Below are 57,671 nucleotides of genomic sequence, written 5' to 3' on the forward strand. Positions count from 1 at the left end.
TATCGGAATACTAATCGAACCTGCTGGCAATGTCGCATTTGTAACTGGCGCGAAAGTATTCGCCGGACTGGTATTCCACGTAATGCTGTATGTCGTTGGTGCATTTGTGACAGCACTATAAGGCAAAGTAGTGCTTTGTGCACTTGTACTTGCACATACCGCAGTAGTGGCTCCCAAAGTTATTGTAGGTAACGGATTTACAGTTATAGTAAAATTTGTTGGAGCCGCAGACACGCACCCAGCCGCATTGCGAACCGTTAGCGATCCTGTATATGTCCCACTAGCAGTTCCAGCAGGAACAGCAATACTTATTGAATTTGCTGGCAAAGCAGCATTTGTAACTGGTGCGAAAGTATTTGCAGGATTTGCACTCCACGTAATGCTGTAAGTCGTTGGCGCATTCGTAACTGCCGAATAAGGTAATGTTACATTTTGCAAACTAGCGCTCTCACACACAGCCGTAGTTGAGCCTAAAGTTATTGTCGGCTGAGCACTAACTACGATATTGACAGCATTATTCGCACTAATAGGTGAAGTACAATCTACTGAAGTTAAAGAAGTAACTGTAATAGTGCTACTTCCTAAAGCAGTCAATCCCCTTGCGGTAAAACTTCCAGATCCGGCAGCCCCAACTACCATTGTTTCTGTTAGTCCTGCCGCATTGGGTAGACTTCTATTGTACGTTACTGTGTATGTACCAGCCGGCAGACTAGCCGCTGACCCCGTTAATTGTACTTGTGTGGTTGTTCCTGTACAAACATTTGGCGCTGATATTCCAGTTAAACTATATTGTTTACAAGTATATGTAATGTTAACTTGACCTCTGGCACCACTTCCTCCATTATATAAAGTTGATGGAGTTAATAAATTTAAGGAACTAGCCGCTCCAGAACCCCCTCCTCCAAATTCCTGTCCAGGCTTTCCTGCACCATTTGCTCCCAAAAGACTAGCATAACCAAGTCCTCCTGCTCCTCCTTTTTGTGGTCCTTGATTGGCGGCATTACCACCATTTCCAGAGGAAAGCGCTAAATTTAGTAAACTATTATATCCTATTCCCGAAGCTCCTCCATTTGTCATCGTTATACTTCCTATAGTACCAGTAGTTGCAGGTGTCGCACCAGGCGGAGTATCTCCTGTAGTTGGAAGATTAGCCGTACCTCCTGCACCCCCTGGCGCGAAAAAAACTCCTTGAAAACCGGTTATATAAGATGCTCCCCCACCGGTTCCATTTCCTGTTCCTCCTGCGCCTGGAAGACCAACAATGACATTCAAAGTTGATGCTGTTATTCCTGTAATTTTTCCTAAAGCATATGCACCTCCTCCTCCTCCAGGAGCACCTCTTCCCCATCCGCTACCACCTTGAGCTGCACCTCCAGCTCCTCCTGCACCCCAAGCTTCAACAGTAACTTCGTCCATACCTGCAGGAAGAGGGAAAGAAGGATTACTAGCTGGAACTGAATGTACTAAAGTTTGTGCTTTTGACGTGGTATAGAAGATTGATAAAACTAAAACCAGCAGAATTCTTAATCCTCTACTTGATTTTAATGGTTTCCCAATATAAGTCATTAAAGATAAAAAGCTGAAGAAACTCAGCGTAGTAAGTAAATCTTTTTTCATCTTGTGGCATTTTAGTAATTGAAAAATAAATTCAAACTCAAAACATCATTAATTGCAAAATGAAAAAGAGAAATTCTTTAAGGCCATACCAACAAGACTGAGTCTTTATATAGAATTAATGAAGCGCTCCAATTTTACAATCAACTTAAGGCAGATAAAACACCGTTTTTGAAACTGTGCTTTTTGAAGAAAAAAAATCAAATCATTGGCTTATAGAAAAGTATTTAATCGATAAAAAAAGCATTTCATCGACAAAAACCAACTACAAGGTACGATTTTATTTACGCATAAATTCCTAATGTAGTATTAAACCCATAATTTTAACACTAAAAACTCAAAAAACATAAAAAATAAGAAAAAACTGTTAATTTAAAAACAAGACATTGATTTTCAAGATATTAACCAAAGAAAAAAAGCAATTAGATACGATTTCTATTCGGTCTTTAAAAAATGACTTTTTTTGAAGCCGATTTGCCATTTTCGAAAATGACTTTTACTAATAAAACCTGATGAGAAGAGAACAAGTTTTCGATCGAGACTTTTTGGGTTTCAAGCTGATCTATTCTATACAGTAGATTTCCTAAAACATCAAATATTAGTACCTCTTTCATTAGTTCAGCTAGAGATTCAATATGTATATTATGGTTTTTAACAGATACTAAAATATCCTTCGAGAGGTTATCAGAAATATTGTTTCGTAAAGTTGCATTAATGTAAATTATAGAAAAACGATCATTAAAGGTTCCTGCTTCAGAATCAAACTGATAGGAACTTTCAGAAATATTATGTGTTTTATTTAATTTTTTATCGACTAAAAAAATAGGTCTATCATTAAAAAAATCATCTTTATGATCTATCTCAATTTTTAAATTATCACCTACTGTAGTCTTATAACCTATAGCTATTGAATCGCTTTCTAAAAAAGGCAATTCACGGCCTTGGATTACTAATTTTTTATTTTCTATTATACTATAAAAATCCAATGGCATTCCTGAACTTAAATATTCTGCATCATAATTCAGATCTAAAGAATTTGAAGCGCCTGATGCATATCCTATTAAAATCTGTTTGAATTCATTTTCATTGTTTTTAATGTTTAGCCAAAACCGATGCTTTTCGATAACAGATTTTGCTCGTGAGTTTGGAACTGGTCGAAAAAAAGAAGTATTTCTATCTCGAACTTTCATACTATTTCTAAATTCTAAAGTGCCTGTTAGATTGCTTTTTACAAAAAAGGCTTGCCCCGACGCAATTATACCATCTGGCGCATCATTACTAACTCCAGAACTTAAAGCTGAGCTTGTGCCAACACCTCCTAATAAATTGTAAACTGCATAATCATCATTAGTATATCGATAGGTATTAGTTCCTGAAATTGTAATTCTAGGCGGAGTGTTATGCGTCCAAAAGTATAATGCACCCTTTGTTTTCGGCTCATTTTCTGTTAAGAAATCATCTGCACTTATGGCGCATGGATATGGATTACCTACTAAATAAAACCGATCTGCGGCAATCAACTCAACTTCTATTTTACCATTGTTTGGAATTCCTTTGAAAACACCTTCAAATATCGCTCGCTCTGTAGTAGAAAAACTTTGCGGAGCTCTAATACTGTAGCCACGACCAGAAGTCATAGTCATGCTTCCGTAAAGGTTTGTTTTCCATCCTAAAGTGGAATCGTGCCAGAAATATTTATCAAAAAGGGTTTCGGATGAAAAATCATGCAATGTCATATCGGCTACTGGTGAAGACCAATAGGTAAGGTCAAATCGAATTACTGGTTTTGTTTTTCTTTTTAAATGAATGATTCCTGTGTTTACTATGTCATCATCCTCTTGATATAAACTAGCAGAATCTTCTAAAACAAGTATTCCTTTACCGGTGTAAGCAAACTCAATTCCTAATGTATTTTTTTCAAGTAACGTAACCGTTTTATCTTGTTCAATATTGCATCCGCATATATTAGCTGTTTTCAAGTTTGGAAAACTTTCTTTAAAGTAAACGTCTTTTCCCGCAGAAGGATAACCATTCGACCACGAAACTCCATCCCAAGTTGTGGTATTAACGCAAAGTTTTAAGCGGGCAATTCTATGTTTTGAAATACCCGAAACAGAGTTAAAATTACCACCAATCATCAATCTATAATCTTCATCGAATTTCATTGCAAACAGCGTATTATTTGATGGTGCCACAAAAGAATTATCATACGATCCCGAAGGCAATAAACGAATCAATCGAGAAGAAACAATAGTATTATATGTCCCCGAAAAACTTCCTCCCAACAAAATTCTATCGTCTGGCTGCACTAAAATAGCACGAATATCTCCTTTACTAAAGCCAGCGCCTGATTGGAATGTAGTATCGAGACTTCCATCACTATTTAATCGAAGAATGCGTTTTTCTGAAACCTTATTAAAAGTCAAAAAAGAACCTCCCACAATAATCTTATGATCGGACTGAAGTGCAATTGCATAAACATATTTATCGAAACCCTCTTTTATATTAAAGCTAGCATCAATACTTCCATCTTGATTTAGCCTTACCAAACCTGCAAAAGGCATATCGTTGAAGGTTTTAAAATGACCTCCAACCAGTATCTTTCCATCTTCTTGCACGACTAGACTTTCTATTACACTGTCTGCACCTAAACCAATATTAAAAGTTGGATCTTTTATTCCGTCTGGAAGAATTCGGACAATTCTATTAGCACTAACAGTATTGTATTTAGTAAATGATCCTGCCACAATTATTTTTTGATCGGACTGAATTGCCATGGTATACACTTGCGCATTAAATCCGTCGCCAGTGTTAAATGAATTATCAATTTCCCCATTGGCTAATATTCTAACAATACGATTATGAGTAAGATCATTGTACTTTGTAAAATTCCCTCCTAAAACAATCTTTCCGTCATTTTGAAGTACAGTAGTTTTGATTAGATTATTACTACCAGAATTTGTGGTATTAAAAGTGGGGTCAATTGCTCCGTTTTCTAATAAGCAGACCATTTTGGGAGCAGCAAGCCCGTTAAAAGTTTTAAAATTTCCGCCAACTATTATCTTTCTACTTGGAAGGGGTAGAATACTAAAAACAGAATTATCAAATCCTACTCCAGAAGCCAAATAGGAAATATCGTGTTCTCCTTCACTATTAATTTTTGCTAACCTTCCTTGATTTTGGCCGTTAAAAACAGCGAAAGAACCTCCGACAAACCAAGAATCTTCTTCATCAAATTCTAAAGCTAGAACTGAGGCAGAAGCAGGTCCTGCACCGATATCAAAATTAGGTTTTACGCTACCATCAGATTGTAGAAAAATTAATCTTATCGCTTCGGTTTTATTGTAAAATCCGGTAAAAGAACCGCCTACCATGATATTGCCATTCTTATTAATTCTGATTGTCTGAACTCCTTCTTTACTAAAACCTGAACCAGTTGAGAAGCTTTCATCTTTAGTTCCGTCTTCATTTAAGCGAATAATTCTATTCGCTTCAACATTATCAAAAAGGGTAAAATTACCTCCTAAAACTATTTTCCCATCAGACTGTAAGGCAATGGCATTAACATCATCATTGAACCCAGCGCCAGTATTAAAACTGGAATCAAATGTCCCATTAGAATTTAAACGAATTATTCTATTGGCAGAAATGCCATTAAAAGTGGTAAAATTACCTGTGAGAATGATTCTATGGTCTGATAAAACTTTTACTTGTGTAACATTTAGCGCAGATCCAGAACCGGTAAGAAACGTAGAATCGATTGTTCCGTTTGGCAATAAACGTACTACTCTGTTTACTGTACTATTATTATATTTTGTAAAGCTTCCAACTATAATTATTTTACCATCTGCCTGTAAAGCAATATCATATACAATTCCTGTAGCTGCTCCAATTGTGGTATCAAAAGTAGCATCATAAGAACCGTCTTCATTTAAACGGATTAATCTTCCCGCTTTAATTCCGTTATAACTTGTAAAATTTCCTCCCACAATAATTTTCCCATCAGCTTGCAAACAAGAAGCATAAATCTTACCATTAAAACCTGTACCTGTATTGAAACTTTCATCTATAGATCCGTTTGGATTTAATCGAGTCAGGTACGAGACGGCTGTGCCATTTAAACTCAAATAATCTCCCCCTACCAGCAAAGCACCTTCTTTTTGAAGGAGAAGCGTTCGAACAGTATTATTAAATCCATCTCCATTTTGGCCATTATCTAGAACGTTAAATGAACTGTCAACTTTACCTTGCTGCGAGAAAAGTGTTTGAGCTGACATCAAAATTAGCATTAACGAATAAAATATATTTTTAATCAAAACGGCGCAATTAAAGTTTAAAATTGTAAGAATTAAACTAAATTATAAAGTCATAATTAAAAACACAATACCAAGATTTAGGGATTTTTCTAAATAAAAAATGCCCATTCTTTTATTAAAGAATGGGCATTTGAAGAAATATTATTTTTTATTACAAATTAGAAAAAATCACTTTTTTAGTAATAGTAGAACCATTTTCTAAAGTTACTTTAACTAATAAAACCTGATCACTAGACTGTAAATTTGTAATCTGCAATTCTGATGAATTCACTTTGTTTTTGCTGTATATTAACTGAGCGCCAACGTTAAAAATAGTAACATCTTTGATCGTTTCTTTAGAACAAGTGATACTAACTGTTTTGTTTTTTACAGAAACCAAAACGCTGTTTTCAAGATTTTCTAAATCATCTGTACCTAATGTTTTACCTGTATAGCGAAGGACAAAACGATCGGTAAAAGTTCCAACTAATGTACTAAATGTATAATTTTCGTTACGTAAATTAATTGTCTTTCCAGTAGTTTTATCTTCTAGGTAAACTTCTTGTTTACCAAAGAATCCATCCCCATGATCTATTCCAATCGTAAAATCGCCTGCAACAGTAGTTTTATATCCTAACGGAACTAAGTCGGTATTTTCAAAAGGCAGAGCACGTCCTTGAATAGTTAATTTCTTTGTTTCGTTTAAACTATAAAAATCAAGATAAGAGTTACCTGCAATTGTAGGGGCGTCATAATTAAAATCTACATTATTAGTAGCGCCCTCAATATAACCAACTAATATTTGTTTAAAAGCACCTTCGGCATTTACCATATTTAACCAAATACGATTTCTTTCAATGCTTTTACTTTTACTAGCTACTTTAAAGAAGCTACCATTAACTGATGAACCTCTACGCATATCATTGTTAAAATGTATTTCAGTCGTTTTTGGTCTAGCAAAAAATCCCTGACCCGCAGCTATAAATCCGTCAAATGATTTTGTTCCACCAACAACTGTACCTCCTGAAGCAGTATAAACTACATAATCATTACTTGTATAACGATAGGTATTGTCGCCTGGAGCTTTCGTTGGAGGAGCAACGTGAGTCCAGAAATAAAGTGCACCTAATTGATCAGTATTAGCATCCCACAATGCATCTACATCGATCGCAGATGGATAAGGATTTCCTAATAAAAACCATTTATCTGGAACCACTAATGGTACTGTTATATCACCATTGTTTGGTCTTCCTTTAAATTCTCCAGTAAAGTCAGCAGCTGTTTTAGTGTCAAATGACTGTGGTCCTCTAATGCTATATCCCTTTCCTGATTCCATTTCCGCCATTCCATACAAACTAGTTGCCCAGCCTCCAGTAGGGCTATAAGTGAAGAACTTATCGAAAAGAGTTTCCGATGACAAATCCTTCATTTTAAAAGTATCTGGTTCTCCCCTAACTGGACTTGACCAATAAGTCAAATCGAAACGGTTTATTTTAGTTGTTCTTTTATAAACAATATCACCGTCATTTTTCACATTAGTAGTTTGTAATAAACTTGAACCACTTTCAAACACTAATTTACCATTACTTGTCACTTTATTTGTGATTGTCAAAGTTACTCCATCTGGGATAATTACATCTGATGTCGCAGTAATAGTTAAAGAACACGCCTGTATATTTGGCTTAGCAATTGTAAAAGGCTGATGACTTGCTGTAACATATGAAATCGTAACGCTTTTACTTCCGTCAGGTTCTCCATTTGTCCATCCTGTCGCATCCCATTCTGTATTTGAACTAGTATCTGCTATCGTAACATTTACTGCACTTGAAGTACAACCTGTAGCATTATTTGTAACAGTAAAACTATATGTATCTGCTACTAAATCTTGAATAGCTAAAGAAGCACCTGGCCCAGGATAACTTTTTGGCAGAGTCGTTGCTCCTGTTTGATTAACAGTCCAGTCTGCTGGCAAATCACTTAGGGTTATACTTCCTAAAGTATTACATGAAGCATTGTTGTTTTTTGTAATTGTTGGGGCTGTAGGTAATGGTTTTACCGTGATTGTTCCAGAAAGTGTAACAGTTGCACAATTGCCTTGCAACGCAACAGTATAATTATAAGGGCTTGCAGAACTTACATTTGGGGTTCCGCTAATTCTAAAAACACTTCCTGACCATGTTATATTAAGTCCAGTTGGAAAACCGGAAATCGCAACTAAAGTTCCTCCAGTAGTCGCATAAGTAATGTCTGTGATTGCTGAGTTAAAACATATAGATTGTGCATCTGTACCTGTCGCAGAAGTTAAGGTAATTGTATTGGTCGGATTTACTCTTATTGTTCCTGTAGTCGTTACTGTTTCGCATCCGCCATTTAATGTAACAGTATAAGAATATGGTGTTGCCGAACTGACTGTCGGAGTTCCGCTTATAGTCACTACATTTCCTGACCAGCTTCCTGTAACTCCATCTGGAAGACCTGTTACAGTTGCACTTGTTGCACCAGTGGTAGAGTAAGTGATATTTGTAATCGGAGTGTTGATGCATGCAGTCTGTGCATTTGTGCCCGCAGCTGAAGTCAACGATACCGTATTAATTGGATTTACTCTTATTGTTCCTGTAGCTGTTACTGTTCCACATCCGCCATTTAATGTAACCGTATAAGTATATGGTGTTGCAGAACTTTCTGTCGGAGTACCACTTATCGTCACTACATTTCCTGACCAGCTTCCTGTAACCCCGGCTGGAAGACCTGTCACAGTTGCGCTTGTTGCGCCGGTTGTATTATATCTAATGTTTGTAATTGCTGTATTAATACATCTTGTTTGGGCATCTGTACCTGTAGCTGAATTTAGTGCCACGGTATTATTTGCATTCACTGTTACAGCCAAATTTCTTGTCGCGGTTCTGTTACATCCATTTGCAGCAGCAACACTAATTGTCCCACCTGCTATTCCTGTTGTTACAGCAATACTATTAGTGCCTTGTCCAGATGTTATATTCCATCCTGATGGCACACTCCAATTGAAGGATGCAGCATTCGTTGCAGTAATTGAATAAACTTGTCCCGTAACTGAAGGACATTGACTTGCTGTTCCTGTAATAGCTGTCCCTAAGGCAGGAGTTGAATTTAGACTTGTTATAACTGCTATTGATTCTGTACTATAAGTACAAGATCCTGCATTACTAGCCGTCCCTGTAACATTTCTTCTATAATAAACTGTTGTCTGCGATGTAGGATTTGTTGCTGGTACTGTATAATTCTCCGATGTTCCATTAGTAGGAATATCTGTCCAAGACGCATCATCTGGTGATGATTGCCACTGAAATTTAATTGATGGGTTAGTATTTGATCCTTGATAAGTAATAGCTGAACCATCTAAAACTGAATTACTTCCCGCACAACGATAGACAGGACCTGCTGTATTTATTTTATTTACAGAATTTATTGTATCATCGGCTGGATAGATACTAAAATCGGTTACATTGGCTTCATCATAATCATAGTAATCTAATACTAATTGACTATTTCCATTCAGGTACACCAATACGTTTGTATATTCTGTAGGACCTTGCTGTATCCACGCATCAAAAACATTAACACCATCTACACTAAGTTTAACTCCATCATCTCCTCTTACCTTAACAAAATAACAACCTTTTGGCAAAGTTGATCGCATTCTATAGCGTACAGCAAATGTTTCCCCATAAAACAATGGTTGCGTAACTCCGGTAGCAATAAAAGGAACATTCGGAGTAAGTCCGACACCATAACTTTGAGCGAATGAAGTCGTATTTCCAGTAACCGTATTTGCTTGATTAAAGTACCCTAAATAAGTAGAATTAGTAAAAGCATCTGCAACTGAAAGAGGGTCGACATCAACCGAACTAGAAAAATCATAAACGTGAGCAATCCAAGAATTGGTTCCCTCTGCATTCGCATTAGCCTTGTCAACAGTATTATTCCCTCCTGTATATCTTACAGTAATGGTAGAGTTGTTTCCGCCTGAACTACATCCAGAATTATTAGTAATTTTCACAAATAATGTTCCCGTAAATGTTGCTAACCAATCTGTATAGGTAGCTCCCCCGTTCCCACTGTTAGGTTCGACTGCTGTTCCAACATTCATAGAGGTATTACTTGAGCTAAAAAGTGTAATTCGCTCTCTAAAAGATGATGGAGCTGATATAGCATTAATTGTGTATGTTAATCCCTGAATAACATTCACTGCCACGTATCTACCCACAGGCACACCAGTAAATGTTACAGTACCAATGTCTGTTCCTGAAACTGCTTCTTTGTTATAAATTATAGACTTAGCAGAGCCAGATATTTGTGAAGTTCCAAAAGTACATTGTCCATAATTTGCAGAAACCACAAAAAACATCCCAACACAAAGCAAGCCTAAACTTGATTTACACAATCTTTTGAAGAAAGATTTAGAAGAAATGAAAAATAAAAACGAGTAAAGTAATTTTCTCATCATATAATAGTAGGTATTTGTTTTAAATTTGTTTTTGGTTGCTTAAAGCAAAAAAGGCATTTCTTTCAAAAAGAACAATGTTCTTTAGGTAATTCACTGAACCCTAAAATGTTAAATTCTGGCATCTTAGGCCGAAATTTTAAAATGTTAAAATTCCGTACAAAAATATTTAAATTAGCCTAATACACAAGGTTATAATTTATTTCTTTTTATAAAATATTAACAAATTTTAGAATTATTTTATAACAAATCGAGCATAATTGAATTTAAACGTTAAAACGAATGAAAAACCCGACGAACAGCACTTTCACCATCAAAGAAGCTTTACAAAAGCTAGAGCACTTTTGTGCTTACCAAGAGCGGTGCCATGATGAAGTTGTGGCTAAATTATACAGCTTAAAAATGACTCGTGATGAGATTGATACTGTTGTGGTACAGCTTATTGAAGGGAATTTTCTAAACGAGACTCGCTTCGCTTGCAGCTTCGCAAGAGGCAAACACAGAATTAAACATTGGGGAAAAATCAGAATTACAAATGAATTGAAAGCAAGAAATATTTCTTCAACCAATATTACTTTAGCTCTGAAAGAAATTTCTTCTGAAGAATATTTTGAAACTTTTGAAAATCTTGCAGAAAGATGTTGGAATTCTATTTCCGAAACCAACCGGCTCAAAAAACGTAAAAAATTTTGCGACTACATGCTTCGAAGAGGTTATGAAAGTAATTTAGTTTACGAAAAAGCAAAAGAATTAGAAGAAAACTAAGTTCATTTTTCAGCACTCAAAAAAGAGAATATTTGCAACTTTCCTAAATTCTTTAAAATTCTCTACTCCCCTTTTAAACACCTCAAAAGCCACATTCTCTTAAGTTATAAATTATTCCGTTTTTGAAGAATTTATAGCAAATCTGACGTTTTTTAGTCTAAAAACTCAAAAAACTGTCTTTAAAAGCCTAATATTTTACGAATATTCCTATAATATTTTTCATTGTTTTATAAGAATATTTGCCGAACATTAAAATTTTTAATGTAGTTCATCGACTATTTTAACAATTCATCGATTAAATGGGGGTTCCAAAAACCCTATCAAATTGTAGCTCGTAGATGTGTATATCTTTGCGCGGTTCGAAAAGTCTTATGCCAGCATAACAAATTGATAGAAAACATTTAGCATGAAAAAAACTTTACTTTTATTCTTATTATTGCCTTTTTTTGGATTTGCTCAATTGAATCGTAATTATATCATTGGTTCGAAAACTGGAGCCGATTTCAAAAATCTTCCAGAAGCAATTGAAAAACTGAAAGATGTTGGAATAGACAGAGACATTCAGTTTCTATTGGATGAAAATCAAAATTTATCTTCTCAATTAACAATTACCAGTTTTAAAAATAAAAACAAAAACACGGTAACTATAAGACCAAATGATGGAAAAGAAATTATCATCACTGGAAAAGTTAGCAATGGAGCATTGATTGCTCTTAATAATGCAGATCACATTATCATTGATGGAAATAATACCGTTTCTGACAACAAGTTAAAAATTTATAACAACTTTGACGACATCAATAACAGCTATTCAAGTCGAGTTGCAATTTGGTTGTACAAAAAGTCTGAGAACAATTCAATTAAAAATTTAACCATCGAATTAAATACACTTGGTGATGCAATAGGAACAACATCAACTGGTATTTTGGCTTCTGGTGATAGCTTTGACAGCAATGCAAATAATGCTGACAACACCATTCAAAATGTAATCTTTGTAAATGTTAAACAAGCTATAGTTGTAAAAGGCCAAAACAAAAACAATATAGGGTGGAAAATTTTAAATAATAAAGTAAGTACAAAAGCTTTTTTAGGTATATCTCTTTTAAATGTAAGTGACTATACAGTAAAAGGAAATACATTAGATGGAATAAAAATCCCTTCAAATTTTGATGGTACATTTAATTTTTCTGGGATATATTTAGAGAATGCCAACGATGGAACTGTCTCAAACAACACCATTTCAAATATAGAAAACCGCAAAGGGTACGGGATTGGATATCCAATGTACATTAAAGGAGATAATGCAACTATTTCTAAAAACACCGTTTCTAATTTCTTTTCAAATTCATCCAGCACTGGAGCATTAGCAATTAAAGTAGAGGGTAATGGCGCATCAATATTCAACAATAAAATTAGCGCTATAATTTCTGACCAAGCTGTAACCGCTAGCGGAATTTATACAACAGGGGACAATCAACTACTTTATAACAACTTTGTACTTGACGTTAGTTCAGCTGGAGGTGGCGGTGTAAGTGGGCAGAATGCCTTTGGTATTTATATTGATAATGGTTCTAGCATTAAATTATATCATAATAGTGTAAAGCTTATTACTAACCAACCTAATGGATGTTCATCTGCTTTATATGTACGAGACGGTTCTGGATTTGATATTAGAAACAATATATTTGTAAATGCTCAAACTTCAGGAAGTGAACGTTTTGCGGTATACTTCGAATCGGCAGATCGTTCAAAATTCACAACATTAGACTACAACAACTATTATAGCTCACAGTATGTGGGTACCTTTGGAAGCTACTACACTTCAACAAACAAAAAAATCACTCTTGACGAATGGAAAGAGGTAACAAGTAGAGATACTAATTCTAAAAATGGAAATCCGTTATTTCTAAACAACAGTTTATATTTAGATGCGAATAATGCCGTGAATAAAACCCTAGTAGGAACTGAAACTTTAATTGCAACTGTACCAACAGACATTGACAACAATGCTAGGCTAAAACCATATATGGGAGCACATGAATTGGCACCTTGCGTTCCAACTGGAGATCAAACTGCTTTTGGGCCTAATACATGGATTGGATATGTTTATAAAATGGCAAATAATGCTGCTCTGCCTCCAAATATTTCTTATCCAGCTTTACCAAATACTAGTATTGCAACGTACATAGGAATTGTAACTGAAAACAAAAACTTTGATAGAAATATTGGAGGAGGTTCTGTTACTGGACAAACTTCAAATTTTGCTTGTGACACTGCTCCTTCTGACCGATTCTTTGTACGATATAAAATGCTTGCTGAGATTACCGAAGCCGGCCTATACAGTTTTGATATTGGAAGCGACGATGGAGTAAGACTTTATATCGATGATGCAGCTGTTCCAATTATAACAAGATGGAATGGCCATGGTTTTACTATGGATTACGCTACACAAAATTTAACTGTAGGCCAACATAAATTTGTTCTAGAGTATTATGAAGATGGTGGCGATTCGAGAGTTTCTTTTTTCACTGGTATACAAAAAGGAAATCCTTCTGAATATGGAGACAAAGTATGGAACGTTTATGGTTATGTTAACAACGATATAACCTTACAAAATGTTAGATATGCTGGTTATTATGTTGATCCTCATTTAAATCCTGATTCAACAAATTATTGGACAAAAGACAAATCACCTTCATCTGCAACCATTTGGCAAGGCTCTCAGATACCAGACAACAATTTTACTGTTGTTTACAAACGTAAAGGTTTCGATTGTGGATTATATCAGTTAAAACATATGAATCATGATGATGCTGTTGAGCTTTATATCGATGATAAATTAATTTTTTCTAAAGATGGGTGGGACAATGCTACTTATTTAATTAACGGAGGAGACCTTTACCCTTTAAACAGTGAATCTAGAGTAGAAATACGCTTAAGAGAAGATGGTGGTGATGCTAATCTTGGAATTAATTTTACAAAAACGGATATTGTATATAACGGAACTGGCACTATTCCGAATGGCAGCTCTTTAGTGATAAGTTCAAATACGGAACTAAAGTCAGATCTTACAGTTTGTTCTTGTACTGTAAATCCAAATGTGACATTAACAGTCCCAAAAGATGTTACGTTAACTGTTGATGAAAATGTAACCATTGGTACTGGAGGAAAGCTTTTAATTTTAGACGGAGGATCATTTCTTCAAACTTCTACAAGTAAAAATATGTTTACAGGAAGTAATACTGCTTTTGAAATTCAAAGAATAACCGAAATTCGTCGTTTTGATTTAACGTATTGGTCATCACCAGTAGACAATCCAGATTTTAAAATGAGTACTTTGTCTCCTGAAACTTTATTCGATAAATTTTTCTATTGGACTTCTGATTTCAAATGGGCAACTGATTTGTACGGAAAAAAGACAATGGAACCTGGAAAAGGATACAGCATTAGAGGACCACAATCTTTTGATACTCAAAACCCTTCTAACTTTACTGGAAAATTCTATGGAAAACCAAACAATGGAAATATTTTGATTCCAATTACAGCTGATAAATACCATTTTGTTGGAAACCCCTACCCATCTGCTATTGATGCTCGAAAATTCATTAGAGATAACGGAGAAGTTGGACCTTTATATTTTTGGACACACGTTTCGTCTCCAAAAAAAGAGAACGGAAGCAATACTTACACGTACAGCAGTCCAGATTATGCAGTGCTAACATTACTAGGATCAACAAAAGCGACAACGGGTGGAGAAGAGCCTTCAGGATATATTGGAGTAGGACAAGGTTTCTTTATTAAACCAAGAGTGACTTCGGTGACTTTTACCAATGAGCAACGTGTAAAAGCACAAAACACGCAATTTTACAAGACGTCAGCCAAAGAAACTGAAGTTGAAGTAAATCGTTTGTGGTTGAATTTAAGTAATACCGAAGATGCCTTTAAACAATTGCTAGTTGGTTATGCAGAAGGAGCATCAAACAGTTACGATCATAACTTCGATGCAACTACAATGTCTGGTAATTCTTTTATCGATTTTTACACTATAAATGAAGCTAAAAAACTAACTGTTCAAGCAAGAGCTTTACCTTTTGACAATACAGATACTGTTCCTCTTGGTTATAAAACAACTGTTAGCAGCGAACTTACAATCTCGATAGATCATGCAGATGGATTTTTTAATAAACAAGCCGTTTATCTTGAAGATAAAACAACAGGGATAATAACAGATCTTCGTGCTTCAAATTATACTTTCCAAACAGCTGCAGGAACTTTTACAGAGCGTTTTGTATTACGCTATACCAATAAAACATTAGGCACAGATGATTTTGAAAATGTACAAGATGGAGTTTTAGTTTCGATAAAATCAAAAGTAATCAATGCAGTTAGCGGAACTGAAAACATTAAAGAAGTCCAGATTTATACAATAGGCGGACAATTGCTTTACAACAAAAGCAAAATCGATGCAAAAGAATTAGAGATTACAAATTTACATTCTAGCAATCAAGTTTTACTGGTAAAAGTAATTCTAGAAAATGGTCATGTAGTCACGAAGAAAATCATATTTAATTAAAAACAAGAAACCCATCATTACTGATGGGTTTCTTGTTTTTATTCTTCTTTCAACTCGTCAATTACTTTCTTTATCTCTTTAGCGTATTTCCCATAAAACTTTTGAACCCACCATTCTAAAGAAATCCCCATAGAAAGTATCGTAAAAACAATGATAGCAAAAAAACCAAATAACTGTCCGTTAGTAAATTCGTGATTTAATAAACCTGATTTTTCAGAAAGGCCGTAAAAATAAAAGCCCAATAAGTACACAACGATAAAAGGAGTCAGAGAGAAACCAAATGTTTTATACAATTCCATATTCAGTCTAATATCAAAATACGTCTCATACAAACTGTCTTTTGTTTTCAATGTTATTGCATTCAATCTTTTAAAAAAGAAATATAATTTTAATAAGTAGTAAACGCAAACAGCCAAAAACAAGCTATAGATTAAATAATACAAGAAAATCATCTGTGCATTAAAATGACAAATTATCGGAATTGCTGCCATAGAAATTATGGACAATATTTGATAGATAAATTCATTTTTTAGATTTGTTCTGATTTTGTCTAATGGTGTATTAGCAGACTGAATCTTTTCTAGGTTTGACGGCAGAACAACATTTTCAGGTTTTTCGTTATTCCATGCATTTTGTATGTCGTTAAAATCCATATCCTTGTTTTTTAATAATTTCTTTTAATTTTTCTTTGGCTCTATTCAGTTTCACTCTAGCATTCCCTTCAGATATTCCAAGATTATCTCCTATTTCTTTATGAGAGAATCCTTCTAGTTGATAGAAAATGATAGCCTTATCTATTTTTTCTAGTTTCTGTACCGCTTTGTAAAAATGATCCAACTGGCTTTCTTTTATATGAGAATCTCCTTCATCCTCTTTGACATTTTCTGAAGCGATTTCATATCTGTCCACCTTCCGTTTTTCTTTCTTCAAAAAGACAATTGCCGTATTTACTGCAACTCTATACATCCATGTCGAAAACTGGCTTTCATTCCGAAAAGATTCATATGATTTCCAGAGTTGGCATACAATCTCCTGAAACAAATCCTCTTGATCATCAGAATTATCCATATACATCTTAGAAACTTTATACAAAATTCCTTTATGGCTTTCTATTCGATTTAAAAACTCTTGTTCCTTCTCTTTCAAAACAGCTTTAGTTCATTACAGGTTTTACAGTATATCCTTCTTTTCTCAATAAATTAATAACTCCATACTCACCTCCTAAATGCGCTGCACCAACAGCGATAAAAACACCATTTTGCTTTAGTAACTCTGGCATCTGTTTTACCCAATTTAAATTTCTATCATCAAGAATCTGCTTTTTAGTTTTTTCACTTGTAAATCGTTTATCTGTACTAAATGCATACATCGCTTCAATGTTTTCTTTTTTGTAGGCATCTACCAATTCCACCGTTTCTTCAGGAGTCGATTCTTCTAGAAGTGCCAGCATTTCATCATTAGAATAAGCCTTTTCAAGAATTTCGAATTGAGCTTTAACAGACTCTAATCCCGTAATAGAAACATTTCTTTTTTTGGCAGCATCAGAAAATTTCATTTCATAAAACTTCAAATCTGTACAACCAAAACTCTTCATAGAAATCAGGCTCAAAACTGTCACAAGACTAAAACTGTCTACTTGCTGTACCGACATTCCGGTGCTCTTTTTTAAAATAGAATCTAATTTTGTAAGTTGTTCTGGTGTTAGCTTTTTACTCAAAGGTTCTTTTCCCATTGCCAATTGCTGCATTTGGCTCATTTCGTTCGGATCGGTAAAGTTGATTTCTAAAAACAATTTATCCGATTTCTCAAAAGCATTTTTGGCTTTTTCAGATAAGAAATAGTCTTTTGAACAGATCATATGAATCGTTCCGTATAAATAAGAAGATTTCTGAAGCCCTTTTCCTGAAACCTCCCAAAGAAGAGAATTTTCCAGTTTTGAAGTTTTGCTTTGAGCTGAAATGTCATTACAAACAAAAAAGAAGAATATAAGTAAAGTTGCTATAAATTGAAATCTGGTTTTCATGATTTAATATCGTTTATTTGATTACAGTGTGTAAGTAATCGAAAAAACAAAACGTTACAAAAAACTTTACTCTTTTTTCAAATTTAAGTCTTGAAAAATCAGAATCTAAAAAACAAAATCTCTAACTAATTCCAAAACCTGATTAATTTCTTGCTGCGAATTATAACTGTGAATGCAAAAACGAAGTCGTTCCTGATTTTCTGGAACAATTGGCGAAACAATTGCCTGCACATCGAATCCTTTATTCTGAAGTTCTTCTGCCAATTTTTTGACATTTTCATTGCCTGGAACAATTGCAGAATGAATTGGAGATTTACTGTGAACGAACATTGGTTTTAAACCCAGCAAATTTTTCTGCTGATTAAAGAATACAATATTCTGGCGAAGCTTTTCAATCGCCCCTTTTTCGATTTCCAACTGCTGATAAGCCATAAAAATTGTTGCTACAGCATGAGGCGACAAAGCGGTTGTAAAAATAAAACTGTGTGCAAAATTGATTAAATATTCTCTAAGTTCAATACTTCCTAAAATTGCCGCTCCTTGAGATCCTAAACCTTTTCCAAAAGTTACGATTCGGGCAAAAATTTTATCGTGAAGTTTCAGATACTGAGTAAGTCCCTCTCCTTTTTCTCCAAAAACGCCCAAAGCGTGAGCTTCGTCAACAATTAAATAACAATTGTATTTTTCTGAAAGCTGTATCAACTCTTCTAAATTTGGACTATCTCCGTCCATAGAAAAAACAGTTTCGGTTACAATATAAATTGTGCTATCTGGAAATTTAAGAATGTGTTTTTCTAAATCTTCAACATCATTGTGAATATAATGATGCGAATTTGCTCGAGACATCGCGATGCCATCTTTTATAGAAGCGTAACACAATTCATCATACAAAACAACATCATTTTCTTGCGGTACAGCGCTAAAAAATCCTAAATTGGCATTGTATCCCGAATTGAAAATTAAAGCCGCTTCTGCTTCATGAAATTGAGCTATAAAACTTTCTGCAATTGGATAAAGAGAATGGTTTCCTGAAGTCAATCTAGAACCTGTAGCTCCATTTTGAAAAATCTCATTTTCTAGCAAATAAGCGTGAGTGTGTTTGAATAAAGTTTCCGATTTAGAAAATCCGATGTAATCATTTGATGAAAAATCAATCAGATTATTAAACACAGGAAGTTTTCGAAAACTATTTTCCTGTTTACAACTTTCTAATTTACGATTAAGATTTTCTGGCAGCTTCATAAAACCAAAGTTAGGCAATTCATTTTAGAATTAACAAAACAGCGGATTATATGAAATCCGCTGTTTTTCTAATTTAAATGGCACTAATAAAAGGCGATTGTCTACTATAGTTTGACTCGATCATTTCTTTTACCATAAACTTCGAAATATCAAAAGCCGAAATTTTTTCGCCCAAACAATCTTCGAGATTTACAGCGATTTTAGAACTTTCATCAGAAAAAATAATTAAGGGAACACGAACTTGCGTCCAATCTATTTTACTATCAACCAAAAGATCATAGGTTAATTGTCGGTCTTTTTGGATTTCGGGAAAATTCGTTTTCATCCAATCGGTTGCCATAATTGTCTTTGGGCTCTTCTTATCAAATGGAGTATCGATATTTAACCCCGCCAATAAAACATATCTCTCAATACCGTTACGTTTCATGGCATTCAAAACATTCTTCGTTGCCTGACTGGCAACCATAGGCTCGCCTGGCCGCTGACCAATAGTACTGACCACTGCCTGACAATCTTTAAGTAATAAGTTTATCGATTCTTCATTAATAGCATCACCTTTAATGATTTCTATTTTTGAGTTTTGAATGGTAAAATCGTCGGGATTTCTCAATAGAAGTTTTACGCTAAATCCGTTTTCTAATAACTGTTGTACAAGATACTTTCCAGTTCTTCCGCCGCCGCCAAGAACAGCAACTTTTGATATATTTTTCATATATATTCTTTATAAAATTTGACATAAGAATGTTGCTTCATTGTCTAATTATGAAGCAAAACTGCAAAAGCTTACTAAGCTTTTACTATTGATCGAATATTTTATAAAGAGATTTTAATAGTTCAAAAGTAATAAAATAAAAAAAGCCAGACAATACTGTCTGGCTTTCCTGCTTATTTTGAAATTGTCTTAGTCAACTAAAACAATTATCTTATTGTTTTTCATTTCGATTGTTCCTGACTTAATCTCTAAAGTATAAGTTTGGTCATTAACTCTCGTAAATTTATCAGCAGCCTCTTTAGAAAAATTGAAGCTTGGAGCTGCAATTTTAATTGTTCCCTCTTCTAAGATAGAAACAATTGGCGCGTGATGATTTAAAATCTGAAAACTTCCATTAACTCCTGGCAAAGTAACCGATGTTACCTCTCCTGAAAATAATTTCGCTTCTGGTGATACTATTTCTAAAATCATAACCGTTTTTTAAAATTCCAAATTATAAAATTCCAAATCCCAATCTTGGAATTTGGAATTTTTATTTTTTTGATTTTATCAAGCTCTGCTTGATTATTATGCTTCAGCTAACATTTTCTCTCCAGCCTCGATTGCATCTTGAATAGAACCTTTCAAGTTGAATGCTGCTTCTGGAAGGTGATCTAACTCACCATCGATGATCATGTTAAATCCTTTGATAGTATCTTTAATATCAACTAATACACCTGGGATACCTGTAAATTGCTCTGCTACGTGGAATGGCTGAGACAAGAAACGTTGTACACGACGTGCTCTTGCTACTGAAAGTTTATCCTCTTCAGATAACTCCTCCATACCAAGGATAGCAATGATATCTTGTAATTGTTTGTATTTTTGAAGAATTTCTTTAACTCTTTGTGCACAGTCGTAGTGCTCGTTTCCTAAAATTTGAGGAGTTAAGATTCTAGAAGTAGAATCTAACGGGTCAACCGCAGGGTAGATACCTAACTCAGCAATTTTACGTGACAATACAGTTGTTGCATCTAAGTGGGCGAAAGTTGTAGCTGGCGCCGGGTCAGTTAAGTCATCCGCAGGAACGTAAACCGCTTGTACAGATGTAATAGATCCTTTGTTTGTAGATGTAATACGCTCTTGCATAGCTCCCATCTCAGTTGCCAATGTTGGTTGGTAACCTACTGCAGATGGCATACGACCTAAAAGTGCCGATACCTCAGAACCTGCTTGTGTAAAACGGAAGATATTATCAACGAAGAATAATACATCTTTACCTTGATCAGATCCAGCTCCATCACGGAAATACTCAGCGATAGATAATCCTGAAAGTGCCACACGTGCACGAGCTCCAGGTGGCTCATTCATTTGTCCGAAAACGAAAGTAGCTTTAGACTCTCTCATTCCTGGCATATCTACTTTAGATAAATCCCATCCTCCATTTTCCATAGAGTGCATGAAATCATCACCGTATTTAATAATTCCTGACTCCAACATCTCACGAAGCAAGTCATTTCCTTCACGTGTTCTTTCACCTACTCCAGCGAATACAGAAAGTCCACCGTGACCTTTTGCGATATTGTTGATCAACTCCTGAATCAATACTGTTTTACCAACACCAGCACCACCGAACAATCCAATTTTACCTCCTTTTGCGTAAGGCTCAATCAAATCGATTACTTTAATACCTGTGAATAAAACTTCAGATGAAGTTGACAAATCTTCAAATTTAGGAGCTTGTCTGTGAATAGACAAACCGTTCTCTCCTGTTTTTGGCAAGTTTCCTAAACCATCAATTGCATCTCCAATTACATTAAATAATCTTCCATATACGTCTGGACCGATTGGCATTTGGATTGGATTTCCTGTTCCAACTACTTCATATCCTCTAGACAAACCGTCTGTAGAGTCCATAGATATAGTACGAACAGTGTTTTCTCCAATGTGAGATTGTACTTCTAGAACTAAGATAGTTCCGTCTTTTTTAGTGACTTCTAGTGAATCATAAATTTTTGGAAGTTCAACATCCTTACCGTTGAAAACTACGTCAACTACTGGTCCAATGATTTGAGCAACTTTTCCTATTACTTTTGACATTACTTATGTATTTATTAAATAGCTATTTAGGTTTATCGAAAATACCTCTTTTTTCAGAGCGCAAAGATAATTTTTTAAAATATAAAATCAATTTTTTTTTCATAAAAAATAGCATGATTTTGTTTGATTCATAAAACTTGGCTAAAAAATAACAAAAACAGCATTTTTTTATTAAATGAAAAAAACCGCTTCATTGGTAAAAATGAGCGGTTTTAAGGTTAAAAATAGTTATACATTATAATGTAGCTGGAAATAGAACTTGATAATTACCAATATCTACACCTTTTAAGTTAGAACCATACTTAGCATTAATCGCTTGGATAAATTTATTAGCAATAAAAGCATATCCTCTTGGAGATGGATGAACACCATCTAAAGAAAACATACCGCCAGTAACAAATGTCGCTTTTAATGTAAAGCTGTTCATTGTAACTCCGCTTGGTTTGTTTAGATCATCCATAATTGTTTTAGCATCAACCATTGCCAAGCCATTTGCTTCAGCCGCTGCTTTAATTACAGAATTATATGCCGTAGTCGCCACTTCAATCTCTGCCACTTCAGAAGGCAATAAAACATATCTGTCTGGCAACGGAAAAGTAATTCCTAATTGAGAGAGTGAAGCCGAAGGAGAAGCAATTCCGTCAGCAGCTACCGATGGAACTTTTCCAATTCTTGATGAAGCTCGTAAAACAATTAAATCTGTAGGAAGCGCTTGTCTTGCTCTTCCAAAAATCATTCCCATTGCCGTAGCAGTATTAACATCTAATCCGCCACCCATTAGCACTGCTTTTAAATTGGCCGACAAATCCGGCAACGTTTCATCTACTATTAGCAACGGATTATTCCCTGTTGCAGATAAAAGTTTAATTCTATCCCCTTGCCCTAAAAATTTCAATGCATTACTCAATGGCCCATACAATTGCGCATTTAAAGTACCAACCATACTCGCTCCTCCAACTGTTAAATTAGCCTGAGTAAGCTGATTGTATGCTATCACATGAAAATGAGGAAGAGTGGTAATATTCGGCAAATTAGCTATAACTCCTTTTCTTCCGCCAGCAACAAGCTGAGCCACTAAACCTTTATAAGCCGCCTCAAAAGTCGCAGGAGGCGTTAATGGATTTACGGTAGGATCTCCACCTGCAGTAGCATATCCTAACTCATCATTCCCTCCAATCCATAAAGAAAAGAAAGTAGGGTTTTGACTTAAAGCATCGGCCAAAACAGTTGTTGTCGCGCTAGATGCAAAACGAGCAAAATAAGGATTTGCCGTTCCTGTAGTAACACCTGCAACATTACCATAACCAGGAGCAAGTAAATGAAAACTTTTTGCTCCAGGAACCCCTAAATTATTAAATGTTCCTGACAAATGAGCTGTAACCTCAGTTGTTGGCACTCCTGTAACCGGCACAGGTGTTCCATTAAAATACAAACGCGGACCAGCAACAACATTTCCTCCTAAAAGCAAACCGCCGATATTATCATTTGCAAAAGGCGTTTTGAATTCGCCCCCGCCCACTAGAGCAAATTGTTGCGCTAAAATATTTGGATAGGCTCCTTCTTGACCTTTAATAAACAAAGCATTATCACTAAATCCTGCCGCAAAAGAATCTCCTAAAGCAACATATTTGGCAAAATCAGCACTTCCAGAAGTCAAAGGCTTACCATCAGACGACTCCACTGCAGGAGTCACATCATCATCACTGTTACAAGCCATAAAGGTTAACGAAACCAATAAAAGCCATTTGAAATTTTTTATCATAATTTATAATTTTTTATAATTATCTGTTTCCAAATCTGCATCGAGAAACATAAATAATGAATTTGACTAAGAGTTAAACAATCAATTATGGATTAATAGTCCAAGAAGCAAAATACTGCTGTCCGATTAATCCAGCTCCAATTACTTGATAGTATTCTTTACCGCCAATATTAGCAGCTCCTAATTTTACTACCGATTTCAATTTCGGAATTCCATAATTAATCTGAGCATCAATTACAGTTGCCTCTTTAATTATACCATCAGCAAAACCAGCCTGCCATAAATATTCACTATTCCATCTTCCGCTAACATTAAATCCGAAATTCTTAAACAGCTTATCATTTCCAATTGACATTTTAATTCTATGTTTTGGCGTATTAAATCCAGGCTCAAAACTTGGGTCTTTTGCTTGATCAAAATCAAACTGAGCATAGTTGTAGCTCACTCCCAACTCAAAGTTTGAAATAATTTTTCTAGAAAGTCCAATTCCAAATCCCAATGAATTTATTTCTACATCTGAATTTGTATACAATTGATACGTTCTATATTCTCCATTCTGAAGCGCTCTAATTGACTGAACACCTGGATCAGAAGTTCCTGCAGCAATGTTAGGATTATCTTGAGCGGTTCCGTAGAAAGGAGAAACCACATTTAAATTACCAATAAAATTGTTGTAAATATTATAGTACCCATTAATATCTATTGATGTCCCTTCAAAAACAGAACGGTATCCTAACTCAAAAGCTTTTACTTCTTCTGGCTTTACATAATTAGCTCTAGATTTTTTCAACAACGCAGCAGCACCAACTGGATCTGTTCCTGCCATTGCAGAGAATGCAGTTACTGAACTTGCTATATAAGAATTCCCATAAGCATCGTTACCATTCATAACTTTTGTTGGACTTCCTGTATAAAGTTGGCCTTCTGCACTTAAATTGAATGTTTCATTAAATCTAGTTAAGTTATCAGGAGCAGAACCCAATAATACTGCATTTCCGATATTAAATCCTATGTACTGATCTTGAGTTGTTGGATTTCTAAAACCTGTTTGGAAAGACCCTCTGAAATTATGATTTCTTTTTTCACCTGCAGAATACACAAGAGATAAACGTGGAGAGAAATTACCATCAAAGTTTTTAGATTTATCATAACGAAGAGATCCTGTAAACTTCAATCTGTCGTCCATAAATTTTTTCATCAATTGCGCATATGCACCATATTCATTGTAATTTATCTGACTATTAGCATCCGTATAAATTCTTCCATGAGAATTTAACTCATAGGCTCTAAAAGATCCTCCAACTTGAATTTCAGCAAATTTTATTACATCTCTGAAATTATAATTTGCATCTGAGTGATACATTTTTGAATTATCCACCAATCTTGATCCAGTTAAAACATCCGGATCATTTATAACCTGATTGAACGCATTGTTAAACTGAGGCGTTCCTGGTAAAAAACGACCTGTATCTGCTGTAGATCTAGCCGCTGCATGTGCTTGTTGCGGATTCATTCCTGCCAAAGTCCCTTGTATGAAAGCCCCAGCATATTGACCAAACCAAGTATTATCGTCTTTCCATTTTCTATTTACATTAATACCGGTAAAAATCATATCATAAGAATTTCCTCCATCCTCTCCAGTCATGTAACCTCTTACAAAAAAGTTTTTCCCTTTAAGCTCTAATTTATTCTGATACATAAAAAAGTTATTCAAATAATACCTGTTTGCCCCTTGATAAACAGCATTTCCAGTACCAATTTTACTCTGCCAAATAACTTCCAATCTTTCATCTCCAAAAGGTCTTCCATGCAAAGAGAAATCAACTTTCATATTCGCAGCTTTATTATCTGTCAAATCAATTTCATTATACCCTGTTCTACTAACCATAGAATTCGGCAAAAGATTAGATGCCCCTGCCGGAATCAAACCCATTGCTTCCAACTTCTGACCAACACCCTTAATATTTGTAGCTGCTTCATCTCCATACACGTTAATTCCATCATAATTAGGATTCGTTCTATCAACACCTGCCCTAGTCTTGTCATTATAATTTGTAGCATACCAATCAGTAGCCTGCATGTAAGTAATGTTTGCTTTAGCCGCAATATATTTATTAAAAGCACGAGCAAATCGAACACCAAAATCATAATAGCCATTTGTGCCTGCAGCCTCTTGAGAAGTTACCCCATACTTTAAATAAGCCGAAACCCCTTGATCTACAAACGGGCTTTTACTAGTCATAAACAAAATACCATTAAAAGCATTAGCCCCATATAGAGCAGACGATGCCCCCGGAAGCAATTCCACACTTTGAACATCAATTTCCGAAACTCCAATCATGTTTCCTAAAACAAAATTCAATAACGGAGACGAATTATCCATTCCATCTACTAGCTGCATAAAACGAGTATTCGCCACAGTAGCAAACCCCCTAGTATTTATAGACTTGAACGACATACTACTTGTATTCATCTGCACTTCTTTCATATTCTCTAAACCATCATAAAAAGAAGGAGAAGCCGTTTTTTTGATTTCCTGAGCCCCCATTCTCTCAATGGTTACAGGAGACTCCAGAATTCTTTCTGGCGTTCTTGATGCAGAAACTACAATTTCATCCAATTTTGTTTCTTCATCCTTTAAAATCACATTCACTTTTTGATTTGCAGCTGTTACGTTTATCGTTTTAGTTTCAAATCCTACTGCCGAAACTTTTAAAGAAAAAGGCGGTTTAGCATTAGTAGTCAATTTAAACGATCCATCGAAATCAGTAGAAGCACCACTATTTTCTCCGACAACAACAACATTAGCACCAGGGATAGATTGCTTATTAGCATCTGTAACCGAACCTGTAATTGTATTCTGCGCAAAGGACACTCCGCTGAATAACAACATAATTAGCAAGTAGACTCTCATTTTGGGTTAGTTTTTCGTTAGTATATATAGCCAAAATAAGAAAATATTTTAATATGCATAAAAAAACGTTAAATAAAATCAATATTTACCATCAAAATATACAATATTTTAACTATTTATTAATTCAATTTATTATAATAAAAACAAATAAAATGATAAGAAAAACCAATATACTATGCATACATATAAATTTTAATCAAAAAACTGAAAATTTCATAAAAATACATGTGTCAAAAAAAATTATTGACAATAAAAAAAAGCGAGACCTAAATCTCGCTTTTTTAACTCTTCTCTAACCACACAACTATACAACTACTTCAAATATAAGAAATTAATTTCCCTGCCAGCAATGCGGCGACAATAGCAATTATCATAACACAAAAACCAATGATTAAGAATAACAAAAGTGATCTTTTTTCAATTCTTATCTCTTTCAGGAATAATCGTATGAAAACTACATCATAAAAAAATATAAAAACAGCAGTTATAACTCCAGGAAGCAATTCCCAAGCTTTTAATGAACCCACCAAATGAAAAATCGCATTTATACCAATCGCGATACTAATTAAAAAAATAGTATAATTAAAAATCCTGCTATTAACTCTATAATTAAGCCAAAATAAAACAGCAACTATTATACTCAAAATTACAATTGCAGTTAAAAACTGTTCTTTTTGATAAAGCCCTCCCAAAACCGTATTCGACATAATGGCTTTCATTTTATCAAAACCAAGGAACTCCTCAATATTATGCAGTATAAACAATACTGGCATAAGGAGCGAAATCTTCAATAATTTATTTGTCATACTTCTTAAATTACAAACACACAAAGCACGCTTAATCTTACAAAAGTATTATAGTAAAAATGAACAACAACAACAACAAAAAAAAAGCGAGACCTAAATCTCGCTTTTTTAACATATTTGTATTTAATAGAATCTATTCTACTGTAACCGACTTCGCTAGGTTACGAGGCTGGTCAACATTACAACCTCTCATTACTGCAATGTAATAAGAAAGTAGTTGCAACGGAATTGTGGTAACCAATGGCGATAATGCATCTGAAGTTTCTGGAATTTCGATTACATAATCTGCCAATTCGCGTACTTGAGTATCTCCTTTTGTAACAACAGCAATAATTTTACCGCTTCTTGATTTAATTTCCTGAATGTTACTTACAATCTTGTCGTAGTGTCCTTGTTTAGGAGCAATAACAATAACAGGCATAAATTCGTCAATTAAAGCAATCGGGCCGTGCTTCATTTCTGCAGCCGGATATCCTTCTGCGTGGATATATGAAATCTCTTTTAATTTTAATGCACCTTCTAAAGCAACAGGGAAATTATATCCTCTACCTAAATAAAGACAGTTTGGCGAATCTTTAAAAGCAGCGGCAATTTCTTTTGCTTTATCATTAGTTTCTAACGCTTCAGCAACTTTCTCAGGAATAATTTCTAATTCTTGAAGATACGTATGGAAATCTGTATTTGACAACGTTCCTTTTGCTTTTCCTAAACGTAAAGCAATCATCGTTAAAACTGTAATCTGAGTCGTAAATGCTTTTGTAGAAGCTACTCCAATCTCTGGACCTGCGTGTGTGTAAGCCCCTGCATGGCTTTCTCTAGAAATAGAAGAACCCACTACGTTACAAACTCCAAATACAAACGCTCCGTTTTCTTTAGCCAATTTAATAGCCGCCATAGTATCTGCAGTTTCACCAGATTGTGAGATTGCAATAACTACGTCATCTTTATTAATAATCGGATTTCTGTATCTAAACTCAGAAGCATATTCTACCTCTACAGGAATACGGGTAAATTCCTCAAAGATATATTCTGCTACTAAACCTGCGTGCCAAGAAGTTCCACAAGCAACAATCAGGATTCGTTTTGCATTTAAGAATTTCTCCAGATTATCCTCAACACCTGCCATCTGAACAATTCCTTCATTAGCATGAAGTCTTCCTCTATAAGTGTCTTTAATTACACTTGGTTGCTCATAGATTTCTTTAAGCATGAAATGATCATACCCTCCTTTTTCAATCTGCTCCAAATTCATTTGAAGTTCTTGAATATAAGGATCCACTAAAGAGTCATCTTGGATTTTTCTAATTTTAATTGGCTTATGCAATCTAATATTTGCCATTTCGCCATCTTCTAAATAAACTGCATTAGAAGTATATTCAATAAATGGTGAAGCATCAGAAGCAATAAAATATTCTCCTTCTCCAACACCAATTGCTAACGGACTTCCTAATCTAGCCGCAACAAGTTCATTCGGATTTTTTTTATCAAAAACAGCAATTGCATAGGCACCAACAACTTGGTTCAATGCAACTTGTACAGCTTTACCTAATTTAAGATTTTCTTTCTTTTGAACTTCTTCTATTAAATTAACTAAAACTTCAGTATCTGTATCCGACTTAAAATTATAACCTCTTTTGATAAGCTCCTCTTTTAAAGGCGCATAATTCTCGATAATTCCGTTATGAATAATTGCTAAATCTCCAGAATTAGAAAGATGAGGGTGCGAATTCACATCATTTGGAACCCCGTGAGTTGCCCAACGTGTGTGTCCAATTCCAATATTACCGTTTATTGAAAAACCTTCATCGGCTTTAGCTTCAAGATCTGAAACTTTACCTTTTGTTTTGCAAACTTTAATGCCCGACTCGTTGTCATACAACATAACGCCGGCACTATCATATCCTCTGTACTCCAGACGCTTTAATCCCTTTATTACAATAGGATAAGCATCTCGATGACCGATATATCCAACAATTCCACACATATATATTTATTAATTTGGTTTCGTATAGTACACCTCAAGTTTCAATCTTTTATCTTCTGGAGTAGAAGTAGAGACTTTTCCTCCATATATAATTGTCCCAAGCGGATTTAATAATGATGTTCTAGGCACTACTGGAGTAATAGCATTTTTATCCTTAAGCGCATTAAACGCAACTGTAGTTGGGCTTAGAGAAACAACCAAGCCTAAATCAACATTTTTAACTGTCGCATCTTTTACTAAATTACGAATATGGCTCGTTATTCTAATTTTATAGCTTTTACCTCTTTTATCAGTACCTTTACTAATTACTCCACCATAAGCAGATACAGCATCTGTAGAGTAATCTGCTAAAATGGCATTATCTGTTAAATTATACAAATACACTCTATTCGGTTCTTGTGTACCAGTCATTTTATCAGCATCGATATAGAAAACTAAATTAGCTTCGTTTACTTTCCAATTCTTAATAGCGACATTACTTCTAATTTCATCCAATTGGTCAGGAACTCCATTTGCTCCATTTACTACCGCACCATTAGAATCATAACTTAAAACATCTGTTGGATTAAAAAGTTTTATAACCGCCAAAGAGCCTACTCCACCTTTTAAATAAAGCCTTTCATCTCCATCTGTTTTATTTACGTTTGTTGTTATAGCACTTTGATAGTCTGCATTTCTAGTATCTTGTAGAAAATTAGCCGTAGTTGTAAAAGTACCTTTCAAGTTCAAAAGAATCTCCTTGTCTTCGGTAGCTTCTGGATCATCTGTAGTTGAACTAGTTTTTGCTTTGTATTTAATTGTAATAACCCCTTTAGAAAAATCCATCAGCGCCAAATTACTCGGATTAGATCCAGATTTCTCAACATTAAAATACAAACCTCTAAAATATTCTTGAAAAACATCTTCTGCAGCAAGCTTTGAAGCATCTGCATTTAATATCCTATCTTGAAAAAACTGCTTGTTAAGCTGCAGCGTCATTTGAGGCGCTTTTCTTGTAGTTGTTTCTACTTTAGTAGTAGGATCTGTTGTTTTTATTACAATTTCTTTTGCATCAAAAAAGAATTCATCATTTTGCAAAACATCTCCATCATTCAATCTTGAGCCCACTTTTTTACTGTCAAATTCACTGTTTTGATCTGTATAATAAAACTGCGGCAACTGGGTACCTCCACTTAAATAACTGCTTCTCATCTGGATTCCAGACTCATAAACACTTAATTTTATTTTTCCATTTTTGTCTCCATAAATAGAATCCAATACATAAGTGGTATTCCCTTCATTATCTGTAGTTGTTGCATGGTTGAAATATGGAATTTCAAGCACAACACTTTGAATTACTGGAGAATCCCCAACTTTTATAGGATAGCTAGAAAGTCCTACCTGAGTTACAAAATTTGCCGTAGTGCTTGCAAAAAGCGGATTGTCTAAAATACCAAGAGCATTTGGTGTCATGGTATTTGATTGAATAGGGGTAACTTCTTGATTAAATGCTACAACATCGTATTTTTCAGCTTCAAGTCCAAAATGATCATCTCCAATCAAACCATCACCAATCGCATTAAAATCTTTGTCACAAGAATATAGAAAAACAGCCATTACAGCCAAAAGAGCTTTCTTAATAAAAGAAGTTTTATACATGTCAAAAAATAAAATTAAAATTTAAAGTCCAAATGTTCTATAGAAATTTGTATAAGCGTCAGCAAATGCATCTTTCGTGGCGAAAGGTAAAAAAGGTTTTCCTGAAGATTCTATAAATTTTGTTAAACTTGGAGAAACATTCTCTGATGCAATGATCACACCATCAGAATGTAAAATACTAGCTTTTAAAACATTCTCATAATTTGGCACTTCCAAATCTGACACTGCTTCATGAGGAACACCGTCAAATTTAACTTTATTTATCATTTCTAAATCTAGGTTCTCATCAAATGACTGGCCATAAACAGAAGTAATAATTTTCGTTTCAGAAAATAGTGCTTCGTGTTTATAATAATGCTTCATATAAATGGGTAGCATTGCCGCAAGCCAACCGTGAACGTGTATAATATCTGGAACCCAGTTTAATTTTTTCACAGTCTCCACAACGCCTTTTGCAAAGAAAATTGCTCTTTCGTCATTATCTGGATATAAAGCACCCTCTTCATCTGTAAAAGTGGCTTTACGTTTGAAATATTCATCGTTATCAATAAAATAAACCTGGATTCTTTCTTTCGGAATGGAAGCTACTTTAATAATCAACGGCATATCTAAGTCATTCACTACCAAATTCATCCCTGAAAGTCTAATCACTTCATGCAATTGGTGTCTTCTCTCATTGATATTTCCATATCTTGGCATGAAAATTCTTATCTGACCGCCTTGGTCATTAATCATTTTCGGAACGTCATAAGACATTAAAGAAACCTCATTTTCAGCCAAGTAAGGCACGACTTCAGATGATACATATAATATCCTCTTATCTTTCATAATAGTATTTTACTTAATTTTGGTAATAAAAACGTCGCAAAATTACAAAAATTTATGCAGTTTATAACTAATATATTATGTTTGCATAAATTTTAATAATACCTCAATGCATATTTTCTACAGTAAAGCAGCGTTGATAGCTTATCTTAAAACTATCAAAACCGCAAATTCTACTATCGGATTTGTACCCACAATGGGCGCTTTACACCAAGGACATTTGGCTTTAATGCAACGTTCGTTAAAAGAAAACAACGATACAGTAGTAAGTATTTTTGTCAACCCAACTCAATTTAACAACGCCGAAGATTTAGCAAAATATCCTAGGACACTAGAAGAAGATGTTAAGAAAATGCGTACATTAAGCGATAAAATTATTTTATACGCACCTTCAGTCGAAGATATTTATGAAGGAAATACCGTTTCGCAGACTTTTGATTTTGACGGATTGGAAAACCAGATGGAAGGAAAATTCAGACCTGGTCATTTTAATGGTGTCGGAACAATTGTAAAACGTCTTTTTGAAATCGTAACTCCAACAAATGCCTATTTTGGAGAAAAAGATTTTCAGCAGCTTCAAATTGTAAAAAAATTAGTTGAAAAAACTGATTTACCAGTAAACGTTGTCGGTTGTCCTATTTTTAGAGAAGAAAATGAACTTGCAATGAGCTCAAGAAACGAACGTCTAACTTCGCAAGAAAGAAAAGATGCTTCTATTATCTACAAAGTTTTAACCGAGGCAAAAGAGATTTTCCAAACTCACTCTCCGCAAGAAACAATCGAATTTGTAGAAAATTCCTTCAAAGACAACAAAGAGTTCGAACTGGAGTATTTTGTTATTGCTGACGAATCTACACTTTTGTCTATCGATAAGAAAGAGAATGATAAAAAATATCGCGCATTTATAGCGGTATTTGTTAATTCTATAAGACTGATTGACACCATTTCATTAAATTAATCTAACTTTGCAGCATGCAAATTCAAGTTATAAAATCAAAAATTCATCGAGTTAAAGTAACTGGAGCCGATTTAAATTACATTGGAAGTATTACTATTGATGAAACTCTACTAGAGGCTTCAAATATTATTGAAGGCGAAAAAGTATCTATTGTTAACATTAATAATGGCGAGCGTTTTGAGACTTACGCTATTAAAGGTGAAAAAAATTCAGGAGAAATTACTTTAAATGGTCCTGCAGCTAGAAAAGTGCAAAAAGATGATATCATCATTATCATTTCTTATGCTACTTTGGATTTTGAAGAAGCAAAAACCTTCAAACCATGGATTATTTTCCCGAATGAAAACGACAATTCTTTAACCTAAGATTTTCTTTTTCTTACCGAATTCCCCTACTTTGTCAAAAGTCAATTTTGAACAAAAAATCTTTCTTTTGTCTTAATCCAAAATGATTTTGACGCTAAAATACTGTGCTTCAAAATTTAACCTACTTAACAAAGAAGCAAATAAAATAGTATATTGCTACACTATTTTCAATACTTTTTAATTTACTGAAATGCCACAAATCATGAAAAAAGTTTACCTACTATTTTTATTAATTTCGTTTTCGTCGTTTGCCCAAAAAACGTTCGATAACATTAAATCGGAAAAACTCGGAGAAGAGCGTAGAATTACAATTGGACTTCCTGCTTCTTACGAAGCCAACAAAGACAAAAAATATCCTGTTCTTTATTTATTGGATGGAGATTATTTATTTGATCCTTTTTCTGGAGCTGTAAGCTACGGAACTTATTGGGATGATATTCCAGAAATGATTATCATTGGAATTCATCAAAATAAAGATGGAGAACGTTTTGATGACACAACAATCGACCAAAATGAAGGACTTCCTTTTGAAAAAGGCGCAAAATTTTTCGAATTTATCGGAGCTGAATTAGTGCCATATATCGAAAAAAAATACCGCACTTCGCCTTTTAGACTTATTGCAGGTCATGATGTAACAGCAAGTTTTGCCAATTTTTATTTGTACAAAGAAATCCCGCTTTTTAATGCCTACATCTGTTTAAGTCCAGAGCTAGCCCCAAAAATGGAAGTGCGTATTGCAGAGAAATTTGCTAAAATAAAAAGCCCTGTCTTCTATTACCTTTCTGCAGGAGAAGGTGATATTAAAAAAATTAAAGAGCCAATAGAAAAATTAAACAGCAATATTAAAATCGCCAATAATCCGTTAGTGAATTATAAATATGATGTATTTAAAGGCGCAACACATTATACAGAAGTATTGCATTCTATACCAAGTGCACTATATCAGATTTTTGAAGTATACCGTCCTATAAATTCTGCCGAATACAACGACAAAATTGCGGTTCTTCAAACAGGTTATGCAGAATATTTAGAAAAAAAATACGCTACAATGTCTGAAGTTTTAGGAGTTCAAATTCCAGTTCGAATGAGCGATTTTAAAGTAATGGAAAACCTTATTCTAAAAAGAAATGCCTACGATGAGTTAGGAAAAATGGCTGAAATTGGAAATGTAAATTATCCTAAAGCCATGTTGGGAGAATATGAATTAGGTTTGATGTACGAAAAAATGGGCGATCCTAAACATGCTTCGAAAAAATACCAAAACGCTTCACAAATGGAGCCAATTGGTGATTTGAACAAAGACTTGATGTATGAGAAAATTGACGAAATGAATACACTTGCTAAAAAAAGTAAATAATGTCAAAAGTTAAAACTTCCTTTTTCTGCCAAAACTGCGGAACCCAATATGCCAAATGGCAAGGGCAATGCAACGCGTGCAAAGAATGGAATACGATTGCCGAAGAAATCATTCAAAAACAAGATAAGGTCGCTTGGAAGAGTGAACCTACTCCAACAAGCAAAGCACCAAAACCTTTAAAAATTAACGAAATTGATTCTACACAGGAAGTCCGAATGGACACTACTGATAGCGAATTGAATCGTGTTTTAGGCGGCGGACTTGTCCCTGGATCTTTGACTCTTTTGGGCGGTGAGCCCGGCATCGGAAAAAGTACACTTTTACTTCAAGTATCATTAAAGTTACCTTATAAAACATTATATGTTTCCGGAGAAGAAAGTCAGAAACAAATTAAAATGCGCGCAGAAAGAATAACTCCAAACAGCGACAACTGTTATATTCTTACTGAAACCAAAACGCAGAATATATTTAAACAAATTGAAACCATTCAGCCTGAAGTAGTCATAATCGACTCGATTCAGACTTTACATACTGATTATATCGAATCGACTGCGGGAAGTATTTCTCAGATTCGTGAGACCACAGCAGAATTGATAAAATTTGCTAAAGAGAGTAATATCCCCGTAATCTTGATTGGGCACATTACAAAAGACGGAAATATCGCTGGACCAAAAATTCTAGAACATATGGTCGATACTGTGCTCCAATTTGAAGGCGACAGAAATCATATTTATCGAATTTTGCGTTCGCTTAAAAACCGTTTTGGATCTACATCAGAACTAGGAATTTATGAAATGTTGGGGAGCGGATTGCGAGAAGTTAGCAATCCTTCTGAAATCCTGATTTCTCATAAAGACGAAGAATTATCGGGAACTGCAATTGCAACAACTTTAGAAGGTATGCGTCCGTTGATGATCGAAATACAATCTTTAGTGAGTACCGCTGTTTATGGAACACCGCAAAGAAGTACAACAGGTTACAACGCAAAAAGGCTAAACATGATTTTGGCTGTCTTAGAAAAAAGAGCTGGATTTCGCTTAGGCGCAAAAGACGTTTTCTTGAATGTAACTGGCGGAATTTCTGTTGATGATCCTGCAATTGACTTGGCGGTTGTTGCTGCAATTTTATCATCAAATGAAGATATTCCGGTTGGAAAAGGATTCTGTTTTGCTGGCGAAGTTGGACTTTCTGGCGAAATTCGTCCTGTAAACCGTGTAGATCAACGCATTCAGGAAGCTGAAAAACTAGGTTTCGATACTATTTTTGTTTCTAAATACAACAAAATTGCTTTAAAAAATACCGGAATTAAGATTGAGCTTGTAGCAAAAATTGAAGATGTTGCAAGTATCCTTTTTGGCTGATTTCAAATACCACTCCTCCTATGAATTTCCCAAAACAAAAAATATACAAAGCATTAAAAATACTAGGAATAGTAATCGTAGTGCTTTGCATCGGACTTTACTATTTTCGTGATTCCCTTTTAAAACAAGCCATTGCAAAAGTTACCCATAAAATGGCTGTTCAATACCAAAGTAACTTTTCTGTACAATCGGCTTCATTTGATGGTTTATCGACTATAAAATTGACAGATGTAGTTTTAGCTCCAATAAATGCTGATACGCTTGTCAAAATTAAAAATGTCGAAACCAGCATCAGTTTAAGTAATTTATTAATTGGAGATGTTCAAGTTGGAACTTTAAAAGTAGACAATGGATATATTCAATTAGTAAAAAAAGGCAAAAAACGAAATTTTGATGCTTTTCTAAAAAGAGATCGAGAAGAAACCGATTCAAATGAAAAACGTAAATACGCTGCTTTTGCTTACAGAATCATTTCGAAAGTATTGAATTTGGTTCCGACCGATATGGATTTGAAAAATTTCAAATTCAAAATTGACGATAACGGAAAACAAACCAATATCGCTGTAGACAAACTCGTTTTAAGCAACAAACAGCTCGAAACCAATCTTCATGTTCAAGCAAAAGATTTTGATCAGCGCTGGAACATTAAAGGATTTGCTGATCCGAGAAATAAAAAGGCCGATATTCGTTTTTTCAATTTAGATACTGGTGCTATTCGCGTTCCGTATTTAGATCAGCGTTATAACTTAAAAGCAAGTTTTGATTCTATTCGCCTAAATGTTCAAAACATAGATAAAAGCGGCAGTGAACTCCATATAGACGGTTACACTTCTATCGCAAATCTTAAAATCAATCACCCAAAAATCGCGAGCAAAGATGTGGTGATAAAAAATGCCCGTTTTGATTACCGATTTTTATTGGGCGATAGCTTTATTTCTATTGACAGTACATCAACCATGCAGTTAAATAAAATCAAGGTTCGTCCTTACATTTCTTATGATACTGAAAAAGACACGATTTATACTTTGAAAATGGACATTCCAAAAATGAAAGCGCAAGATTTTATCGTTTCGCTTCCCGACGGTTTATTCACGCATTTTCAAGGAATGCAGGCAACTGGAAATTTCGATTACAAATTGGATTTCAAATTCAATAAAAACAAACCCAATACGCTTGTTTTTGACAGTAAGCTTAACAAAGAAGATTTACGAATCACTAAATATGGTGAAGCCGATTTAAATAAACTAAACGGCGAGTTTGTGTATCGTGCCATTATTCAGAATGTGTTGCAACGACCTGTTTTGGTCGGAAATGCAAATCCGAATTATACGCCTTTGGACCAAATTTCTCCTTATTTAAGAAAATGTGTTTTAACAACCGAAGATCCTTCTTTCTTCTCGCATCACGGATTCATAAACGAAGCGTTCAAACAATCGATTCTTAAAAACATTCGAACTAAGAAATTCTCTCGCGGTGCCAGCACAATCAGCATGCAGTTAATTAAGAATGTCTTTTTAACTCGTGAAAAGACGCTTTCGCGAAAGCTTGAAGAAATTCTTCTGGTTTACATTTTAGAAAACAACCGAATTGTAAGCAAGGAAAGAATGCTAGAAGTGTATTTCAATATTATTGAATGGGGACCAAATGTGTACGGAATTGGAGAAGCAAGTCATTTCTATTTTCAAAAAAGCCCTTCGGCTTTAAATGTTGACGAATGTTTGTATTTGGCAACTATTATTCCGAAACCAAGAAAATTCATGTATCAGTTTAATGATCAAGGCAACTTGAAAGATTATGCTATTAAGAACCAAAAATTCTTAAAGAATTTAATGTTTAGAAGAGGTCTTTTAGTTCCCGAAGACACAATTGGATTATTACCTGTTTACATTTCAGGAAATGCACGTTCTCTCATAAAAATTAAAGTTCCAGATTCTACAGCAATCAAAAAAGATTCTTTGGCTGTTGATGATGAATTTGATTTGTAATTGAGAGAAGTTTAACCGCAAGGTTCGCTAAGATTTACGCAAAGCACGCAAAGATTTTTTAACTTTTAAAAGGAAAATCTTTGCGTGCTTTTCTATTATTTTATTGATTAAAACATTGCGAACTTTGCGTAAATCTTTGCGCTCTTCGCGGTTAAATATACTTTAAGGCGCAGGATCTGGAATTATAGCCTGAACCGCATCAATTTCTGCTAAGATTTGTTTAGAAAGAACCACATCAATTGTGTCGATGTTTTCTTTTAATTGTTCCATAGTTGTCGCTCCGATAATAGAACTTGTTAAAAAAGGCTGTTGCAAAACAAATCCCATTGCCAATTGCGTTAACGTTAAACCATGTTTTTTAGCGATTTCCAGATACAATTTAGTCGCTTCAGTACATTGGTCACTATTGTAACGTTTGTACTGCGGAAAAAGATTAATTCTTGCTTTCGGGTGACTTTCTCCAGTTAAGAATTTTCCAGTCAAAACTCCGAAGGCTAAAGGCGAATATCCTAACAAACCAACATTTTCATATTTCGAAACTTCTGCAGAATTCACTTCAAATAAACGGTTCAATAAAGAATATGGATTTTGAACTGTTTTAATTCTTGGAAGATTGTTGTATTTGCTTTCTTCCAAAAGACGCATCATTCCCCAAGCATTTTCATTAGAAACTCCAATATGTTTGATTTTCCCTTCTTTGATTAATCCGTCAAAAGTTTCAAGAATTTCTCTAAAGTTATCCTCCCAAACATCATCATGTCCGTGAAAAGCGCGCTGTCCGAAATTATTCGTTTTTCTTTCTGGCCAGTGCATTTGGTACAAATCGATATAATCAGTCTGTAGTCTTTTCAAACTGTTTTCAACTGCATACTTAATACTTGCTGGAGAAAAATCCAATTTCTCACGCATGTATCCAAAATTCGGATTCGGACCCGCAATTTTAGATGCCAAAACCACTTTGTCTCTATTTCCTGATTTTTTAAACCAAGTTCCAATAATTTTTTCTGTGCTTCCGTAAGTCGCTTCACTCGCAGGAACCGAGTACATTTCGGCAGTATCAAAGAAATTAACTCCTCTTTCAAGAGCATAATCCATTTGTTCGTGCCCTTCTGCTTCTGTATTCTGCTGCCCGAAAGTCATTGTTCCAAGGCATATTTTACTAACTTTTATATCGGTGTTGGGTAAAGTAGTGTATTTCATTTTTTTTAAAGATACTGAGTTGCTAAAATTCTAAGGTTCTAAGTTTTTTCCCTTTTTTAATAATAAGTCTTCAAAGATACGAACCGATTTTTCAAATCTAAAAATGAGAAAGGTTAAAAAAAGTACAAGATTTATTTTGAGAGGCTAAGGTACTGAGGAGCTAAGGTTCTAAGTTTAAATTCCAATCAATAAAAAAGGTTCAAAGTAAAACTTTGAACCTTTTTAAAATCTTAAAAACTTAGTATCTCAGAACCTTAGCATCTTTAATTAATACTATTAAGCATCTCCGCAATCTCATCTAATCTTGGAGTTAAGATAATTTCGATTCTACGGTTTTTCGCTTTTCCTTCTGGAGTTGCGTTGCTTGCCAAAGGAGAAAACTCGCTTCTTCCTGCTGCTGTTAGTTTTTGTTTATTGATTTTTGGATTTTCGGTTAAAATCGCTACGATTGCTGTTGCTCTTTTAGTAGATAAATCCCAATTGTTTGCGATTGGCCCCGAACCAGCATACGGATCGTCGTCTGTATGTCCTTCAATTAAAACAGAAAGATCTGGATTATCACCTAAAACTTTTCCAAGTTCGACAACCGCTTTTCTACCTTCTGTTCCAACAGCCCAACTTCCTGAGTTGAAAAGTAATTTGTTTTCCATAGAAACATAAACTTTTCCGTTTTTATGTTCTACTGTCAAACCTTTACCTTCAAAACCAGTTAATGCTTTAGATAAAGTTTCTTTAAGCTTACGCATTGCTTCTTCTTTCGCTGCAATCATATCTTCCAATTCTTTTAGACGATTTGCCGTTTTGTCCAAACGAGCCTGTTCCTCTGCAAGAGCTTTACCCTTTGCTTCCAATTGCGCTAACAATTCGCGGTTTTTAGCCATGTTTTTCTCTAGTGCATCATTGCTGTTTTTCTCCAATGCATTATACGAATCTTGTAAAACTTTGTATTTATTTTGAGCCGCCGCTAAATCTGCTTTTTGTTTTGCCAAATCATCATTAGCAGTTGCTAAATCTTTAACCAGTTTATCACGATCGGTTTCCAATTGATTCTTTGCTTTCTTCAAATTTTCATTTTCATCAGCAATAGAACGATTTTCTTTTTTCAAATCTGAATATTTTGTTTCTAGATCATTGTAAATTTTCTTAGAAACACACGACGTTGTGGACAAAGCTAATGCTAGTAATCCGATGGAGGCTTTTTTAATCATCTTCTTTAATTCGTTTTTATTCTGGGGCGTTTAATAATTTTTTAATGTCAAAATTCAATGCCAATTGCAATCTGAATTTTAAGACCAAAATTCATTCAACAAGAACAATACCAAAAATTAGTCAATCTCGACTAAAATCGGACAATGGTCTGAATGCATAGCATCTGGTAGTATAACCGCTCTTTTTAATCTCTTTTCTAGCGCATTGCTTACCAGATTATAATCGATACGCCAGCCTTTGTTATTTCCTCTCGCTCCTGCACGGTAACTCCACCAAGAATAATGATGTGGCTCTTTATTGAAATGACGGAAACTATCTATAAATCCAGATTTCATAAAGGCATCTAACCATGCGCGCTCTGCCGGAAGAAATCCAGAAACTGTTTTGTTACGAACCGGATCGTGAATATCAATTGCTTCGTGACAAATATTATAATCACCACAAATAATAAGGTTCGGAACCGTAAGTTTCAATTCGTTGACATAATTCTGAAAATCATCCATAAACATAAACTTATGATCCAGCCTTTCAATGTTTGTTCCAGATGGAAGATACAAGCTCATTACAGAAACATCATCAAAGTCTGCACGAAGATTTCTACCCTCAAAATCCATATGATGAATTCCCGTACCGTAAACAATATTGTTTGGTTTAGTTTTAGAAAGAATAGCTACTCCACTGTATCCTTTTTTGGTTGCAGGATAGTAGTATTGAAACGGATAACCCGCTGCTGTTATATCATCTACCGGAATTTGATCTTGCGTAGCTTTTATTTCCTGAAGGCATATTACATCAGGATTTGCTTGTTGCAGCCACTCGATAAACCCTTTGTTTATTGCCGCTCTAATTCCGTTTACATTATAAGAAATAATTTTCATCAGTGATTTTTTTAGGATTTCAAATGTAATAAAAAAGTGCAAAGTTTGTCTTGGAAACAACGAAAAGTAGACTTTTTTGTTATCTTTGTTCGCTGTTCTAATAAATTAAAAGTAGTACATGGGGTTAGTTACCGCGAAAGAAGTTGCAAAGGCAATAAATGTTGAAAAGTACGGAGTTTTTGGTACCTTTTCTGGCTGGATTCTTATGAAGGTTCTTAAGATCTCGACCCTTAATAAAATTTACGATCGTAATAAACATTTGGAAGACCTTGACTTTTTGAATGGAATTTTGGATGAAATGGAAATTAAGTTCGAAATCCCAGAAGAAGATTTAAAACGTCTACCAAAAGATGGTGCGTATATTACCATTTCAAATCATCCGCTTGGTGGAATTGACGGAATTTTGCTTTTGAAATTAATGCTTGAAAGAGAGCCAAATTTCAAAATCATTGCCAATTTCTTGTTACACAGAATTGTTCCGATGAAGAAATACATTATGCCGGTTAATCCTTTTGAAAACCATAAGGATGCAAAATCGAGCGTAATTGGCATTAAAGAAACGTTACGCCATTTAAGCGACGGAAAACCTTTGGGTATTTTTCCTGCTGGTGAAGTTTCTACTTATAAAGATGGCAAATTAGTAGTGGACAAACCTTGGGAAGAAGGCGCGCTGAAATTAATCAGAAAAGCAAAAGTTCCTGTAGTTCCAATTTACTTTCATGCCAAAAACAGTAAATTATTCTACTGGCTTTCTAAAATTGATGATACTTTGCGTACCGCCAAATTACCTTCTGAATTGCTTACGCAAAAAGATCGTGTAATTAAAGTTCGTATCGGAAAACCTATTTCTGTATCTGAACAAAACGAAATTGAATCTTTTGAAGAATATTCAGAATTCTTGAGAAAGAAAACCTATATGCTAGCTAATCCGTTTGAAAAAGACACCAAACTGATTGATACAGCAAGTCTTAAAATACCGAAAGCACCTAAAAAAATCGTAACAGCTGCAAGCGAATCAAAATTGATTGATGAAGTTCAGGCATTACGTGATAGTGACAGCAGGTTTTTACAAAGCAAAAACTACGAGGTTTTCTTTGCAAGCGCAAAAGAGATTCCGAACATTTTGCACGAAATCGGCCGTTTACGCGAAATAACTTTCCGTGAAGTTGGAGAAGGAACGAATGAATCTATCGATTTAGACGAATACGACCAATATTATCACCATATGTTTTTATGGGATGATGAAACCAAGAAAATCGCCGGAGCATATCGTATGGGATTAGGTTCTGAAATCTATCCAAAATACGGAATTGAAGGTTTCTACTTAACGGATCTTTTCAGATTTGAACCAGAACTTCATGATATGATGCACAAATCGATTGAAATGGGCCGTGCATTTATCGTAAAAGAGTATCAGCAAAAACCAATGCCTTTGTTCTTATTGTGGAAAGGTATTATTCATACCACTTTGCGCCATCCAGAACACAAATATTTAGTTGGAGGTGTAAGTATCAGTAATCAGTTTTCAGATTTCTCTAAATCATTGATGATTGAGTTTATGAAGTCGAACTATTACGATCCGTATATCGCGCAATACATTCACCCGAAAAAAGCGTACAAAGTAAAACTAAAAGACGCCGATAAAGATTTCATTTTTGACGAAGCAGAATCTGACTTGAATAAGTTTGATAAAATCATTGACGAATTAGAACCAGGAAACTTACGTTTGCCTGTTTTAATTAAGAAATACATCAAACAAAACGCAAGAGTAGTTGCTTTTAATGTTGACCCATTATTCAACAATGCAATCGACGGTTTAATGTATATTAGAATTGCAGATATTCCAGAAAGTACAATGAAACCGGTTATTGAAGAATTTCAGATAGAACTGGAACGTAAATTATCGGAGAAAGAAGATTAATTTCTCTCTTATAAGTGAAGATCAAATACTATTTTTTTTAACTTTGAATTAAAAGCCCACCATAACAACTTAATTAATACTTAATTACATTTAAAGTATTACTCTAAAAAACTTCAAGAGGCAATACTACATGAAGAATACAATACCATTTTGCCGCATCATATCTATTATTTTGAATATTGAAATATTGCCATTTTTACGGAAAAGTAAAAATTGAAATAAATTACAAATTACTAATATTAAAGAATATGAAAAACAAAGTACTTTCTTCACTTTTTATTTTATTCTGCTGTTGTGTATACCCGCAAACGAATACTAAAATAGGCTTTACTACTAAAACGCCTACCGAAACAGTTGACATAAACGGAATAGCTCGTGTAAGAGAACTCCCGACGAACGCAGCAACAAATGCAATCAATACCAAACCTGATGGCACGGCATCTACTGCAAAAGATCAAACATTTAGCGCCACTAAAACAGTGGTTGTCGATGCGAACGGCGTTATGGGAACTATAGACGGAATAGCAATTACTGTAGCACCCGAAATAAAAACAATACAGTATGCTCGCGTTGCAACTCCGATAAATGCGTCAACACCTACAAATTCTATTACTACAATTGGCATTCTATCTATTCGTTTTAATAGTACAACTACGGGAAGTGGTAATTCGATTGAATTCCTAACAAGCGTACCAAATCAGGTTACTGCATTTGCTGAAGTTTCAGGTGCCGGAGGAAATTACTTCGCCAACTGGAGAACTACTGCCGCAGCAGCAAACACATGGTACCAAGCAACCGCACAAGGTGTAACAGCTGCAAATCGTGACACCTATACATTAATGATAACACTACATAATTCATTAGAAATTTATCGCGTATCACTAATTTGTAACGCATCAATTGCAGCTAATACTTCCCTAAATATACCTATCGTTCCTGCTCAGGTTATCATTTTTATCGAAAAACTGCAATAGTAAAACGACCGGAAAAATATAGAAATTTGCCCCACGATTACAATTTCAGCACTGAAAATCTAGAAATAAAGTGCTATCACAGCCAGAAAGTAAACAATTTAAAAGAAGCTTTTCGTATATAAGAATAAAAAAGTCCTATTTGTTGAAACAAATAGGACTTTTTTTATTCTTTTCTTAAAACAATTTCGCCTTTTCCAGCTGCTTAATTAATGACAACCCTAGCACATATAAATAGAATACTCCCGCCAAATTTAGTTTATAAAAAAGAAAACTTGATTACTCTATAGTAGTCAGGCTTTCTTTTTTTGTAAACAAACACACTTTTCATCTTTTTTCACAATTTGATTTAACACTCCTTATTGCAATCTTATTTTTTACCCTAAAGTGTAATTATAAAAGCTTTTAGAGGTAATACTACATAAGCATCATGCTATAATTTTGCAATTTCAAATTCGATTAAAAATAAACATCGAAATAACAGTAATGCTTTTTACATTTAGTTAGGGAGCTAAAAATTGAAATAAATTATAAATCACTAAAAAAATTTAATATGAAAAACAAAGTCCTTTCTTCACTTTTTATCTTATGTTGTGCTTTTGGGTACTCTCAAACAAACAACAAACTAGGTGTTAATGTAAAAGCACCAACCGAGTCGCTAGACGTAAACGGAACAACCCGTTTAAGAAGTCTTCCATTAAATGGAGCAACAAATGCAATTACTACAAAAACTGACGGTACTGCATCTACTGCAAAAGATCAAACTTACAGCGCAGTTAAAACTGTAGTTGTCGACGCAAATGGTGTTGTAGGAACTATAGATGGTGTTGCAATCACTACATCACCTGATATTAAGACAATACAATATGCTCGTACTTCAACACCAATTAATGCGCAGACACCTCTAAATTCTATCACTACTATTGGTAATCTATCAATTCGATTTAACAGCGGTAGCACAGGTTCTGCTAACTCGATTGAATTTCAAACAAAAGTCCCAAATCAGGTTACTGCGTTTGGTGAAGTATCAGGTGCCGGTGGAAATTATTTTGCTAATTGGAGAACTACAGCAGCAGCAGCAAATACATGGTATGTGGCAACTGCACAAGGTGTCACCCCAGCTAACCGTGATACGTATAACTTAATGATTACCTTGCATAATTCACAAGAAATTTACCGTGTATCACTAATTTGTAATGCGCAAATTAATGCTAATACTGGGCTAAATATACCAATAGCTCCTGCTCAGGTTATTATCTTTATTGAGAAACTACAATAAAAATACGTTACAATAAAAAAGCGAACAAATTTAGTTGGTGTTGATAATACAATTTTAAATTAGTACAGCTAACTTTTATTAAACCCAATCAAAAACAAAAGAGCCAGAGAACATACAGTTTTCCGGCTCTTTTTTTACACACTCTATACAGGCAAAATAAAAAATCCCATTCGCATCAGCAAATGGGATTTTTTTAATTACAATTTTTATTTAAAACTAATTTATGATGAGCAATCAGTTTTATAGTTTTAGAAAGCTTTACGACCTTTTAAATCTGAAACAAAACTAGAGGCCTCAAGGGTTAATTTTGTGCCTAATAAGCCATTATTGTATTAAAAAAAGGCGTAGCAGAAAAAGAAAACCTACTATTAGAAAACATAAAAAAATCCCATTCCTGACTGAATGGGATTTTTTTATGTTTTAAAACCAAATCGACTGATGCATTATATCATCAATTGAATTGTTTTTTACAAAAAGAATCAATCGTACAAAATGATAAATAGCTAAAAAATAAGCCAATCTATAGGCTAGTTTTTTATTGTATAATAGTCCTGTAAAATATTCTTTTTTGGTAATAATTTCTGTTACTAACACAATAATAGTTACCCAGCAAAAAGCAATTACAAAAGGCCCTAAAATGTGGTAACTAACAGATTTGTATAAATCTCCCTGATAAAAATAAACCAGTGATTTTGTAATCCCACAATCCGATAACGCGGATTTGTTTCTTATTGCAAAAAATCCCATTAACCGAAGAGAATGGGATTTATAATTACAATTTTTATTTACAAATTATTGTCTATTATAGCTCGGTTTAATTTTAGAACCAAGGTTTTTTTCCAACTTGATAAGTTTGATAAAATTCATCATCGCCTTTTGTTAAATAGATAATTCCTTCAACAAATCCAACCATGCCGCCTAAACCACAAGTTACCAAAGTAACTATAAGTTGAATAATTCCTTCTTTTTGGTATCCTAAATAAAATTTATGAACACCGAAAGAACCTAATACAATTCCTAAAATGCCTGCAGTAGTTTTTTTATTCTCTGTTTTTCCTGAATTTAATCCTGTGTTTTCCATATCTTATTTTTATAATTCCCTACTCTTTATGGATTTTCAGTTACTCCATTACTCTCTTCTATCAGAGTGCAAGATTACTCACTTTGAAAATCTTCTAGAGCCATTAAAAGTTTTTAAAATATCACGAAAAGACATTTTTAGACATAAAAAAATCCCATTCAGTTCTGAATGGGATTTCTATTATTATATGCGTTTTTCTCTTAAAACCAGCCTTTTTTACCAACTTGGTACGTTTGGTAAAAATCTTCATCTGATTTTGTCAAGTAGATGATTCCTTCAATGAATCCAATTATACTACCAACTCCGCAAGTTACGATTGTAATTACAATTTGGATGATTCCTTCTTGAGTGTATCCTAAGATAAATTTATGAATACCTAAGTATCCAAAAATAATTCCCATAATTCCTGCTAATACTTTTTTATTCTCTTGTCTAGGTTGAGATGGTGTATTCCAGCTTTCTGGTTTTGTAGTTTCCATTTTTATATTATTTAGTTAATTATTAATTCCGATTTCATCAATTTCTTCAATAGTACTTTTAGGATCTGGACCGTAATAGTTTTCTCCGTGTTCTCCTTCTGTTGCTAATAAAACAAGAAACCAGATAGGACCAACCAACGGAATAAAAGAAATTAAAACATTCCAACCGCTTTTACCCAAGTCGTGCATCCTTCTAACTGTTACAGCCAAAGATGGGATTAAAGCAATAAGAGAATACAAAGCAATTAATCCTATTGCAACTGGAAAACCTAAAAATCCTCCGCCAATTATTGATACTATTATAGCTAAAGCAATAAACACAAAAAAGATTACTGCTGTTGCCAGACGAAAATACCAATATTCACTTCTTCTAGCTCTTCCGCTAAAATTTGAATAGTTCTGGAACATGGCAATTTTATACCATTCAATCATACTTAGGATAATTTGTTTTTGGGCCTACTCTTGGGATTTTCGGTTTTCTCCGAACTTAAAAAAAAGAATCTATTTAGACTCATTCTTTTAAATTCGGAAACAATATTATTAAAAATTAACAAATAAAACTAATCTTGCCAAATAAAATTTACAAGAAAAAACTCGTTATTAAAACCTAAAGGCTGTAGACTATTTTTTACTATAAACCGCTTTAATTTTATCTACAATTACCTGAGCCAAACGTTCGTGACTTTCAAAAGTCCAACCGGCAATATGAGGCGTTAGCAATACATTTTTTGCCTCCATAAGATATTGAAGTGCTTCTGGTGTATTATTTTCTTGGAATAAAGTTTCAAACGAAAGCTTTTCATATTCCAGAACATCCAATCCAGCACCGAGAATTTTTTTAGACTTCAGGGCTTCAACCAAATCTGCTGTAACAATATTTTTACCACGTGAAGTATTAATGATCCAAAAAGGCTTTTTAAACGCATTTATAAAGTCGCTATTCACCATTTTATCTGTTTCTGGTGTCCAAGGAAGGTGAAGACTTAAAACGTCTGTTTTTTCGCGTAATTCTTCCAACGAAACTTGTTTGGCATTTTCATCGCCAACGTTATCCAAAATATCATAACATAAAACTTCTGTATCAAAACCTCTTAGTTTTTTAGCAAAAGCTTTTCCCATATTTCCGTACCCGATAATCCCGACTGTTTTTAAATCCAATTCATGGCCGCGATTGCTTTCGCGATTCCAATGTCCGGCTTTTACTTCTGCATCAGCTTGGTTGAGATTATTTAATAACGATAAAATTACGCCAAGCGAATGCTCTGCAACAGCATTGCGATTTCCTTCTGGAGCGGCAATAAGATGAATTCCTTTTGAAGAAGCATACTCACAGTCAATACTTTCCAGACCTGCGCCAACTCTCGCAATAAATTGCAACTTTGTTGCAGCGTCTAAAAAAGTCTTATCAATCTTGAAACGGCTGCGAATTACGATTCCATTATAGTCTTGAATTTTCGCTTCAATTTCTTCTTTTGAAGATTTAAAATCGGCGTGATTTTCGAAACCCGCTTCTTCCAATTGATTCCATAAAATTGGATTATTGCTGTCGATATGAAGAATTTTTATACTCATTTTTTTCTAAATTTTATAAAAAACAAAAATACGGTTAATTTGATCTCGTGAAGTCACAAAGCCCCAAAGTTTTTCCTATTACAATAAACTTTGAACTTCTGAATCTTTGCGCCTTTGCTTCTAAACTTTTTATTGGTCAGATTTTTTTTTAACTTTGAAAGAATAAGGATTTTGCAATCCATCATATAAATCTTCAGAAAATCTTCCCAATGAAATTAACCAAGACTTTTAAAGCCTTTTTTGAAAACGAAAAATCGGGAGGAATTATCTTGCTCGTGGTCACGATTTTATCTCTTTTTCTCGCTAACTCTTCGATTCAAATTCCGTATGTTTCTTTTTGGGAAAAAGAATTTTCAGGACATTCTGTAACCGATTGGATTAATGACGGATTGATGACCATCTTCTTCCTTTTGATCGGTTTGGAACTGGAACGCGAGATTTATCATGGTGAATTATCCAATATTAAGAATGCTTCATTGCCTATAATGGCTGCTTTTGGCGGAATGCTGGTTCCTGCCGCAATCTTTTTGGTTTTAAATTACGGAACAACTACACAAAACGGAGCTGGAATTCCGATGGCGACCGATATTGCTTTTGCTATCGGAATTTTATCGCTTCTAGGAAACAAAGTTCCTGCTTCTTTAAAAGTATTTTTAACGGCTTTGGCCGTCATTGATGATTTGGGTGCCATTATCGTGATTGCGATTTTTTATACCACTTCGATTTCATTTTTAAACCTCGGAATTGCACTTGGAATTTGGTGTCTTCTTTTTGTTTTAAACCGAATGAAAATTCACAATCTCATTCCGTATCTCATTGGCGGAGTCATAATGTGGTATTTTATGCTTAATTCTGGAGTTCATGCCACAATAACGGGTGTAATTTTAGCATTTGTTATTCCGTTTGGAGATGGTGGCGAGAAAACATCTTCATACAGGTTACAGCATTTTTTACACCAGCCTGTTGCTTTTTTCATTTTACCTTTGTTTGCAATTGCCAATACTGCTTTACCAATTACCGAAAACTGGCACGAAGGCTTAAATCATGCCAACACTTACGGAATCATTCTCGGACTAGTAGTCGGAAAACCACTTGGAATTTTACTTTTCTCTTCTGTTGGTGTAACTGCAGGTTTGTGCACTTTGCCGAAAAATTTAAAATGGGCACATATCTTAGGTGCAGGAATGCTCGGCGGAATTGGTTTTACAATGTCGATTTTCATTACCGTTCTTGCTTTTAAAAATCCTGAAATTATTGTTTTTTCTAAAATAGCGATTCTAATTGCTTCTTTCTTAGCGGGACTTATGGGATTTGTTTATTTGAAATACACGCTAAATAGATTGAAATAAAATTCCAATTTCCTTACGCTTGCTAAATGAAAAGAATTAGGCAAATACTTGCGATATCAATATCACTAATAATATTCCTTGTTGGTATTATTATTTATCAAATAAAATATAATCCACCAAACCCTAACTTAAATCCTCAAATACCCGTTTCGTTTTGCGGAACTCAAGCTTTTGAATTAACAGGAGATGCTTACAAAGGAAAAGAGATTTTTAATTCCAATTGTGCAGCTTGTCACAAACTAGACGCCAAGAGTACAGGACCTGCACTTAGAAATTTAGACTCGTTGGTTTTTGTCGAATGGATGTTAAGGAAAAACCATAAAATTGACAGTTTGAAAATTAAAAAGTTTGGAATTGATTATCACAGAATGACATTTAAAGATGTTCTCAATGAAGAAAATCTTTCTGACTTAATTGATTATTGTTCAAGAGTACGATATTGAACTTCAAAACAAAAAAATCCCAAAGTCCAGTTTGAAAATTGGAATTTGGGATTTTTAATATTTGGAATTTCTTTAAAAACCTAACCTTTAATTTGTTTCAAAGAAGTCTTGATTCCTTTTATTAATGATGAACTGAAACCATTATGCTCCATTTCATTTAAACCCACAATTGTACAACCTTGCGGTGTTGTTACACGGTCGATTAATTGTTCTGGGTGTACTCGTTCTTCTAAAAGCATTTTTGCCGCTCCTTTAACGGTTTGCGCCGCAATTGCTAAAGCGGTATTAGAATCAAAACCAATTTCGATTCCTGCCTGCATAGACGCGCGAATATAACGCAATGCATACGCAGTTCCACAAGCACCTAAAACGGTTGCCGCATCCATCAATTTTTCGTCGATTACAGGAGCAGTTCCTAAATCTTGGAATAAATCAACAATTGGCGAAGCGTTTGCTGCATATTTTTCTGGGAAAGAAATACAAGTTGCCGACTCTCCAAACTGTGCTGCAATATTTGGCATAATGCGAACAACTGGATATTCGTAGTTTGTTTTGGTTTGAAGCACATCCAAAGACAATCCGCTTACTGCTGAAGCAATTGTTTTGTTTTGAATAACGGGCAAAATTTCGGCCAAAACAGTATCTACCTGATACGGTTTTATAGTTAGAATTACAACATCGGCTTCTTGGATGTTGTGTTTATTATCGTTAGAAACAGCAATTCCATATTCAGATAAATATTGAATGCTTGCTATGTTCCTTCTTGTGACAGTAACTTGGTTGTTTTTCGAGAATTTAGCAATTCCCAAGGCAATAGAAACCCCAAGGTTTCCTCCTCCAATAATGTGTACTTTCATTCTGGTTGGCTTTAATTATTTGTAGCTGATAAACAGCGTTTTTTCCGCCTGTAAATTACGTAGATTTTAGAGATCATAAATCACTGTAATCTACTAATTTGTGGCAAAAATCTAAAATCCAAGAATTAAGTTTGCTACTCCAAAGTAGAGCATAATTCCGAATACGTCGTTGGTCGTTGTGATAAACGGACCAGTCGCAATTGCGGGATCAATTTTATTTTTATTTAAGAAAAGAGGGACCAAAGTTCCTAAAGTCGCCGCAAACAAAATCACAACAATCATTGAAATTGAAATCGCAAATCCTACTAAATACTGCTGATACATGATAGAATGATAGCATAACAAAAGAAACGAAATGATACTTCCGGAAATCATTGAAACGGTAATTTCTTTAGTAAAATAAGCACGGCTGAAATCTTTAAGCGTTCCGTTTGCCAAACCTTGCACCACGATTGCCGAAGCCTGAACTCCGATATTTCCAGCAGTTGCCGAAAGCAAAGGAACAAAAATAATTAGTGTAGAATATTTCTGAAACGTTGCTTCATTGCCTTTTAAAACAAAAGACGCTACAATTTCGATCACCATCCCGATTAAAAGCCAAGGCAGACGCGCTTTGGTTAATTCGTAAACGCTGTCATTCGATTCAACGTCTTGCGTAATACCGGCAGCTAACTGGTAATCTTTATCGGCTTCTTCCTTGATTACGTCTACGATATCGTCAATAGTAATTCTTCCCACCAAACGACCTAATTCGTCAACAACCGGAATTGCCTCTAAGTCGTATTTCTGCATAATACGAGCGACCTCTACGTCTTCTGTATCAACATTTACAAAATTTAATTTTCGGATATAGACTTCACCAATCTGAGTTTTGGTAGAAGAAGTCAGTAAATCTTTAAGAGATAATCTTCCTTTTAAACGGTTTTCATCATCGACTACGTAAATAGAATGTACTCGAGATACATTTTCAGCCTGAATTCTCATTTCTTTAACGCAGGTCAAAACGTTCCAATTTTCATTCACTTTTACAAGCTCTTTACCCATCAAACCACCTGCAGTGTTTTCGTCGTAACGCAAAAGATCAACAATATCTTTGGCGTGTTCAACATCTAATATTTCAGAGATTACTTCTGCTTTGATTTCCTGCGAAAGTTCTGCGATAATATCGGCAGCGTCGTTGGTTTCAAGCTCGTCAAGTTCTTCTGCGATTTCCTTTGGTGAAAGTCGGCTTAAGATATTTTCACGCAGATCCTCTTCCAATTCCAGAAGAATCTCGGCTGTTTTATCACTATCTAAAACCTTAAAGATATAAGTTGCCTCGTCGAAATCTAATTCGTCTAAAATTTCGGCAATATCAGCGTGGTGCAGATCATTAAGTAAAACTTCCAGTTCACTGTCGTTTTTCTTATTGATCAGCTCCTCAAGCTGGTGTATAAATTCTTTACTAACTTTGAACTCCATCGGTTTCTATTTTTAGAGTTAGTTCAATAAATTCATCGACGCTAAGCTGCTCCGGACGTTTATCAAAGATAGTGTCTTCTCGCAAATGGTCTGATAAATTTAATGTTTTCAAACTGTTACGTAATGTTTTTCGTCTCTGCTGAAAAGCGGTTTTTACAACTGTAAAAAATAACTTTTCGCTGCAAGGAAGACTGTAATCTTCCTTTCGGGTCATTCTCATCACACCCGATTTCACCTTGGGCGGAGGAATAAAAACGTTTTCATCAACCGTAAACAGATACTCTGTAGTATAGAAAGCCTGGGCTAAAACGGATAGTATTCCATAGGTTTTCGAGCCTTTCTTTTCGCAGATGCGCTCGGCTACTTCTTTCTGGAACATTCCTGAAAATTCAGGAATCTGATGTTTAAGATCTAATGTCCTAAAAACAATCTGAGAAGAAATATTGTACGGAAAGTTTCCAATTATGGCAAACTGTTTGTCTTGGTAAACTTCATTTATATTATATTTCAGGAAATCCTGAGAAATAATCTTGTCTTTTAATTTTGGATAATGTGCATCCAAATACGCTACAGATTCGGTATCGATTTCTATAACATGTGTAGTAATTGGCTTTTCAAGCAAATACTTAGTAAGCACACCCATTCCTGGTCCTATTTCTAAAACCTCATCATACCCTTTCAGACTTAAAGTGTCTGCAATAGCTTTTGCTACGCTTTCGTCTTTAAGAAAGTGCTGTCCTAAATGTTTTTTGGCTTTTACTTTTTCCATTTCATTTCTTGTTTGCCACGAGGCTGCAAAAGTATTCTTTTTTTGCCACAATCCCGATAGCTATCGGGACAAAGACACAAAGATTTAATTTCTTTTGACTGAAAACTAATTACTGAAAACTGAACATTAAATATTAATGCTCAGAAACAACCTCTAATTCTGTTCTAAAAGAAAGCATTTTATCTGCAAATAAACCTAATGCTTCTCTATGAAACTCAGGTTCGTCTTCGATATAGAACTTCTCTAAAGTTTCCTTGCTGTCTGTTATGTATTGCACAGAATACGTAATTCCGCCCATTTCTTCTTCAACCAAAACTTTTACAATTCGCGCCGAAGAGAATTTATTAGTAGCCAGAATTTCTGGTATGTGCTTTTCTTGCATCCATTTTAACCATTGGTCATGAACGCTTTCGTGTATGTTTGTGGTAACGTTGTAAATAATCATTTTTTCTAAGGTTCTGAGATGCTTAGATTCTAAGGTTCTGAGTTTTTCCTCTTGCCTCTTAAATCTTTTCAAATCATCATTTTACTAATTTTTATTCTTGGAATTTGGAATTTAAAATATTGAAAATTATAAATTCTTATCCCCTCTTAACTCGCGGTATTTTTTTCTAGCATCGACAAAGTAAATACTGTCTTGATGATTAAAAATTACCTTTTCATATAAAGGCTTTGCCTTTTCTGGATCTTTTAGTTCGTCGTTGTAAATTTCGGCTGAGAAAAATAGCGCTTCATCAACATAAATTCCGTCGCTGTGATTGTCTATAATCTGCTGGTATTGACTTAAAGCCGAAGCAAAATCTTTCTGGCTTTCGTAAACTTTTCCTAAACGCAATAATGTTACGGCTTCTATTTCCTGACCTTTATAGGTTTTTAAAATATTCTGAAACTGTGCAATCGCTTCTTGTTTTTTATTCTGATAAATTAAAAAATCTCCTTTTGCAAATTGTTTCAGCGCCACTTGAGTCGAATCTGCTGCGGTATTATCATTAATTAAAAGAAAATATTCTAAAGCATCGTTGGCGATTAACTGCGTATTGGCTGCTTTTAATTCTTTAAACTGTTTATTCGCCCATTCGAAATCGCCTTTATAATAACTGGTTTTAGCAGCTTTCAAACTCGCTTCGTGCGCCATTACATCATTCTTTAAATCCAATTGAATCTGCGAATAGTAAATAAGTGCCTGATTGTACTTTTCTTCTAAAAGCAGAATATCTGCCAGCTCCATTTTGGCATCGGCTTTTTGATATTCATTTAAATTTAATTCTAAAGCTTTTTTGACAACTGCCTTTCCTTCTTCTGTCTTTTTCAAATTAAAGGCCAGAAAATGGGCTTGAATGATTTGCAAAGATAAGGTAAAAGGCCTGATTTCGTAAATTGCCAATAATTGCTGCAATTCTTGATTGATGGCTGGATAATCTTTTTCCTGCGCTTTATCAATCTTGATTTGCATTAAATAGGCATTACACTGAATCAGTAAATCACGATCTTTTGTGTTTTGAAGAATAAAATTCAGAATTTCCTCAGCCGTATCGGTGTCTCCTTCATTCATTGCAAACTGACTCAAATTGACGATACTCATCAACGATTCTGGTTCGCGTTTGTAAATGGCTTTTTCCTGAATAAAGGCTTTTCCGAATTCTTTTTGCTGCACATAAAACCAGCTCAAATAATGATTCCAAAAAACGTCCTGATCTTTCTGGGTTTTCAAAATTAAGGCTTTTCGCATTGCATCTTTAAAAGCCGTATTATCAGTTTCGCCATTCATGAATCGCGACAGTTGCGTCTGAATCAAATTGGTATTCTGCGGATTTGTAAAAGATTCTGTCAATAACAAATCTATCATCAAATCGGTTTTACCTAACTGTCCATACAACATTCCGATCTGAAAATTGAAATTGAAGTTTGGCTGAATCTGCATTGCAGTCTGATACGCTTTTAAAGCATATTCTAATAATACTTTTTTCTCAAACGAACTCGCAACTCCATACACATCGTTTGGATTTACCTTTATTTTTTCGATTGCCTGTTCGTAGTAATTTTTAGCTTTCGAATCGTTTTTCTGCAACTGAAAATTATATCCTAATTCAACCAAGAAAACACCTTGTTTGTAACGATTGTAACGCTCTTGAATAGCTTTTTCGGCATTGGCAAACTGCTGTAATTGCTGATAGCAATCTACAGTTCGTAAAAAATACTGCGTATTGGATGGCGCACTTCTTAAAAGCTCTTCATAACTGATCTTAGCTTTATCAAAATCACCTTTATCGTAATAATATTGCGCCAGCTGCTCGTTTTGACCAAACGCCAAACCAGAACATAATAAAACGATTCCAATCAATATGTTTTTCATACTGCCTTTTTTATTTAGTTTTCAGCCTTTTTTTAGTTTTCAGTCGCAGTTTTTAGTTGCAGTCGCAATCGCAGTTTTCGATCATACTTCAACAGCAAACTGAGACTTTTTTAGTTTTTAGTAACTGTAAACTGAGACTTTTCTAGTTACTGTAAACTGAGACTTTTCTAGTTACTGTAAACTGAGACTTTTCTAGTTACTGTAAACTGAGACTTTCTTAGTTTTCCAAAAAATCAATCCTAAACCAATTAAAATAAATGGGACACTTAAAATCTGACCCATATTAATTAGCATATTGTTTTCAAAAGCTTCTTGATTTTCCTTGAAAAATTCAATTATAAAACGAGCTGTAAATAATAAAGTTAAGAAAGTTCCAAAGATTAATCCTTGTGCACTTCTGATTTTTTCTGATTTGTACATATAAAACAGAATTCCAAAAATCAACAAATAAGCAAAAGCTTCATATAATTGTGTTGGATGTCGAGGAATTAAATCGTCTTTTTGAAAAACAACCCCCCAATTTCCGTTGGTTGGTTTTCCATAGATTTCAGAATTCATAAAATTCCCCATTCTGATAAAAGTACCCGTTACAGGAACTGCAACTGCCATTTTATCTAAAAGTCCTAAAAACTGAACTTTATATTTTCGGCAGTACAAAATCATTGCCGTTATAACCCCAATTGATCCTCCGTGACTTGCCAAACCTTGGTAACCCACAAATTGATAAACTCCTTTAATTTTCTGAATCGGTAAAAGAATTTCTATCGGATGTTTCAAGAAATACTCCGGTTCGTAAAAGAAACAATGTCCAAGTCTAGCACCTAAAACGGTTCCGACAATTACATAAATCAATAAAGTATCGAGATTATCTAGCGAAAGATTTTCTTTCTTATAAATATTTCTAACAATGTAGAAACCTAAAAGAATTCCGCAGGCAAAAAGAGCTCCGTAATATTTTAAAGGAAAACTATCTGTAATCCAGAAAATAACAGGATCTACGTTCCAGTTTAAAATTCCATTCATCATGCTCCGTTTTTTAATTTCTATAAATTAAGAAAACCTAACAGGTTTTAAAACCTGTTAGGTTTGTATCTTAAAAACTATCTTTTTTTAGTTTATAATATCAAATCCGCAGTAAGGACGTAAAACTTCTGGGATTACGATTCCTTCTGGAGTTTGGTAATTTTCTATAATTCCTGCCAAAACTCTAGGAAGCGCTAATGAACTTCCGTTAAGTGTATGCGCCAATTGATTTTTTCCGTCTTTGTCTTTAAAACGTAATTTCAAACGATTTGCCTGGAAAGTTTCAAAGTTAGAAACAGAACTGATTTCTAACCAGCGGTCTTGTGCTGTAGAAAACACTTCAAAATCGTAAGTCAAAGCAGATGTGAATCCCATATCGCCACCGCAAAGACGTAAAACTCTGTAAGGTAATTTTAATTCTTTTAAAATGTCTTTTACATGTTCTACCATTCCATCTAATGCTGCGTAAGAATTATCAGGATGCTCAACACGCACAATTTCAACTTTATCAAATTGGTGCAAACGGTTTAAACCGCGAACGTGTGCTCCGTAAGAACCTGCTTCACGACGGAAACATGGTGTATAGGCCGTATGCAAAACTGGCAATTCGCTTTCGTTTAAAATAACATCGCGGAACAAATTCGTAACTGGAACCTCAGCAGTTGGAATCAAATATAAATCATCAATTGTAGAATGATACATTTGTCCTTCTTTGTCTGGTAATTGTCCAGTTCCAAAACCTGAAGCTTCGTTTACCAAATGCGGAACCTGAACTTCGTTATATCCTGCAGCAGTATTTTTGTCTAAGAAATAGTTAATCAAAGCACGTTGAAGCTTTGCTCCTTTCCCTTTATAAACAGGAAATCCTGCCCCAGTAATTTTTACACCCAATTCAAAATCGATGATATCGTATTTCTTTACCAATTCCCAGTGTGGCTGTGCGCCTTCATGCAAAGTCGGAATATCTCCTTCTTGGAAAACATTCAAATTATCATCTGGCGTTTTTCCTTCTGGAACAATATCTGCTGGAAGGTTTGGTAATGTGTATAATTTATTCGTCAACTCAACAGCCAAAGCTTCTGCTTTTT

General features: G+C 34.6%; 41 protein-coding genes and 2 pseudogenes (1 of these 43 running past the window's edge). 12 read left to right on the top strand and 31 right to left on the bottom strand.

Annotated features, from left to right (window positions below):
* The 3 genes and pseudogenes from SOM12_RS23185 to SOM12_RS23195 all read right to left on the bottom strand — a co-directional run.
* A pseudogene (locus SOM12_RS23185) lies at nt 1–1,617 on the bottom strand (hypothetical protein); the annotation flags it as partial.
* 443 nt (nt 1,618–2,060) lie between these two features.
* Nucleotides 2,061–5,891, bottom strand: a complete 3,831-nt coding sequence (locus SOM12_RS23190; protein ID WP_320495709.1) for a T9SS sorting signal type C domain-containing protein — start codon at nt 5,889–5,891, stop codon at nt 2,061–2,063.
* Between the two features lie 190 nt (nt 5,892–6,081).
* Entirely contained in the window at nt 6,082–10,392 is a 4,311-nt protein-coding gene (locus tag SOM12_RS23195; protein ID WP_320495710.1) for a T9SS sorting signal type C domain-containing protein, read from the bottom strand.
* A gap of 279 nt (nt 10,393–10,671) precedes the next feature.
* Here SOM12_RS23195 and SOM12_RS23200 point away from each other — a divergent pair, with 279 nt between their 5' ends.
* Together SOM12_RS23200 and SOM12_RS23205 are read left to right on the top strand one after the other, a co-directional pair.
* Entirely contained in the window at nt 10,672–11,154 is a 483-nt protein-coding gene (locus tag SOM12_RS23200; RefSeq protein ID WP_320495711.1) for a regulatory protein RecX, read from the top strand.
* Between the two features lie 406 nt (nt 11,155–11,560).
* Nucleotides 11,561–15,727 carry a T9SS sorting signal type C domain-containing protein gene (locus SOM12_RS23205; RefSeq protein ID WP_320495712.1) on the top strand — a complete coding sequence of 1,389 codons (4,167 nt, stop codon included), beginning with the start codon at nt 11,561–11,563 and terminating at the stop codon, nt 15,725–15,727.
* Nucleotides 15,728–15,765: 38 nt separating this feature from the next.
* Here SOM12_RS23205 and SOM12_RS23210 read toward each other — a convergent pair whose 3' ends face one another.
* The 13 genes from SOM12_RS23210 to SOM12_RS23270 all read right to left on the bottom strand — a co-directional run bounded on the left by SOM12_RS23210 (nt 15,766) and on the right by SOM12_RS23270 (nt 31,715).
* Nucleotides 15,766–16,380 carry a hypothetical protein gene (locus SOM12_RS23210; RefSeq protein ID WP_095928495.1) on the bottom strand — a complete coding sequence of 205 codons (615 nt, stop codon included), beginning with the start codon at nt 16,378–16,380 and terminating at the stop codon, nt 15,766–15,768.
* Nucleotides 16,370–16,873: an RNA polymerase sigma factor gene (locus SOM12_RS23215; RefSeq protein WP_095928496.1), complete on the bottom strand. Its 504-nt coding sequence runs from the start codon at nt 16,871–16,873 to the stop codon at nt 16,370–16,372. The genes SOM12_RS23210 and SOM12_RS23215 overlap by 11 nt, the downstream gene beginning before the upstream one ends.
* A 7-nt stretch (nt 16,874–16,880) precedes the next feature.
* A complete protein-coding gene (locus SOM12_RS23220; protein ID WP_095928497.1) occupies nt 16,881–17,750 on the bottom strand; it encodes a TraB/GumN family protein in 870 nt (289 codons plus the stop codon).
* A gap of 105 nt (nt 17,751–17,855) precedes the next feature.
* Nucleotides 17,856–18,992, bottom strand: a complete 1,137-nt coding sequence (locus SOM12_RS23225) for a pyridoxal phosphate-dependent aminotransferase family protein (RefSeq protein ID WP_320495715.1) — start codon at nt 18,990–18,992, stop codon at nt 17,856–17,858.
* 73 nt (nt 18,993–19,065) lie between these two features.
* The gene (locus tag SOM12_RS23230) at nt 19,066–19,704 is read right to left on the bottom strand and encodes an NAD(P)-dependent oxidoreductase (protein ID WP_095928499.1); all 639 of its coding nucleotides are present in this window, start codon (nt 19,702–19,704) and stop codon (nt 19,066–19,068) included.
* Nucleotides 19,705–19,893: 189 nt separating this feature from the next.
* The gene (locus SOM12_RS23235; protein WP_095928500.1) at nt 19,894–20,175 is read right to left on the bottom strand and encodes a FoF1 ATP synthase subunit delta/epsilon; all 282 of its coding nucleotides are present in this window, start codon (nt 20,173–20,175) and stop codon (nt 19,894–19,896) included.
* Between the two features lie 96 nt (nt 20,176–20,271).
* Nucleotides 20,272–21,783 carry a F0F1 ATP synthase subunit beta gene (atpD, locus tag SOM12_RS23240; protein WP_095928501.1) on the bottom strand — a complete coding sequence of 504 codons (1,512 nt, stop codon included), beginning with the start codon at nt 21,781–21,783 and terminating at the stop codon, nt 20,272–20,274.
* Between the two features lie 235 nt (nt 21,784–22,018).
* Complete coding sequence (locus SOM12_RS23245; RefSeq protein ID WP_320495718.1) at nt 22,019–23,545, bottom strand: G-D-S-L family lipolytic protein; 1,527 nt, start codon at nt 23,543–23,545, stop codon at nt 22,019–22,021.
* An 85-nt stretch (nt 23,546–23,630) separates the two neighbouring features.
* Nucleotides 23,631–26,459: a TonB-dependent receptor gene (locus SOM12_RS23250; RefSeq protein ID WP_320495720.1), complete on the bottom strand. Its 2,829-nt coding sequence runs from the start codon at nt 26,457–26,459 to the stop codon at nt 23,631–23,633.
* A 317-nt stretch (nt 26,460–26,776) separates the two neighbouring features.
* Complete coding sequence (locus SOM12_RS23255; RefSeq protein ID WP_320495722.1) at nt 26,777–27,265, bottom strand: HXXEE domain-containing protein; 489 nt, start codon at nt 27,263–27,265, stop codon at nt 26,777–26,779.
* Nucleotides 27,266–27,398: 133 nt separating this feature from the next.
* Nucleotides 27,399–29,249 carry a glutamine--fructose-6-phosphate transaminase (isomerizing) gene (gene glmS / locus SOM12_RS23260; protein WP_320495724.1) on the bottom strand — a complete coding sequence of 617 codons (1,851 nt, stop codon included), beginning with the start codon at nt 29,247–29,249 and terminating at the stop codon, nt 27,399–27,401.
* A 9-nt stretch (nt 29,250–29,258) separates the two neighbouring features.
* On the bottom strand, nt 29,259–30,887 hold the full coding sequence (locus tag SOM12_RS23265) for a DUF4270 domain-containing protein (RefSeq protein WP_320495726.1): 1,629 nt from the start codon (nt 30,885–30,887) through the stop codon (nt 29,259–29,261).
* A gap of 21 nt (nt 30,888–30,908) precedes the next feature.
* Complete coding sequence (locus SOM12_RS23270; RefSeq protein WP_095930313.1) at nt 30,909–31,715, bottom strand: glycogen/starch synthase; 807 nt, start codon at nt 31,713–31,715, stop codon at nt 30,909–30,911.
* 106 nt (nt 31,716–31,821) lie between these two features.
* Between SOM12_RS23270 and panC the strand changes: the two genes are divergently transcribed.
* The 5 genes from panC to SOM12_RS23295 all read left to right on the top strand — a co-directional run bounded on the left by panC (nt 31,822) and on the right by SOM12_RS23295 (nt 37,738).
* Nucleotides 31,822–32,670 carry a pantoate--beta-alanine ligase gene (panC, locus tag SOM12_RS23275; RefSeq protein ID WP_320495728.1) on the top strand — a complete coding sequence of 283 codons (849 nt, stop codon included), beginning with the start codon at nt 31,822–31,824 and terminating at the stop codon, nt 32,668–32,670.
* A gap of 14 nt (nt 32,671–32,684) precedes the next feature.
* The gene (panD, locus tag SOM12_RS23280) at nt 32,685–33,035 is read left to right on the top strand and encodes an aspartate 1-decarboxylase (protein WP_008465481.1); all 351 of its coding nucleotides are present in this window, start codon (nt 32,685–32,687) and stop codon (nt 33,033–33,035) included.
* Between the two features lie 202 nt (nt 33,036–33,237).
* Nucleotides 33,238–34,392 (top strand): alpha/beta hydrolase, encoded by a 1,155-nt coding sequence (locus tag SOM12_RS23285; protein ID WP_320495734.1) that lies wholly within the window; start codon nt 33,238–33,240, stop codon nt 34,390–34,392.
* Entirely contained in the window at nt 34,392–35,753 is a 1,362-nt protein-coding gene (radA, locus tag SOM12_RS23290; protein WP_095930311.1) for a DNA repair protein RadA, read from the top strand. The genes SOM12_RS23285 and radA overlap by 1 nt, the downstream gene beginning before the upstream one ends.
* A gap of 20 nt (nt 35,754–35,773) precedes the next feature.
* Nucleotides 35,774–37,738: a transglycosylase domain-containing protein gene (locus tag SOM12_RS23295; protein ID WP_320495736.1), complete on the top strand. Its 1,965-nt coding sequence runs from the start codon at nt 35,774–35,776 to the stop codon at nt 37,736–37,738.
* Between the two features lie 162 nt (nt 37,739–37,900).
* Here SOM12_RS23295 and SOM12_RS23300 read toward each other — a convergent pair whose 3' ends face one another.
* The 3 genes from SOM12_RS23300 to SOM12_RS23310 form a co-directional block, all read right to left on the bottom strand.
* Entirely contained in the window at nt 37,901–38,938 is a 1,038-nt protein-coding gene (locus SOM12_RS23300; RefSeq protein WP_320495739.1) for an aldo/keto reductase, read from the bottom strand.
* Between the two features lie 263 nt (nt 38,939–39,201).
* Entirely contained in the window at nt 39,202–40,146 is a 945-nt protein-coding gene (locus SOM12_RS23305) for an OmpA/MotB family protein (protein ID WP_095930308.1), read from the bottom strand.
* Nucleotides 40,147–40,263: 117 nt separating this feature from the next.
* Nucleotides 40,264–41,025, bottom strand: coding sequence for an exodeoxyribonuclease III (locus tag SOM12_RS23310; RefSeq protein WP_095930307.1), 762 nt, complete (start codon nt 41,023–41,025; stop codon nt 40,264–40,266).
* Nucleotides 41,026–41,143: 118 nt separating this feature from the next.
* On the opposite strand from SOM12_RS23310, the gene SOM12_RS23315 reads away from it, so the two are divergent.
* The 3 genes from SOM12_RS23315 to SOM12_RS23325 all read left to right on the top strand — a co-directional run bounded on the left by SOM12_RS23315 (nt 41,144) and on the right by SOM12_RS23325 (nt 45,196).
* On the top strand, nt 41,144–42,946 hold the full coding sequence (locus SOM12_RS23315; RefSeq protein WP_320495740.1) for a lysophospholipid acyltransferase family protein: 1,803 nt from the start codon (nt 41,144–41,146) through the stop codon (nt 42,944–42,946).
* A gap of 248 nt (nt 42,947–43,194) precedes the next feature.
* Entirely contained in the window at nt 43,195–43,920 is a 726-nt protein-coding gene (locus SOM12_RS23320) for a hypothetical protein (protein ID WP_320495741.1), read from the top strand.
* Nucleotides 43,921–44,470: 550 nt separating this feature from the next.
* Nucleotides 44,471–45,196: a hypothetical protein gene (locus SOM12_RS23325; protein WP_320495743.1), complete on the top strand. Its 726-nt coding sequence runs from the start codon at nt 44,471–44,473 to the stop codon at nt 45,194–45,196.
* Between the two features lie 420 nt (nt 45,197–45,616).
* Here the strand turns inward: SOM12_RS23325 and SOM12_RS23330 are convergent, their stop codons facing one another.
* The 5 genes from SOM12_RS23330 to SOM12_RS23350 all read right to left on the bottom strand — a co-directional run bounded on the left by SOM12_RS23330 (nt 45,617) and on the right by SOM12_RS23350 (nt 48,328).
* Nucleotides 45,617–45,943 (bottom strand): DUF2752 domain-containing protein, encoded by a 327-nt coding sequence (locus SOM12_RS23330; RefSeq protein ID WP_320495745.1) that lies wholly within the window; start codon nt 45,941–45,943, stop codon nt 45,617–45,619.
* A 73-nt stretch (nt 45,944–46,016) separates the two neighbouring features.
* Nucleotides 46,017–46,277 carry a TM2 domain-containing protein gene (locus tag SOM12_RS23335; protein WP_320495746.1) on the bottom strand — a complete coding sequence of 87 codons (261 nt, stop codon included), beginning with the start codon at nt 46,275–46,277 and terminating at the stop codon, nt 46,017–46,019.
* Between the two features lie 200 nt (nt 46,278–46,477).
* On the bottom strand, nt 46,478–46,756 hold the full coding sequence (locus SOM12_RS23340; RefSeq protein WP_095930301.1) for a TM2 domain-containing protein: 279 nt from the start codon (nt 46,754–46,756) through the stop codon (nt 46,478–46,480).
* 15 nt (nt 46,757–46,771) lie between these two features.
* A complete protein-coding gene (locus SOM12_RS23345) occupies nt 46,772–47,188 on the bottom strand; it encodes a DUF805 domain-containing protein (protein ID WP_320495748.1) in 417 nt (138 codons plus the stop codon).
* 189 nt (nt 47,189–47,377) lie between these two features.
* Complete coding sequence (locus SOM12_RS23350) at nt 47,378–48,328, bottom strand: 2-hydroxyacid dehydrogenase (RefSeq protein ID WP_320495749.1); 951 nt, start codon at nt 48,326–48,328, stop codon at nt 47,378–47,380.
* Between the two features lie 209 nt (nt 48,329–48,537).
* Between SOM12_RS23350 and nhaA the strand changes: the two genes are divergently transcribed.
* Nucleotides 48,538–49,677 (top strand): Na+/H+ antiporter NhaA, encoded by a 1,140-nt coding sequence (gene nhaA, locus SOM12_RS23355; protein ID WP_320495750.1) that lies wholly within the window; start codon nt 48,538–48,540, stop codon nt 49,675–49,677.
* A 182-nt stretch (nt 49,678–49,859) separates the two neighbouring features.
* A pseudogene (locus SOM12_RS24165) lies at nt 49,860–50,120 on the top strand (c-type cytochrome); the annotation flags it as partial.
* A gap of 80 nt (nt 50,121–50,200) precedes the next feature.
* On the opposite strand, the gene proC reads toward SOM12_RS24165, so the two are convergent.
* The 7 genes from proC to serS form a co-directional block, all read right to left on the bottom strand.
* Nucleotides 50,201–50,977, bottom strand: coding sequence for a pyrroline-5-carboxylate reductase (proC, locus tag SOM12_RS23365; RefSeq protein ID WP_095930297.1), 777 nt, complete (start codon nt 50,975–50,977; stop codon nt 50,201–50,203).
* Between the two features lie 111 nt (nt 50,978–51,088).
* The gene (mgtE, locus tag SOM12_RS23370; RefSeq protein ID WP_095930296.1) at nt 51,089–52,438 is read right to left on the bottom strand and encodes a magnesium transporter; all 1,350 of its coding nucleotides are present in this window, start codon (nt 52,436–52,438) and stop codon (nt 51,089–51,091) included.
* Entirely contained in the window at nt 52,422–53,207 is a 786-nt protein-coding gene (gene rsmA / locus SOM12_RS23375) for a 16S rRNA (adenine(1518)-N(6)/adenine(1519)-N(6))-dimethyltransferase RsmA (protein WP_095930325.1), read from the bottom strand. Before rsmA ends, mgtE begins: the two co-directional genes overlap by 17 nt.
* A gap of 133 nt (nt 53,208–53,340) precedes the next feature.
* Nucleotides 53,341–53,652, bottom strand: a complete 312-nt coding sequence (locus SOM12_RS23380) for a DUF4286 family protein (RefSeq protein ID WP_095930295.1) — start codon at nt 53,650–53,652, stop codon at nt 53,341–53,343.
* A 126-nt stretch (nt 53,653–53,778) separates the two neighbouring features.
* Nucleotides 53,779–55,560, bottom strand: coding sequence for a tetratricopeptide repeat protein (locus SOM12_RS23385; RefSeq protein ID WP_320495755.1), 1,782 nt, complete (start codon nt 55,558–55,560; stop codon nt 53,779–53,781).
* Nucleotides 55,561–55,752: 192 nt separating this feature from the next.
* Nucleotides 55,753–56,586 carry a prolipoprotein diacylglyceryl transferase gene (lgt, locus tag SOM12_RS23390; protein WP_320495756.1) on the bottom strand — a complete coding sequence of 278 codons (834 nt, stop codon included), beginning with the start codon at nt 56,584–56,586 and terminating at the stop codon, nt 55,753–55,755.
* A gap of 84 nt (nt 56,587–56,670) precedes the next feature.
* A protein-coding gene (gene serS / locus SOM12_RS23395) for a serine--tRNA ligase (RefSeq protein WP_095930292.1) crosses the window boundary here: on the bottom strand, nt 56,671–57,671 show its 3' portion. Its footprint extends 271 nt past the window's final position; 1,001 of the gene's 1,272 nt are visible here — the last part of the coding sequence; its start codon lies off the right edge, out of view; its stop codon occupies nt 56,671–56,673.

It is taken from the genome of Flavobacterium sp. CFBP9031 (genome assembly GCF_034044945.1).
Lineage (GTDB): Bacteria > Bacteroidota > Bacteroidia > Flavobacteriales > Flavobacteriaceae > Flavobacterium.

What these genes read in the sequence shown, in the direction of transcription:
- SOM12_RS23250 (WP_320495720.1), bottom strand. Translation starts at nt 26,459, where the DNA reads ATGAGAGTCTACTTGCTAATTATGTTGTTATTCAGCGGAGTGTCCTTT.
- SOM12_RS23245 (WP_320495718.1), bottom strand. Translation starts at nt 23,545, where the DNA reads ATGATAAAAAATTTCAAATGGCTTTTATTGGTTTCGTTAACCTTTATG.
- panC (WP_320495728.1), top strand. Translation starts at nt 31,822, where the DNA reads ATGCATATTTTCTACAGTAAAGCAGCGTTGATAGCTTATCTTAAAACT.
- SOM12_RS23195 (WP_320495710.1), bottom strand. Translation starts at nt 10,392, where the DNA reads ATGATGAGAAAATTACTTTACTCGTTTTTATTTTTCATTTCTTCTAAA.
- SOM12_RS23335 (WP_320495746.1), bottom strand. Translation starts at nt 46,277, where the DNA reads ATGGAAAACACAGGATTAAATTCAGGAAAAACAGAGAATAAAAAAACT.
- SOM12_RS23190 (WP_320495709.1), bottom strand. Translation starts at nt 5,891, where the DNA reads ATGTCAGCTCAAACACTTTTCTCGCAGCAAGGTAAAGTTGACAGTTCA.
- nhaA (WP_320495750.1), top strand. Translation starts at nt 48,538, where the DNA reads ATGAAATTAACCAAGACTTTTAAAGCCTTTTTTGAAAACGAAAAATCG.
- glmS (WP_320495724.1), bottom strand. Translation starts at nt 29,249, where the DNA reads ATGTGTGGAATTGTTGGATATATCGGTCATCGAGATGCTTATCCTATT.
- SOM12_RS23325 (WP_320495743.1), top strand. Translation starts at nt 44,471, where the DNA reads ATGAAAAACAAAGTCCTTTCTTCACTTTTTATCTTATGTTGTGCTTTT.
- SOM12_RS23385 (WP_320495755.1), bottom strand. Translation starts at nt 55,560, where the DNA reads ATGAAAAACATATTGATTGGAATCGTTTTATTATGTTCTGGTTTGGCG.
- proC (WP_095930297.1), bottom strand. Translation starts at nt 50,977, where the DNA reads ATGAAAGTACACATTATTGGAGGAGGAAACCTTGGGGTTTCTATTGCC.
- lgt (WP_320495756.1), bottom strand. Translation starts at nt 56,586, where the DNA reads ATGATGAATGGAATTTTAAACTGGAACGTAGATCCTGTTATTTTCTGG.
- SOM12_RS23315 (WP_320495740.1), top strand. Translation starts at nt 41,144, where the DNA reads ATGGGGTTAGTTACCGCGAAAGAAGTTGCAAAGGCAATAAATGTTGAA.
- SOM12_RS23220 (WP_095928497.1), bottom strand. Translation starts at nt 17,750, where the DNA reads ATGAAAACCAGATTTCAATTTATAGCAACTTTACTTATATTCTTCTTT.
- SOM12_RS23320 (WP_320495741.1), top strand. Translation starts at nt 43,195, where the DNA reads ATGAAAAACAAAGTACTTTCTTCACTTTTTATTTTATTCTGCTGTTGT.
- SOM12_RS23265 (WP_320495726.1), bottom strand. Translation starts at nt 30,887, where the DNA reads ATGTATAAAACTTCTTTTATTAAGAAAGCTCTTTTGGCTGTAATGGCT.
- SOM12_RS23340 (WP_095930301.1), bottom strand. Translation starts at nt 46,756, where the DNA reads ATGGAAACTACAAAACCAGAAAGCTGGAATACACCATCTCAACCTAGA.
- SOM12_RS23225 (WP_320495715.1), bottom strand. Translation starts at nt 18,992, where the DNA reads ATGAAGCTGCCAGAAAATCTTAATCGTAAATTAGAAAGTTGTAAACAG.
- SOM12_RS23350 (WP_320495749.1), bottom strand. Translation starts at nt 48,328, where the DNA reads ATGAGTATAAAAATTCTTCATATCGACAGCAATAATCCAATTTTATGG.
- rsmA (WP_095930325.1), bottom strand. Translation starts at nt 53,207, where the DNA reads ATGGAAAAAGTAAAAGCCAAAAAACATTTAGGACAGCACTTTCTTAAA.
- radA (WP_095930311.1), top strand. Translation starts at nt 34,392, where the DNA reads ATGTCAAAAGTTAAAACTTCCTTTTTCTGCCAAAACTGCGGAACCCAA.
- SOM12_RS23255 (WP_320495722.1), bottom strand. Translation starts at nt 27,265, where the DNA reads ATGACAAATAAATTATTGAAGATTTCGCTCCTTATGCCAGTATTGTTT.
- SOM12_RS23345 (WP_320495748.1), bottom strand. Translation starts at nt 47,188, where the DNA reads ATGATTGAATGGTATAAAATTGCCATGTTCCAGAACTATTCAAATTTT.
- SOM12_RS23270 (WP_095930313.1), bottom strand. Translation starts at nt 31,715, where the DNA reads ATGAAAGATAAGAGGATATTATATGTATCATCTGAAGTCGTGCCTTAC.
- SOM12_RS23305 (WP_095930308.1), bottom strand. Translation starts at nt 40,146, where the DNA reads ATGATTAAAAAAGCCTCCATCGGATTACTAGCATTAGCTTTGTCCACA.
- SOM12_RS23300 (WP_320495739.1), bottom strand. Translation starts at nt 38,938, where the DNA reads ATGAAATACACTACTTTACCCAACACCGATATAAAAGTTAGTAAAATA.
- atpD (WP_095928501.1), bottom strand. Translation starts at nt 21,783, where the DNA reads ATGTCAAAAGTAATAGGAAAAGTTGCTCAAATCATTGGACCAGTAGTT.
- panD (WP_008465481.1), top strand. Translation starts at nt 32,685, where the DNA reads ATGCAAATTCAAGTTATAAAATCAAAAATTCATCGAGTTAAAGTAACT.
- SOM12_RS23205 (WP_320495712.1), top strand. Translation starts at nt 11,561, where the DNA reads ATGAAAAAAACTTTACTTTTATTCTTATTATTGCCTTTTTTTGGATTT.
- SOM12_RS23295 (WP_320495736.1), top strand. Translation starts at nt 35,774, where the DNA reads ATGAATTTCCCAAAACAAAAAATATACAAAGCATTAAAAATACTAGGA.
- SOM12_RS23235 (WP_095928500.1), bottom strand. Translation starts at nt 20,175, where the DNA reads ATGATTTTAGAAATAGTATCACCAGAAGCGAAATTATTTTCAGGAGAG.
- SOM12_RS23310 (WP_095930307.1), bottom strand. Translation starts at nt 41,025, where the DNA reads ATGAAAATTATTTCTTATAATGTAAACGGAATTAGAGCGGCAATAAAC.
- SOM12_RS23330 (WP_320495745.1), bottom strand. Translation starts at nt 45,943, where the DNA reads ATGGGATTTTTTGCAATAAGAAACAAATCCGCGTTATCGGATTGTGGG.
- SOM12_RS23230 (WP_095928499.1), bottom strand. Translation starts at nt 19,704, where the DNA reads ATGAAAAATATATCAAAAGTTGCTGTTCTTGGCGGCGGCGGAAGAACT.
- SOM12_RS23380 (WP_095930295.1), bottom strand. Translation starts at nt 53,652, where the DNA reads ATGATTATTTACAACGTTACCACAAACATACACGAAAGCGTTCATGAC.
- SOM12_RS23285 (WP_320495734.1), top strand. Translation starts at nt 33,238, where the DNA reads ATGAAAAAAGTTTACCTACTATTTTTATTAATTTCGTTTTCGTCGTTT.
- mgtE (WP_095930296.1), bottom strand. Translation starts at nt 52,438, where the DNA reads ATGGAGTTCAAAGTTAGTAAAGAATTTATACACCAGCTTGAGGAGCTG.
- SOM12_RS23200 (WP_320495711.1), top strand. Translation starts at nt 10,672, where the DNA reads ATGAAAAACCCGACGAACAGCACTTTCACCATCAAAGAAGCTTTACAA.
- SOM12_RS23210 (WP_095928495.1), bottom strand. Translation starts at nt 16,380, where the DNA reads ATGGATTTTAACGACATACAAAATGCATGGAATAACGAAAAACCTGAA.